Annotated in this window: 47 protein-coding genes, 1 tRNA gene, 1 pseudogene and 1 riboswitch (1 of these 50 only partly in view); of the genes and pseudogenes, 23 read left to right on the top strand and 26 right to left on the bottom strand. The window is 65.0% G+C overall.

Annotated features, from left to right (window positions below):
* On the bottom strand, positions 1–277 hold a 277-nt coding region (locus ACED67_RS20095), incomplete at its 3' end, for a transposase (RefSeq protein ID WP_395543518.1).
* Positions 278–442: 165 nt separating this feature from the next.
* Positions 443–1,549 (bottom strand): TRAP transporter substrate-binding protein, encoded by a 1,107-nt coding sequence (locus tag ACED67_RS20100; protein WP_395543519.1) that lies wholly within the window; start codon positions 1,547–1,549, stop codon positions 443–445.
* 695 nt (positions 1,550–2,244) lie between these two features.
* Between ACED67_RS20100 and ACED67_RS20105 the strand changes: the two genes are divergently transcribed.
* Genes ACED67_RS20105 through ilvN form a run of 3 tightly spaced genes read left to right on the top strand, consistent with a single transcriptional unit; the run spans position 2,245 to position 4,983 of the window.
* Entirely contained in the window at positions 2,245–4,002 is a 1,758-nt protein-coding gene (locus ACED67_RS20105; protein WP_395543520.1) for an acetolactate synthase 3 large subunit, read from the top strand.
* Positions 4,002–4,421 (top strand): hypothetical protein, encoded by a 420-nt coding sequence (locus ACED67_RS20110; RefSeq protein ID WP_395543521.1) that lies wholly within the window; start codon positions 4,002–4,004, stop codon positions 4,419–4,421. Before ACED67_RS20105 ends, ACED67_RS20110 begins: the two co-directional genes overlap by 1 nt.
* Before the next feature lies 1 nt (position 4,422).
* Positions 4,423–4,983, top strand: coding sequence for an acetolactate synthase small subunit (gene ilvN, locus ACED67_RS20115; protein WP_395543522.1), 561 nt, complete (start codon positions 4,423–4,425; stop codon positions 4,981–4,983).
* A gap of 3 nt (positions 4,984–4,986) precedes the next feature.
* On the opposite strand, the gene ACED67_RS20120 is transcribed toward ilvN, so the two are convergent.
* From ACED67_RS20120 to ACED67_RS20135, 4 genes are all read right to left on the bottom strand, one after another.
* Positions 4,987–5,673 carry a hypothetical protein gene (locus ACED67_RS20120; protein ID WP_395543523.1) on the bottom strand — a complete coding sequence of 229 codons (687 nt, stop codon included), beginning with the start codon at positions 5,671–5,673 and terminating at the stop codon, positions 4,987–4,989.
* A gap of 40 nt (positions 5,674–5,713) precedes the next feature.
* Positions 5,714–6,490, bottom strand: a complete 777-nt coding sequence (locus ACED67_RS20125) for an enoyl-CoA hydratase-related protein (protein WP_395543524.1) — start codon at positions 6,488–6,490, stop codon at positions 5,714–5,716.
* Between the two features lie 70 nt (positions 6,491–6,560).
* Positions 6,561–7,034, bottom strand: a complete 474-nt coding sequence (locus ACED67_RS20130) for a cytochrome c-type biogenesis protein (RefSeq protein WP_395543525.1) — start codon at positions 7,032–7,034, stop codon at positions 6,561–6,563.
* A complete protein-coding gene (locus ACED67_RS20135; protein ID WP_395543526.1) occupies positions 7,031–8,998 on the bottom strand; it encodes a heme lyase CcmF/NrfE family subunit in 1,968 nt (655 codons plus the stop codon). The genes ACED67_RS20130 and ACED67_RS20135 overlap by 4 nt, the downstream gene beginning before the upstream one ends.
* Positions 8,999–9,158: 160 nt before the next feature.
* On the opposite strand from ACED67_RS20135, the gene rocF reads away from it, so the two are divergent.
* A complete protein-coding gene (gene rocF / locus ACED67_RS20140) occupies positions 9,159–10,082 on the top strand; it encodes an arginase (protein WP_395543527.1) in 924 nt (307 codons plus the stop codon).
* 76 nt (positions 10,083–10,158) lie between these two features.
* Here the strand turns inward: rocF and ACED67_RS20145 are convergent, their stop codons facing one another.
* Both ACED67_RS20145 and ACED67_RS20150 read right to left on the bottom strand, forming a co-directional pair.
* Positions 10,159–11,199 carry a lysine-2,3-aminomutase-like protein gene (locus tag ACED67_RS20145; RefSeq protein WP_395543528.1) on the bottom strand — a complete coding sequence of 347 codons (1,041 nt, stop codon included), beginning with the start codon at positions 11,197–11,199 and terminating at the stop codon, positions 10,159–10,161.
* Between the two features lie 49 nt (positions 11,200–11,248).
* The gene (locus ACED67_RS20150) at positions 11,249–11,518 is read right to left on the bottom strand and encodes an usg protein (RefSeq protein ID WP_395543529.1); all 270 of its coding nucleotides are present in this window, start codon (positions 11,516–11,518) and stop codon (positions 11,249–11,251) included.
* Positions 11,519–11,711: 193 nt separating this feature from the next.
* On the opposite strand from ACED67_RS20150, the gene gyrA reads away from it, so the two are divergent.
* The 5 genes from gyrA (at position 11,712) to gluQRS (ending at position 17,434) form a co-directional block, all read left to right on the top strand.
* Positions 11,712–14,435, top strand: coding sequence for a DNA gyrase subunit A (gene gyrA, locus ACED67_RS20155; RefSeq protein ID WP_395543530.1), 2,724 nt, complete (start codon positions 11,712–11,714; stop codon positions 14,433–14,435).
* The gene (locus ACED67_RS20160) at positions 14,422–14,718 is read left to right on the top strand and encodes a hypothetical protein (protein ID WP_395543531.1); all 297 of its coding nucleotides are present in this window, start codon (positions 14,422–14,424) and stop codon (positions 14,716–14,718) included. The genes gyrA and ACED67_RS20160 overlap by 14 nt, the downstream gene beginning before the upstream one ends.
* A 50-nt stretch (positions 14,719–14,768) precedes the next feature.
* Positions 14,769–15,119, top strand: coding sequence for a DUF6614 family protein (locus ACED67_RS20165; RefSeq protein WP_395543532.1), 351 nt, complete (start codon positions 14,769–14,771; stop codon positions 15,117–15,119).
* A gap of 105 nt (positions 15,120–15,224) precedes the next feature.
* Positions 15,225–16,550: a methylenetetrahydrofolate--tRNA-(uracil(54)-C(5))-methyltransferase (FADH(2)-oxidizing) TrmFO gene (gene trmFO, locus ACED67_RS20170; RefSeq protein ID WP_395543533.1), complete on the top strand. Its 1,326-nt coding sequence runs from the start codon at positions 15,225–15,227 to the stop codon at positions 16,548–16,550.
* Positions 16,538–17,434, top strand: a complete 897-nt coding sequence (gene gluQRS, locus ACED67_RS20175) for a tRNA glutamyl-Q(34) synthetase GluQRS (protein ID WP_395543534.1) — start codon at positions 16,538–16,540, stop codon at positions 17,432–17,434. The genes trmFO and gluQRS overlap by 13 nt, the downstream gene beginning before the upstream one ends.
* Before the next feature lie 69 nt (positions 17,435–17,503).
* Here the strand turns inward: gluQRS and ACED67_RS20180 are convergent.
* The 9 genes and pseudogenes from ACED67_RS20180 to ACED67_RS20215 all read right to left on the bottom strand — a co-directional run bounded on the left by ACED67_RS20180 (position 17,504) and on the right by ACED67_RS20215 (position 27,504).
* A tRNA-Sec gene (locus tag ACED67_RS20180) sits at positions 17,504–17,599 on the bottom strand.
* A 17-nt stretch (positions 17,600–17,616) separates the two neighbouring features.
* Positions 17,617–19,521, bottom strand: a complete 1,905-nt coding sequence (selB, locus tag ACED67_RS20185) for a selenocysteine-specific translation elongation factor (RefSeq protein WP_395543535.1) — start codon at positions 19,519–19,521, stop codon at positions 17,617–17,619.
* A complete protein-coding gene (selA, locus tag ACED67_RS20190; protein WP_395543536.1) occupies positions 19,518–20,894 on the bottom strand; it encodes an L-seryl-tRNA(Sec) selenium transferase in 1,377 nt (458 codons plus the stop codon). Before selA ends, selB begins: the two co-directional genes overlap by 4 nt.
* Complete coding sequence (gene fdhE / locus ACED67_RS20195) at positions 20,894–21,766, bottom strand: formate dehydrogenase accessory protein FdhE (protein WP_395543537.1); 873 nt, start codon at positions 21,764–21,766, stop codon at positions 20,894–20,896. The genes selA and fdhE overlap by 1 nt, the downstream gene beginning before the upstream one ends.
* A 60-nt stretch (positions 21,767–21,826) precedes the next feature.
* A complete protein-coding gene (locus ACED67_RS20200) occupies positions 21,827–22,510 on the bottom strand; it encodes a formate dehydrogenase subunit gamma (protein WP_395543538.1) in 684 nt (227 codons plus the stop codon).
* The gene (fdxH, locus tag ACED67_RS20205; protein ID WP_395543539.1) at positions 22,507–23,520 is read right to left on the bottom strand and encodes a formate dehydrogenase subunit beta; all 1,014 of its coding nucleotides are present in this window, start codon (positions 23,518–23,520) and stop codon (positions 22,507–22,509) included. Before fdxH ends, ACED67_RS20200 begins: the two co-directional genes overlap by 4 nt.
* Positions 23,517–25,988: pseudogene (gene fdnG, locus ACED67_RS20210) on the bottom strand (formate dehydrogenase-N subunit alpha); the annotation flags it as partial. The pseudogene fdnG and the gene fdxH, both read right to left, overlap by 4 nt.
* Positions 25,989–26,000: 12 nt before the next feature.
* Positions 26,001–26,600, bottom strand: a complete 600-nt coding sequence (locus ACED67_RS21675; protein WP_508436225.1) for a twin-arginine translocation signal domain-containing protein — start codon at positions 26,598–26,600, stop codon at positions 26,001–26,003.
* A gap of 97 nt (positions 26,601–26,697) precedes the next feature.
* Entirely contained in the window at positions 26,698–27,504 is an 807-nt protein-coding gene (locus ACED67_RS20215; RefSeq protein ID WP_395543541.1) for an ABC transporter permease, read from the bottom strand.
* A gap of 92 nt (positions 27,505–27,596) precedes the next feature.
* Between ACED67_RS20215 and ACED67_RS20220 the strand changes: the two genes are divergently transcribed.
* Both ACED67_RS20220 and ACED67_RS20225 read left to right on the top strand, forming a co-directional pair.
* The gene (locus ACED67_RS20220; RefSeq protein ID WP_395543608.1) at positions 27,597–29,693 is read left to right on the top strand and encodes a 4Fe-4S binding protein; all 2,097 of its coding nucleotides are present in this window, start codon (positions 27,597–27,599) and stop codon (positions 29,691–29,693) included.
* Complete coding sequence (locus tag ACED67_RS20225; protein WP_395543542.1) at positions 29,690–30,559, top strand: FAD:protein FMN transferase; 870 nt, start codon at positions 29,690–29,692, stop codon at positions 30,557–30,559. The genes ACED67_RS20220 and ACED67_RS20225 overlap by 4 nt, the downstream gene beginning before the upstream one ends.
* A 66-nt stretch (positions 30,560–30,625) precedes the next feature.
* Here the strand turns inward: ACED67_RS20225 and ACED67_RS20230 are convergent, their stop codons facing one another.
* The gene (locus ACED67_RS20230; protein WP_395543543.1) at positions 30,626–31,555 is read right to left on the bottom strand and encodes a substrate-binding periplasmic protein; all 930 of its coding nucleotides are present in this window, start codon (positions 31,553–31,555) and stop codon (positions 30,626–30,628) included.
* Between the two features lie 2 nt (positions 31,556–31,557).
* Positions 31,558–32,253, bottom strand: coding sequence for a cytochrome c-550 PedF (pedF, locus tag ACED67_RS20235; RefSeq protein ID WP_395543544.1), 696 nt, complete (start codon positions 32,251–32,253; stop codon positions 31,558–31,560).
* A 162-nt stretch (positions 32,254–32,415) separates the two neighbouring features.
* On the opposite strand from pedF, the gene pedA1 reads away from it, so the two are divergent.
* The 3 genes from pedA1 (at position 32,416) to ACED67_RS20250 (ending at position 35,192) form a co-directional block, all read left to right on the top strand.
* Positions 32,416–33,621, top strand: a complete 1,206-nt coding sequence (gene pedA1, locus ACED67_RS20240) for a lanthanide ABC transporter ABC transporter substrate-binding protein PedA1 (protein ID WP_395543545.1) — start codon at positions 32,416–32,418, stop codon at positions 33,619–33,621.
* 4 nt (positions 33,622–33,625) lie between these two features.
* Complete coding sequence (locus tag ACED67_RS20245; RefSeq protein ID WP_395543546.1) at positions 33,626–34,579, top strand: YVTN family beta-propeller repeat protein; 954 nt, start codon at positions 33,626–33,628, stop codon at positions 34,577–34,579.
* Positions 34,580–34,649: 70 nt separating this feature from the next.
* Positions 34,650–35,192: an SEL1-like repeat protein gene (locus ACED67_RS20250; RefSeq protein ID WP_395543547.1), complete on the top strand. Its 543-nt coding sequence runs from the start codon at positions 34,650–34,652 to the stop codon at positions 35,190–35,192.
* Positions 35,193–35,272: 80 nt separating this feature from the next.
* Here the strand turns inward: ACED67_RS20250 and ACED67_RS20255 are convergent, their stop codons facing one another.
* Both ACED67_RS20255 and ACED67_RS20260 read right to left on the bottom strand, forming a co-directional pair.
* Positions 35,273–35,899: an ABC transporter ATP-binding protein gene (locus tag ACED67_RS20255; RefSeq protein ID WP_395543548.1), complete on the bottom strand. Its 627-nt coding sequence runs from the start codon at positions 35,897–35,899 to the stop codon at positions 35,273–35,275.
* Complete coding sequence (locus ACED67_RS20260; RefSeq protein ID WP_395543549.1) at positions 35,896–36,882, bottom strand: ABC transporter substrate-binding protein; 987 nt, start codon at positions 36,880–36,882, stop codon at positions 35,896–35,898. Before ACED67_RS20260 ends, ACED67_RS20255 begins: the two co-directional genes overlap by 4 nt.
* A gap of 244 nt (positions 36,883–37,126) precedes the next feature.
* On the opposite strand from ACED67_RS20260, the gene ACED67_RS20265 reads away from it, so the two are divergent.
* The 6 genes from ACED67_RS20265 to ACED67_RS20290 all read left to right on the top strand — a co-directional run bounded on the left by ACED67_RS20265 (position 37,127) and on the right by ACED67_RS20290 (position 44,732).
* Positions 37,127–37,537, top strand: coding sequence for a c-type cytochrome (locus ACED67_RS20265; RefSeq protein WP_395543550.1), 411 nt, complete (start codon positions 37,127–37,129; stop codon positions 37,535–37,537).
* A gap of 202 nt (positions 37,538–37,739) precedes the next feature.
* Positions 37,740–39,515 carry a PQQ-dependent methanol/ethanol family dehydrogenase gene (locus ACED67_RS20270; RefSeq protein ID WP_395543551.1) on the top strand — a complete coding sequence of 592 codons (1,776 nt, stop codon included), beginning with the start codon at positions 37,740–37,742 and terminating at the stop codon, positions 39,513–39,515.
* A 282-nt stretch (positions 39,516–39,797) separates the two neighbouring features.
* Positions 39,798–41,066, top strand: coding sequence for an imelysin family protein (locus tag ACED67_RS20275; RefSeq protein ID WP_395543552.1), 1,269 nt, complete (start codon positions 39,798–39,800; stop codon positions 41,064–41,066).
* A 102-nt stretch (positions 41,067–41,168) separates the two neighbouring features.
* On the top strand, positions 41,169–42,701 hold the full coding sequence (locus ACED67_RS20280; protein ID WP_395543553.1) for a di-heme oxidoreductase family protein: 1,533 nt from the start codon (positions 41,169–41,171) through the stop codon (positions 42,699–42,701).
* Positions 42,701–43,675 (top strand): imelysin family protein, encoded by a 975-nt coding sequence (locus ACED67_RS20285; RefSeq protein ID WP_395543554.1) that lies wholly within the window; start codon positions 42,701–42,703, stop codon positions 43,673–43,675. Before ACED67_RS20280 ends, ACED67_RS20285 begins: the two co-directional genes overlap by 1 nt.
* Before the next feature lies 1 nt (position 43,676).
* The gene (locus ACED67_RS20290) at positions 43,677–44,732 is read left to right on the top strand and encodes a DUF1513 domain-containing protein (RefSeq protein ID WP_395543555.1); all 1,056 of its coding nucleotides are present in this window, start codon (positions 43,677–43,679) and stop codon (positions 44,730–44,732) included.
* 77 nt (positions 44,733–44,809) lie between these two features.
* Here the strand turns inward: ACED67_RS20290 and ACED67_RS20295 are convergent, their stop codons facing one another.
* The 5 genes from ACED67_RS20295 to ACED67_RS20315 form a co-directional block, all read right to left on the bottom strand.
* Positions 44,810–45,886: an FAD-binding oxidoreductase gene (locus ACED67_RS20295; RefSeq protein ID WP_395543556.1), complete on the bottom strand. Its 1,077-nt coding sequence runs from the start codon at positions 45,884–45,886 to the stop codon at positions 44,810–44,812.
* Between the two features lie 4 nt (positions 45,887–45,890).
* Positions 45,891–47,129 carry an aromatic ring-hydroxylating oxygenase subunit alpha gene (locus tag ACED67_RS20300; protein WP_395543557.1) on the bottom strand — a complete coding sequence of 413 codons (1,239 nt, stop codon included), beginning with the start codon at positions 47,127–47,129 and terminating at the stop codon, positions 45,891–45,893.
* A gap of 117 nt (positions 47,130–47,246) precedes the next feature.
* A riboswitch (cobalamin riboswitch) is annotated at positions 47,247–47,447 on the bottom strand.
* Between the two features lie 85 nt (positions 47,448–47,532).
* A complete protein-coding gene (locus ACED67_RS20305) occupies positions 47,533–48,693 on the bottom strand; it encodes a fumarylacetoacetate hydrolase family protein (RefSeq protein WP_395543558.1) in 1,161 nt (386 codons plus the stop codon).
* 464 nt (positions 48,694–49,157) lie between these two features.
* The gene (locus ACED67_RS20310) at positions 49,158–49,730 is read right to left on the bottom strand and encodes an RBBP9/YdeN family alpha/beta hydrolase (protein WP_395543559.1); all 573 of its coding nucleotides are present in this window, start codon (positions 49,728–49,730) and stop codon (positions 49,158–49,160) included.
* 164 nt (positions 49,731–49,894) lie between these two features.
* Positions 49,895–50,368 carry an Lrp/AsnC family transcriptional regulator gene (locus tag ACED67_RS20315; protein WP_395543560.1) on the bottom strand — a complete coding sequence of 158 codons (474 nt, stop codon included), beginning with the start codon at positions 50,366–50,368 and terminating at the stop codon, positions 49,895–49,897.
* A gap of 217 nt (positions 50,369–50,585) precedes the next feature.
* On the opposite strand from ACED67_RS20315, the gene ACED67_RS20320 reads away from it, so the two are divergent.
* The 3 genes from ACED67_RS20320 to ACED67_RS20330 all read left to right on the top strand — a co-directional run.
* On the top strand, positions 50,586–51,047 hold the full coding sequence (locus ACED67_RS20320; protein WP_395543561.1) for an Rrf2 family transcriptional regulator: 462 nt from the start codon (positions 50,586–50,588) through the stop codon (positions 51,045–51,047).
* Positions 51,048–51,164: 117 nt separating this feature from the next.
* Positions 51,165–55,052, top strand: coding sequence for a CHASE domain-containing protein (locus ACED67_RS20325; protein ID WP_395543562.1), 3,888 nt, complete (start codon positions 51,165–51,167; stop codon positions 55,050–55,052).
* A gap of 129 nt (positions 55,053–55,181) precedes the next feature.
* A protein-coding gene (locus tag ACED67_RS20330) for an ATP-binding protein (RefSeq protein WP_395543563.1) crosses the window boundary here: on the top strand, positions 55,182–56,535 show its 5' portion. It continues 227 nt past the right edge of the window; 1,354 of the gene's 1,581 nt are visible here — the first part of the coding sequence; its start codon is at positions 55,182–55,184; its stop codon lies off the right edge, out of view.

A 56,535-nucleotide genomic window follows, 5' to 3' on the forward strand; every position in this document is an offset into this window, starting at 1 on the left:
TTCCCTCCCTCGCGAAGAAGGCCGCAGCTTTTTTTAGAATGTCGCGCTCCTGCTTCAGAACCGCATTCTCCCGCCGCAGCCGCTTCAGCTCGGCATGCAGATCGACAGGTGCCTCACTTGGCTCAGCTGCATCGCGCTCCTGACCAAGCCATCGCGTCAAGGTCGACAAGCCGATGCCCAAATCTTCCGCAATCTCCCGCCGCGTCCGACCGCTGGTCAGCGCCAGCCGCACAGCTTCACGCCGAAACTCCGGCGTCGGTCTGTTCCCGTTTCCCATAGAACACCTCCTGGTTCCTCAGTTGGTGCTCTCCACATTTTCCGGGCAAGTCCAGAGCGACCCGATTTTTCACCGTGATCGCCTGTCCAGCCTTCGCAACTGCCACCAAAGAGAAAGGCCCCGGGGTTTCCCCCGGGGCCTGTCCCGATCCTGATTTCGGTTAGCTTACAGCTTGCCGGCCTGCTGCTGCGCCATCATGAACACGTCGTAATTGTATTCGGCGATCTGGGCGTTCAGATAGGCATCCTTGCGGAAGGCATCCTGCGAAGCCTTGATCTTAGCGAAAGCCGGATTCGAGGCCGACACTTCGGCATAAACCTCGTTCGAGGCCTCGAAGGCGGCCGAGAGGATGTCTTGCGGCAGTGGGCGAAGCTGGGCGCCATTCGCCACCAGCGACTTCAGCGCCGTGGGGTTCTTCCAGTCGTAGTTGGACAGCATGTCCATATTCGCGACCACACAGGCTGCCTTCAGCGCCGCCTGATAGGCTGGCGGCAGCTCACCCCATTTCGCCAGGTTGATCATTGTGGCGATGGCCGGGCCACCTTCCCACCAACCGGGATAGTAGTAATAGGGCGCGACCTTGTAGAAGCCAAGCTTCTCGTCGTCATAGGGGCCGACCCATTCGGTCGCGTCGATCGTGCCTTTTTCCAGCGACGGATAGATGTCGCCCGCCGCGATCTGCTGCGGCACCACGCCCAATTTCTCGATCACCTTGCCGGCAAAGCCGCCGATGCGCATCTTCAGGCCCTGAAGATCGGCCAGCGAGTTGATCTCTTTCTTGTACCAGCCCGCCATCTGCACGCCGGTATTGCCGGCCGGGAAGGCGATCAGGTTCTGGGTGGCGTAGAACTCGTTCATCATGTCGATGCCGCCGCCATGGTAGAACCAGGCGTTCATCATCCGCGCGTTCAGGCCGAAAGGCACGGCTGCGCCCAGCGCATAGGTCGGATCCTTGCCCCAGAAGTAATAAGGAACCGTGTGGCAGGCCTCGACCGTGCCAGAGGACACGGCATCCGCCGCTTCCAGACCGGGAACCAGCTCACCCGCCGGGAAGACCTGAATCTGGAACTTGCCATCGGTCATCGCCGAAACCGTGTCGGCCATGACCTGGGCCGCGCCATAGATCGTGTCGAGCGACTTGGGAAAGGACGAGGTCACGCGCCAGGTGACGTTGGGCATATCCTGCGCGATGGCCGGGGCGGCCAGGACCGAGGCCCCGGCAGCGGCCACGCCGCCAACACTGGCCTTGGTCAGAAAGGAACGACGATCCATGTGGTCTCCTCCACGTTTATACGGCCCGTACTCCCGGTCGGGCCTTGTTGCCTGCTTGACCCTAGCGAGCCGACTCCGCCTTGCAAACTCATTTCTTCGCAGCCGAAACCGGCGGGCGGTCAGTTTTCCTTACCAGTCAGACCAAGGCCGCGCCAGCCCCGAGATTCGCCCCTTAACCTTTGGTCTTCCTGCACAATTTGGCAGCAAAGGCACAGCGATTCATCTCCGCTTCTTGCGGCGCAGGGCCGGACCTGTTGTAAGAGGCCCCGCCCAAGCCGCATCGCACCACGCCTTCCCTTACGTCATCCAGACCGGCCCGAACCGGCCATGCAGCCCGCCCCGCCGTTTCGCCAAACGGCAGGCCCCCCTAAAGCCCCCGCCCGCGAATCTCTCTGCCTCGCATTTTCAAAAGTTGCGCCGCTCACTGAGCGCGTGAAACAATCGTTCAAGATTCGACGCCCCGGCGACATCTTTCTTGTGCTTTTGCCATTGACGGGATCACCGCCCCGCTCTAGTGTCCGCCGCGGTCAGGCCAAGGGGGCCGGGCCGGAGGACCTGCAATGTTCGGCATTCTTGTACTTGGGGGCATTTGGCGCATGGGCCGGTAACGGTTGCCCCATAACAGGTTCCCATGCGCCCCCGGTCTGATGCCCGGGGGCTTTTTGTTGTGCGATGCGGAAGGAAAGAGGCGAGAGATGACACGTCAGACGACGGCGCAGATGACAGGCGCGAAGATGGTGGTTCAGGCGCTGAAGGATCAGGGCGTCGAGGTGGTCTTCGGCTATCCGGGCGGCGCGGTACTTCCGATCTATGACGAACTCTTCCTTCAGAATGACATCCGCCACATCCTCGTGCGTCATGAACAGGGTGCCGTTCATATGGCCGAGGGGTATGCCCGCTCGACCGGCAAGCCCGGCGTTGCGCTGGTGACCTCTGGCCCCGGCGCGACCAATGCCGTCACGGGCCTGACCGATGCGCTGATGGATTCGATCCCGATCATCGTCCTGACCGGCCAGGTCCCGACCTTCATGATCGGCACCGACGGTTTCCAGGAGGCCGATACGGTTGGCATCACCCGGCCCTGCACCAAGATGAACTGGCTGGTCAAGGACACGGCGAAACTGGCCGAGACCATCCATCAGGCCTTCCATGTCGCCACAGCGGGCCGCCCCGGCCCGGTCCTGGTCGACATTCCGAAGGATGTGCAATTTGCCACCGCCGATTACACGCCCAAGGAAAAGCTTAAGCCCAGCCATTACCAGCCGCGCGTCAAGGGCGATATCGAAGCGATCACCCGTCTGGTCGAGATGATGGAAACCGCCGAACGGCCGCTTTTCTACACCGGCGGCGGTGTCATCAACTCGGGCAAGGCCGCGAGCCAATTGCTGCGCGAACTGGTCGAGGCCACCGGCTTCCCGATCACCTCCACCCTGATGGGCCTGGGCGCCTATCCGGCCTCGGGCAAGGAATGGATCGGCATGCTCGGGATGCACGGCCTCTATGAGGCCAATCTCGCCATGCATGGCTGCGACCTGATGATCAACGTGGGTGCGCGCTTTGACGACCGCATCACCGGACGGGTCAAGGATTTCTCGCCCCGCTCGAAGAAAGTCCATATCGACATCGACCCTTCCTCGATCAACAAGGTCATCCGCGTCGATGTGCCGATCCTGGGCGATGTCGGCCATGTGCTGGAAGACGCGCTGAAGATCTGGAAGGCGCGCGGCCGCAAGGTCAACAAGGCCGGCCTCGCCAAATGGTGGGCGCAGATCGAGGAATGGCGGAACGTGAACTGCCTCGCCTATGCCGGTTCGGACAAGGTGATCAAGCCGCAATATGCGCTGCAACGGCTGGAAGCGCTGACCAAGGGCATGGACCGCTACATCACCACCGAAGTGGGCCAGCACCAGATGTGGGCGGCGCAATTCCTGGGCTTCGACGCGCCGAACCGCTGGATGACCTCGGGCGGGTTGGGGACGATGGGCTATGGCCTGCCCGCCTCGATCGGCGTTCAGGTGGCCCATCCCGAAGCATTGGTTATCAACGTCGCGGGCGAGGCGTCCTGGCTGATGAACATGCAGGAAATGGGCACGGCGATGCAGTTCCGCGCCCCGGTCAAGCAGTTCATCCTCAACAATGAACGCCTCGGCATGGTGCGCCAGTGGCAGGAATTGCTGCATGGTGAGCGCTATTCACAATCGTGGTCGGAAAGCCTGCCCGATTTCGTGAAACTGGCCGAGGCCTTCGGCTGCAAGGGCATCAAGGTCTCGGACCCCAAGGACCTGGATGACGCGATCCTGGAAATGATCCGCTATGACGGGCCGGTGATCTTCGATTGCCTGGTCGAGAAGCATGAGAACTGTTTCCCGATGATCCCGAGCGGAAAGCCGCATAACGAGATGCTCTTGTCGGCCGATGCCAGCGCCTTCAAGTCGGGTGCGGTGCTGGTGTGATGACAGCTATTGATTTTTTAGAGAAACCGTCTCGGCGCACGGGGAATGATCCTGTCGCCGAGAAGGACCGCGACAATAGTCGGCAGCGGAAAATCGTCGCTAATGCCTCCAACAAGGCAGCCCGGCGCCATGCGCCTCTGATCAAGGCGCGTGCAAACCGAAAAGCACGGCTGAAGGGTAAGATCACCCTGACGGACGCTGCGACCCATGATGACAGCGCTCAGTCCATCACGTCGGCGCTGCGTCAGAGAAGGCGAAATTGGGGGAGCGTAAACGCCGCTGAACACCGGGCCGAGCGATTGACAGAAAATCGGCTGCTGAATGCGACGGCTGGTTGCGCCGATCTGCCGAAGGGGCGGTCGCGCCTTATCCATCTCGACGATGCAACCAAAGCCCAGCTTGCGACAGGAATTGAATGACATGTCCGCACTGAACATCAAGAAAGGCTCGACGAGCCATTCCGCCTATGACCTACGCGACAGCCATATCGAGGTCGAGGAAAGCCACACGCTTGCGGTGATCGTCGAGAACGAGCCGGGCGTGCTGGCCCGCGTGATCGGCCTGTTTTCCGGCCGCGGCTACAATATCGACAGCCTGACCGTGGCCGAGGTCGACCATACCGGCCACCGCAGCCGCATCACCGTGGTCACCCGCGGGACGCCTGCCGTGATCGACCAGATCGAGGCGCAACTGTCGCGCATGGTGCCGGTGCATGAGGTCCATGACCTGACCGCCGAGGGCCCGAGCGTGCAGCGCGAACTGGCGTTGTTCAAGGTGCAGGGCAAGGGCGATGCGCGGATCGAGGCGCTGCGCCTGGCCGAGATCTTCCGCGCCAATGTGGTCGACTCGACGCTGGAAAGCTTTGTCTTCGAGATGACCGGCATGTCCGACAAGATCGATGCCTTCGCCGAATTGATGCGGCCGCTGGGCCTGAAGGAAATCGCCCGCACCGGCGTGGCAGCCCTGTCGCGCGGGGTGTGACCCTCAGGGGCGGCGCGCCCGCCGCTCCTCCACCCTGCCCTTCACCAGCCAGGCCACCGCGAAGGCCCAGATCGCGATCGCCTCGCCCCAAAGGACCAGCAGCGCGTGGTTGACCACCCTCTGCGGCCCGTCCGGCCCCATCACCTTGAACCAGCTGGCCACGATCACCGCGACCGTCATCACCGCGATCGTCCAGCCGCAGGCGCGGTAGATCCGGCGGCGCAGCGGCTTGGCGGTGCGCGAGAAGCGGCCAAGGCACAGCGCGGCCAGCGCCGAGAGGAAGACGATGGCCGAGGCGTAATGCGCCATGGCGGCCCATTTATAGCCCAAAGCCTGCTGTGTGATCGAACCAAGCAGGTTGGCGTTCGTCCGCATCTCGTTCGGGAAATAGGCCACGCCAAAGGCCGCGATCCCGGCGACCGTGGTGATCATGTCATCCGACAGCCATTCGCCCGGACGGCGCGCATGGCCGGGATAGGTGATCAGGAACAAGCCGATGGCCGTCAGCACACCGACGAAAACATCGCGCATCAGCGTATGGTAATAGTCCGAGATCGACGGCTCCACCGCGCCCTGGCTGAACCAGCCGCCCAGGATCAGCAGGAAGGGCAAGGTGAAGCCCAGCCAGCCCAGCATCCGGCGGATGCGGTAATAAGCGCGCAGCACGTCGTCGCGATTCGGCTCGGTCATGAGGCCCCCTTCTGATCCGGCGACCGAGTATGACGCGGCTTCAGGCGCCCTTGAAGCGGGGCGCGCGCTTTTCAAGAAAAGCCGTGACTCCTTCGACAAAATCGGCGCTGGCACCGCACTGGCCCTGCAGTCTGGCCTCGAGGGCCAATGCGCCGGCAAGGTCCAGATCGAAACTGCCCCGCAGCGCCTGTTTCAGCGCGCGATAGGCCCCGGTCGGCCCCGCCGCCAGATGCCCGGCGCGGGCGGCGACCACCGCCTCGAATTCTGCATCCGGCACCGCTTCCCAGATCATCCCCCAATCGGCGGCCTGCCGGGCACCGATCTTGTCGGCGAAGAGCGCCGCCCCCATGGCGCGGGCCAGGCCGATCTGGCGCGGCAGCCAATGGGTGCCGCCCGCATCTGGGATCAGCCCGATCCGGGTGAAGGCCTGGATGAAACTGGCGCTTTCAGCCGCGATCACCACGTCGCAGGCCAGCGCCAGATTGGCCCCCGCCCCCGCCGCCGCGCCATTCACCGCCGCGATCACCGGCACGGGTGCATCGGTGATGAGGCGCAACAGGGGCACATATTCCTCGTTCAGGATGCGTTCGAAATCCACCGCGGCGATATTGGTGGCATCCTGAAGGTCCTGCCCCGAGCAGAAGGCCCGCCCCGTGCCGGTCAACACGATGCAACGGGCAGTTCCTGCTGCGGCTTCCAGCGCCTCGGCCAGATCCAGCCGCATCTGCGAGGACAACGCGTTCATCACCGCTGGCCGGTTCATCGCAATGGTGGCGACGCCGCCTGTCTCGCTGACCTCAATCGTCTCGTAGCTCATGACCGCGCCTCCCTGTTGCGGGCCAACCTAGCAGGCGCGACCCGGCAGGAAAGCCGAACGCTGCGTCAGCTCAGTCCTTGAGAAGTTCCTTCAGCCGGGCTTCCTCGGCCGCAGTCAGGGCAGCTTCAGAAGGCGCCTCACGCCGGCGCATGGCCATGATTGCGATGCCCCCGCCCAGCAGCAGCATGGCCGGGCCGGCCAGCCACAGGATCAGGTTCAATCCCGAGGCGCGCGGGTTGAACAGGACGAATTCGCCGTAGCGCTCGACGATGAAATCGACCACCTCATCGTCCGTGTCCCCCGCCACCAGACGCTCGCGGATGATCACCCGCAGGTCATGGCTGATCGCGGCATTGCTGTCGTCAATCGATTCGCCCTGGCAGACCGGGCAGCGGATGTTCTTGGAGATCTCGCGCGCCCGCGCCTCAAGCGCCGGGTCCGCCAGCATCTCGTCAGGTTGCACCGCAAGGGCCGGTGCGGCCAGCAGCGCCAGTGCCAGGACGCAGGATGCGGTTCTGCCCCGCCAAGCCGCCAAACCCTTCATTCCGCCGGAACCCCTTGCACCACCGGGCGTCGCGCGCCTGCCGCCACGCGATAGCGCCGATCGGTCAGGCTCAGAAGCCCGCCCAGCGCCATCAGCCCAGAACCGATCCACAGCCAGACCGCAAAGGGCTCCAGATAGCCGCGCACCGCCCAGCCGCCGCCCTGCTGCGGATCGCCGATCACCAGATACAGGTCGCGCAGCGCGGTCTGGTGGATGGCGGCTTCGGTCGTCGGCATGGACTGGACCGGATAGAAGCGCTTCTCGGGAAACATCACCGCCACAGGCGCGCCCGCCTTCGTCACGACCATCTCGGCCATAGTGGTGCGGTAATTCGGCCCCTGCTCGTCATGCACCTCCTTCACGGTGACGTCATACTGGCCCAGCGCGAAGGTTTCGCCCAGTTGCGCCACGCGGATGACCTCGACCTTCCAGGCATGCATGGCCGCGACGGCGAAGATCAGGACGCCCAGGCCCGCATGGGCGCTGGCCTTGCCCCAATCGGCGCGCGGCAGGCGGGTCAGACGCGATAGCCGGTTCGGGCCGCGCCCGGTGCGGCTCCACAGATCCCACAGCGCGCCCAGCACCACCCAGGCGCCCAAGAGAACGCCGATCGGCCCCAGCGCCGACCGCCCGCTCTGCATCGCCCAGACCAAGAGCGCCAGCGCGACCGACAGCGCCGCCACCGGTATCAGCCCTTTCAGCGCGCGCACAAGATCGCCCCGCTTCCAGGCCAGCATCGCGCCTGCGGGCAGCACCACCGCCAGCGCCACGAAGAAGGGCGTGAAGGCGGCATTGAAGAAGGGCTCGCCCACCGAGACCACGCGGTCCATCATGATTTCGGAAATCAGGGGCCAGATCGTGCCGATGAAGACGACAAAGGCCGAGACCGCCAGGAGGATGTTGTTCAGCACCAGCGCCGATTCCCGGCTGACCATGCCGAACAAGCCCTTGGCCTCCATCGCGCTGGCGCGGAGCGCATAAAGCACCAGCCCGCCGCCGGTGAAGAAGGCGAGGATGCCCAGGATGAAGACGCCGCGCTCCGGGTCCGAGGCGAAGCTGTGCACGCTGGTGATCACGCCCGAACGCACGATGAACGTGCCGATCAGCGAGAAGCCGAAGGCGAGGATCGCCAGCAGGATGGTCCAGCTCTTCAGGCTCTCGCGCTTTTCCACGACGATGGCGCTGTGCAGCAGGGCGGCGGCCAGAAGCCAGGGCATGAAACTGGCATTTTCCACCGGGTCCCAGAACCAGAAGCCGCCCCAGCCCAGTTCGTAATAGGCCCACCACGACCCCAGCGCGATACCGATGGTCAGGAAGATCCAGGCCGCCAGCGTCCAGGGCCGCACCCAGCGCGCCCAGGCGGCGTCAACCCGGCCCTCGATCAGCGCCGCGATGGCGAAGGAAAAGGCCATGCTCAGCCCAACATAGCCAAGGTAGAGGAACGGGGGGTGGAAGGCGAGGCCAGGGTCCTGAAGCAAGGGGTTCAGGTCATTGCCATCCAAAGGCGGGGTTTGCAGGCGCCAGAACGGGTTCGAGGTGAACAGAAGAAAGGCGATGAAGGCCACGCCGATCAGCCCCTGCACCGCGATCACCCGCGCCCGCAGCCGGTCGGGCAGGTTGCCGCCGAACCAGGCCGCGCTGGCGCCGAACAGCGCCAGGATCAGCGACCACAGAAGAAGCGACCCTTCATGGTTCCCCCAGGTGCCGGTGATCTTGTAGAGCATCGGCTTCAACGTGTGGCTGTTGGCCGTCACCACGGCCAGCGAGAAATCCGAGACCACGAAAGCCCAGGTCAAGACCCCGAAAGACAGCGCCAGAAGGGCGAATTGCACCACCGCCGCCGGGGCCGCCACCGCCATCAGCGCGGCATTGCCGCGATGCGCCCCCCATAGGGGCAACAACGCCTGCACCAGTGCCACCATAAGCGCCAGAACCAGCGCGAAATGTCCAAGCTCGACGATCATCCGCTTCCCCCCGGGGTTCCGCGCCACCCTAATCCGCAACCGCCCCCCTTCCAATGGGCTGCGCGCAAGCGTCGCGGTCTTGTCATCCGGCGGCCATTGGCCTCTGGCCCGCAGCCGCAGGGGCGTGTAACCCTAGCGCCGGATCAGGACGGAGGCTCCCATGACCCGCACCATCCTCATCGGCGCGCCCATCGACAGCGGCCAGAAACGCCCCGGCTGCCTGATGGGCCCCGCCGCCTATCGCGTGGCGGGAATCGCGCGCGAGATCGCGTCCGAAGGCCATGCGGTCGAAGATTGGGGCGATGTCGCCCTGCCTGCGCTGCAAGCCGTTACCTGCCCCAACCCCGCGGTCCATTCCCTGGCCGAGACGCTGGGCTGGACCGAAGTGCTGCGCGACCGCGTTGACGACGCGCTGTCCGAGGGCGGCTTCCCGATCATCATGGGGGGCGACCATTCCCTTGCCCTCGGCTCGGTCGCCGGGGCCGCCACTTTCGCCGCGCGTCAGGGCCGGCCACTCTACCTGCTCTGGCTCGACGCCCATTCCGATTTCCACACGCCGATGACGACGACCTCCGGCAATCTGCACGGCACGCCGCTGGCCTATATCAACGGGCGCGACGGCTTCGACGCCTTCCCGCCCTTTCCCGCCGCAGTTCCCGCGCCGCGCATCTGCATGTTCGGCATCCGCTCGGTCGATCCCGAGGAACAGGCAGCCATGCAGGAACGCGACATCGCCATCAACGACATGCGGGTGATCGATGAACATGGAATCGTCAAACCGCTGCGCGACTTTCTCAACCGCTGCCGCAAGGATGGCGGCATGTTGCATGTCTCGCTGGATGTCGATTTCCTCGACCCCTCGATAGCGCCGGCCGTGGGCACCACCGTTCCCGGCGGCACCACGTTCCGCGAGGCGCATCTGGTGATGGAGCTGCTGCATGAATCCGGCCTTGTCACCAGCCTCGACCTGGTCGAGCTGAACCCCTTCCTCGACGACCGCGGCATGACCGCACGGCTGATGGTCGATCTGGTCGGCAGCCTGATGGGCAAGAAGGTCTTCGACCGGCCGACACGATCGAAATGACCCGGCTACGCCTCTTCTTCTGTTCTCAAATATCCCACGGGGGTCCGGGGGTGTGAAACCCCCGGGCGGGCCGACGTCAGAGATCGCGGTAGGGGTGCTCGCCCCCCTGCGGGTCGGTGACGATCCAGCCGCCCTGCCCGTCGCCCCGCAGATAACCTGGCCCGACCGGCACCTTGCCATGGCCGCCCGGAATATCCAGCACATAGAGCGGTTGGCCAATTCCGGTCATCCTGCCGCGCAGCGCAGCCAGGATCGCCTGTCCTTCCGCCAGTGTCAGCCGGAAATGCCCGGTGCCTTTGGCCAGATCGGGATGATGCAGGTAATAGGGCTTGACCCGGTGCCGCAGCAGGGCGCGGAACAGGGTTTCCAGCGTGTCGGCATCGGCATTCACGCCCTTCAGCAGCACCGATTGCGACAGAAGCGGCACCCCCGCCCGGTTCAGCCGCCGCAGCGCGGCCCCCGCCGCCTCGGTCAGTTCCGCGGCATGGTTGACATGCAGCACCAGCCAGACCGGCAAGTCCCGGTCCAGAATTTGCGCCAGGCCTTCGCTGATCTTCTCCGGCGCCACCACCGGAACGCGGGTGTGGAAGCGCACCAGTTCGACGCTGCCCAGTTCTTCCAGCCGGTCCAGCATCGCGCCCAGTCGGCGGGGCGACAGGGTCAGCGGATCGCCCCCGGTGAAGATCACCTCGCGAACAGCGGGCGTGGCGCGCAGATAGTCGATCACCCGGTCGAATTCGGCTTCGGCCAGAAGGCCCGTCTCGCCCACCGTCTCGCGACGGAAACAGAAGCGGCAATAGACCTCGCAGCTTTGGGTCGCGTGCAGGATGGCGCGATCGGGGTAGCGATGGGTCAGGCCCGGCACGGGGCGATGCGCATCGTCGCCGATCGGGTCGGCCAGTTCCTCGGGCCGCATCCGCAACTCGCGAGCATCCGGCAGGAATTGCGCTCGCACGCCCGCATCTTCCACCGCCAGCATCTCGGGGCTGATCCGTATCCGGAAAGCCGCAGCGACCGCCTCCAGCGTGGCGCGGTCATCTGTTACAAGACCCAGCTCGTCCAGCGCCTTGACGCTGGTCACGGCGGTTCTTTTCGATTTCGGAGCGTCAAGCGTCATGGCGCGCCGCCTTACGCGCCGCCATCGCCAGCTTCAAGCCCCGCGCCTGTCAGTGCAGACGGAACTCCCCCACCACATTGCGCCATTCGCCCGGGCCAATCAGCTTGCGATGGGTGAAACGCACGGAATGCAGCGGGCCTTCGATATTGCCCTGCCAGAATTCGATGAATCGGAACAGCTCAGGGTAATCGGGCGCCAGATCCATGTGCTGCCAGACGAAGCTGTTGATAACGCTTCGATAATCCGGCATGCGGTAATAGATTTCCGCCGTGGTCATCCCGTACCCCCTGAGCATCAGCTCGGTCTCGCTTGCCTGCATGGGTGATGCCTCCTTTCGCCCCCATGAGCCAAGCATGACAGAATTTAAGAATCACGCAACGATTTCAATACCTTGTCACTCCGCTTCCAACAGTGCTGCCAACGCACCGCCCCCATCCTTGCACCCAAGGATTGGGATGGTGTAAGGTCTGCGCAACAAAATCTGGGCCCCTTCCGGGCAGGCAAGGAAGACCGTGGCGGACACCCCCGAAGACACTGATATTGCAGGCGCGCCCCCCGAGGGTCCGGCCCCGCATGGCCCGCAGGTCGATATCGCGCAGGAAATGCGCACGGCCTATCTCGACTATGCCATGTCGGTCATCGTCAGCCGGGCCATCCCCGACCTGCGTGACGGCCTAAAACCTGTGCATCGGCGCATTCTTTACGCCATGCACGATGTCGGCAACACGCATGACAAGCCCTATCGGAAATCCTCGCGCCCGGTGGCCGAGGCGATGGGGAAATACCACCCGCATGGCGACGCCTCGATCTATGACGCGCTGGTGCGGATGACGCAGGACTTCTCGATGTCCCTGCCGCTTCTCGACGGGCAGGGTAATTTCGGTTCGATGGACGGCGACCCGCCGGCCGCCTTCCGCTATACCGAAGTGCGTCTGGAACGCGCGGCCCTGGCGCTTCTGGACGATATCGACAAGGACACCGTCGATTTCCAGGACAATTACGACGGCAAGGATCGCGAACCCACCGTCCTGCCTGCGCGTTTCCCGAACATGCTGGTCAATGGCTCGGAAGGCATCGCCGTCGGCATGGCGACCCGCATCCCGCCACACAACCTTGGGGAAGTGGTCGACGCCACGCTGGCCCTGATCCAGAACCCCGACATCTCGACCGAACAGCTGATGGAGCACGTGCCCGCCCCCGATTTCCCGACGGGCGGCATGATCCTGGGCCGGTCCGGCGCGCGGAAAGCCTATCTCGAAGGCCGCGGTTCGGTGATCATCCGGGCCAAGACCCATGTGGAAGAACTGCGCAAGGACCGCTGGGCGATCATCATCGATGAGATCCCCTTCCAGGTGAACAAGGCGTCGATGATCGAGAAGATCGCCGAACAGGTGCGTGAAAAGCGCATCGACGGCATCGCCACCGTCGCCGACGAATCCGACCGCGTCGGTGTGCGCGTGGTGATCGAGCTGAAGCGCGACGCCACGCCCGATGTGGTGCTGAACCAGCTCTGGCGCTTCACGCCGATGCAGGTTTCCTTCGGCTGCAACATGCTGGCGCTGAACAACGGCCGGCCCGAAACGCTGACGCTGCGCGATTTCCTGTCGCATTTCGTGACCTTCCGCGAAGAGGTCGTCGCCCGCCGCACGGCCTATGAGCTGCGCAAGGCGCGCGAGCGCAGCCATATCCTCTGCGGCCTTGCGGTCGCGGTGTCGAATGTGGACGAGGTGGTCGCCACCATCCGCTCCTCGGCCGATCCGGCCGAAGCGCGCGAGCGGCTGATGACCCGGCGCTGGCCCGCCCATGACATCGCCGCCTATATCCGGCTGATCGACGACCCAAGCCACAAGATCAACGAGGACGGCACCTACAACCTGTCGGAAATCCAGGCCCGCGCCATCCTGGACCTTCGCCTGCAACGCCTGACGGCCCTGGGTGTCAAGGAAGTGACCGACGAGCTGGAAGAGCTGGCCGCCAAGATCAAGGATTACCTCGACATCCTGTCCTCGCGCGAGCGGATCATGGCGATCATCTCGAACGAGTTGTCCGAGATCAAAGCCAATTTCGCCGTCCCCCGCCGCACCGAGATCGCCGATTGGGAAGGCGACATGGACGACGAGGATCTGATCGAGCGCGAGGATATGGTCGTGACCATCACCTCGGGCGGCTATATCAAGCGCACGCCGCTGGCCGAATTCCGCAGCCAGAACCGCGGCGGCAAGGGCCTGGCCTCGATGGCCACCAAGGAAGACGATGTGGTGACGACGCTTTTCGTCGCCAATACCCATACCTGGCTTCTGTTCTTCACCACCGATGGCATGGTCTACAAGCTCAAGACCTGGCGCCTGCCGGTGGCGGGCCGCACCGCCAAGGGTAAGGCCCTGGTCAATATCCTGCCGATCCAGAACGGCGTCTCCATCGCCGCGCTGATGCCGGTGGATGTGCCCGAGGAAGACTGGGCCTCGCTGCAGATCGTCTTCGCCACTTCGGATGGCGATGTCCGGCAGAACGACCTTTCTGACTTCACCAATGTCAAGCGCAACGGCAAGATCGCGATGAACCTGCCCGAGGGCACGACGCTGGTGAATGCCGCCATCGCCAATGACAGCGACGATGTGATGCTGGTCACCATGGGCGGCCGCGCCATCCGCTTCCCGACCACCGAGATTCGCGTCTTCAAGTCGCGCGGCTCGACCGGCGTGCGCGGCATCCGGCTGGGGGCGGGCGACAAGGTCGTGTCCATGGCGATCATCCGCCATTTCGAGGCCACCCCCGAGGAACGCGAGGCCTATCTGAAACAGCGCCGCCTGATGGCCGGTGTGACAGAGGATGAGGCGTCGGAGGATGACGAGGAACCCGCCGTGGCGGCGGGCCAGCTGTCGCCCGAACGCTATGCCGAAATGTCGGCGGCGGAAGACCTGATCCTCACCATCACCGCGGGCGGGTCGGGCAAGCTGTCGTCGTCGCACGATTACCCGGTGCGCGGGCGCGGCGGCATGGGGGTCAAGGCGATCTCGCCGGGGCCAAGGGGTGGCCGCATCGTGGCCTCCTTCCCGGTCGACCTGTCCGACCAGATCATGCTCGCCACCTCGACCGGCCAGTCGATCCGCACGCCGGTCGAACAGGTCAGTTTCCGCTCGCGCTCGGCCGGCGGCGTGCGCGTCTTCAACGTCGCGGCGGATGAGGATGTGGTCTCGGTCGCGCGCGTGGCGGAACAGGGTGATGACCCCGCTTGAGATCCGGCTCGCCGCTTTGTCGGCGGCGGGCCAGACCATCCCCTACGGCGCGCTGGCGCGTGAGCTTGGGCTGCGCATGGCTGATCTGACCGCCGCGCTCGAGGCCCTGATGGAAGCCGACACCGCCGCCGGACACCCTTTGCGGGCGGCGCTTTGCGAGGCACGGCTCACCCCCGGCCTCCCCGCACCCGGCTTTTTCGATAAGGCGGCGGCCTTGGGGCATGATATCTCCGACCCCGCCGCCTTCGCCGCAGAACAGAGGCAGCTCTTAAGCGCCCGGTAATCCTTTGCGGCAATCCTTTGCGGCGATCCTTGCCCGCGAAGGCGCCGCCGATGAACCTTTACCACTGTCTGATCGAACTTCGCCCCGAGGCGCGCGCCCTGTCCTTCGCCCAGGCAACGCAGCACTGGATGGACCATCTTCAGGCCAGGGGCCTGATCACCGGCTGGCGGCTGTTGCGCCGCAAGTTCGGCCTCGCTTCCGGCGGTCATACCGACTTCCTCGTCGAAATCGAAATCCCCGGCCTCGCCACGCTCGACGCCGCCTTCTCGGCGCTGGCCATGGCCGATGACGAGGCGACGCGGCGCTATGACCAGATGCATGGCATGATCGCCCGCGCCGAGATGGGCCTGTATCGCCCCTATCCGGATCCATCGCAGCGCGAACGCATCGCGCTGATCTAGCCCTTTCTTCTGTTCCCAAATATCCCGGGGTGAGTGGCAGAGCCGCGAGGGGCAGAGCCCCTGGCCCCGCTTGCCACGGGTCCCCGCGCCGGGTAAATCGCGGCCATGGAACCCCTTCACATCATCGGCGGCGGCATGGCTGGGTCCGAGGCTGCCTGGCAGGCCGCGCAGGCCGGCGTGCCCGTGGTCCTGCATGAAATGCGCCCGCAGGTCGCCACCTTCGCCCATCGCACCGGCGATTTCGCCGAGATGGTCTGCTCGAACTCTTTCCGCTCGGACGACGACGAACGGAATGCCGTCGGGCTTCTGCATTGGGAAATGCGGGCGGCGGGCGGGTTGATCATGGAAATGGCGACGCAGCACCGCCTGCCTGCGGGCGGCGCGCTGGCGGTGGACCGCGATCCCTTTGCCGCCGCCGTGACGGAACGCCTGAAATCCCATCCGCTGATTTCCACGTCTTATGAAGAAGTTACCGAACTTCCCTCATCCGGCCACTGGATCATCGCCACCGGCCCGCTGACCAGCGCCAGGCTGGCCGAGAGCATCCGCGCCGCCACCGGGGCCGAGGCGCTGGCCTTTTTCGACGCCATCGCGCCCATCGTCTACGCCGAAAGCGTCGACATGTCGGTCGCCTGGATGCAGTCGCGCTATGACAAGGGCGAGACAGCGGAAGAACAGACCGCCTATATGAACTGCCCGATGGACAAGGCTCAGTATGAGGCCTTCATCGACGCGATCCTTGCAGCGGAAAAGACCGAATTTCACGAAGGCGAGACGGCGGGCTATTTCGACGGATGCCTGCCGATCGAGGTCATGGCCGAACGTGGCCGCGAGACGCTGCGCTTCGGCCCGATGAAGCCGGTCGGTCTGACCAATCCGCACAACCCGGTGAAACCCTATGCCGTGGTGCAGCTGCGCCGCGACAACAAATTGGGCACGCTCTACAATATCGTCGGCTTCCAGACCAAGATGAAATACGGCGCGCAAACCGCTGTTTTCAAGATGATTCCGGGGTTGGAGAATGCCAGTTTCGCCCGGCTGGGCGGCATTCACCGCAACACGTTCATCAACTCGCCCACATTGCTCGATGAACAGATGCGCCTGCGCAGCCGCCCGAACATCCGCTTCGCCGGCCAGATCACCGGGGTTGAGGGCTATGTCGAATCCGCCGCGATGGGCCTTCTTGCGGGCCGCATGGCCGCTGCGGAAATGCGGGGCGGGGTCGTGCCGCCGCCGCCGCCCGACACCGCGATGGGCGCCCTGATCACCCACATCACCGGCGGGGCCGACGCCAAGACCTTCCAGCCGATGAACGTCAATTTCGGCCTCTTTCCCCCGATCGACGCCAAAGGCGGTCGCAAGGGTCGCAAGGACCGCTACAAGGCCTATACCGACCGCGCGAAAATGGCTTTCGCGGCATGGCTTTCGTAACCCGCTTCGCGCCTTCGCCCACCGGCCCCCTGCATCTGGGCCATGCCTATTCGGCGATCCTCGCCCATGACATGGCGCGGGCAGAAGGCGGGCAGTTCCTGTTGAGGATCGAGGATATCGACCGTCAGAGATCGAAGTCCTCGTGGGAAGCCCAACTGATCGAGGACCTGACGTGGCTGGGCCTGACCTGGGATGCCAAGCCGATGCGGCAATCCGAACGCCTGCCGAACTATGCGAGGGCCCTCGATCAGCTCTGGGCCAGGGATTTGCTCTATCCGTGCACCTGCAGCCGCCGGGATATCGAGCTGGCGCTGGGGGCACCGCAAGAGGGTGTCTTGCCGGGCCCGGACGGTCCGATCTACCCCGGCACTTGTCGCGGGCAACATTGCAAGGGCCTTCCCTGCTCGATGCTTCCCCGTCCCGCCGAGATGCACCTGCGGCTGGATATGGGCCGGGCCACAGCCTGCTGCGAACCTGCCATCCTTCGTGCGGATGCCACCGATTGGGGCCCCTGGTTCAGCGAAACCGGATCCGGGCACGCCGGGACCATCTTCACCAACCGCGACGCCTTCGAAGAGAAGATCGGGGACATCGTTCTGTCCCGCCGCGACTTCGGCACCTCCTATCACCTTGCCGTCGTCATTGACGACGCGGCCCAGGGCATCACCCATGTCATCCGTGGCGAAGACCTGCTCGAGGCGACGCCGATCCATGTTCTGCTTCAGCGCCTGCTCGGCCTGCCAACGCCAATCTACCACCACCACCGGCTGATCCGCGACGATCTAGGAAAGCGGCTGGCCAAGCGTGACGATGCGCAGGCCTTGGCGAAATACCGGGCCGAAGGGGCGACGCCCGCAGATATTAGGCGCATGGTCGGGCTTTAGTCAGCCCCCTTCGGCGCCCGGCCCTTGCCGGAGCATGGGCGCCATTGCGCAGGCCATGCTACTGCCTATTGGCGGAGGGGAATGGGAGTCGAACCCACCCGGGACAGCCTGACTGCCCCAACCGGATTTGAAGTCCGGCCGCCCCACCGGGGACGCTTCCCTTCCCTGTCCCGAACCCGCGGTCAGGCATCAAACTGGTCGCGACGATGCGGATTTATGCGCCGCAGGTCGCCACGGCGCAAGGTCACGCCCAGCCGGTCGAAATATTCGAGGATCTCGATCGCCACCTTGCGGCCGTTCTGCACCCGGTCGCGGAAAGCGGCGGCGGTGATCCAGCCATCCCGGCTTGCCGCTTCGATCTCGGCAAGAATGGCCAGCATTTCGGCCAGGGCCGGGCGGTGGAAATAATGATCAGGGCCAATCTGGTCGATACGGCCAAGCCGCTGGCACAGGCGCATGACCCGGCGGATCTCGGCTTCGGGCAATAGCAGCATATGGGCAAAGTCGCGCACGCGAGGCGGGCGAAAGCGGGCCTCGCCCTGAAGGCCGGGCAGGAGAGCGGCGTAGAGCGCCTCGTCCCCCTCGTTCAGCTTCACCTCATGGCTTGGCAGGCGCAGGAAAGACCCTTCGAGCACCAGCCGCCCGGCCAGCGCCTCGCTGTGTAGGAAGGGCAGGAAGGCATCGCGCGGCAGGCGCGGGTTCAGCGACACGCGCAGGGGTTCGCGGCCAAGGCCGACAAGGTCGGGCTTCTCGTCATGGAAGGCCGCCAGCCGGGCCTGCGCCTGAGCGCGCAGGTCGTCAAACCGCGCATGGGACAGCGCAAGGGGACCGATCTGGCCTGCGCCCGCCGCGTGCAAGAGGTCCGGCCCCTGCCCCGCATCGATCCCTCGGTCGCGCAGGAAGGCCGCCAGATCGACCGGCCCGGCCTCGGCAAGGCCGCGCAACGCCTCGGCCGGCGTGGCGGAAAGGGCGGCGGTCAGCGCGGCCAGGCGTTCCGGTTTGCGGCGGTGACGGGCGGGGGCGCGCAGGTCAAGAAAAAGCCCGCCGCCGATAGTTCGGCTGGCCGAGGGATCGCGCAGGATGAAGCGGTCGCCGACCTGCGCTGCCAGCGGCCGGTCGAGGACAAGCTGGACAAAGCCGGTCTCGCCCGGGGCTATGGCGTCTTGCAAGGGCACGACATGCACCCCGGCCTCGGCGGCATGGCTATGCAGACGGGCCGAGAACCAGGCGGTGAGGGGTTTGCCTTCGGTGGCAAGCAGGGTGAGACGGGCGTCGATGCGATCGGCGGGGGCGTGGAAACCAGGGGCGACAAGACAGTCGCCGCGCTGGATCGCCTCCTTGTTCACGCCATCGCCCGCCAGGTTCAGCGCGCAGCGCTGCCCGGCATGGCCAGCTTCCGCCTTGCGGTTCTGGGCGTGCAGCCCGCGCAGCCGGACGGGCAGGCCCTGGGGGCTGACGATCAGGCTGTCGCCGGGGTGCAGGGTACCGGCCAGCGCCATGCCGGTGACAATCGTGCCCGCGCCGGTCAGGGTGAAGCTGCGGTCGACCGAAAGCCGCGCGGGGCCAAGCGCGGCACGGGCGGCAGTGGCGGCCTCTGCTTCGATCAGGCGCGCGCGCAGCATGTCGATGCCCTGCCCGGTCAGCGCAGAGACGGGCAGGATCTCGGCCCCGGCCAGGGTGGTACCGCCCAGAGCGCCGCGAATCTCGGCCTTCACCTGGCCAAGACGCGCCGCATCGGCGAGATCCGCCTTGGTCAGAGCGACGAGGCCACGCGTGAGGCCCAGAAGATGCAGGATCGCCAGATGTTCGCGGGTTTGCGGCATCACGCCGTCATCGGCGGCGACGACCAGCAGGGCGAAATCGATGCCCCCCGCCCCCGCCAGCATCGTGTGCACCAACCGCTCATGCCCCGGCACATCGACGAAGCCCGTCACCGCCCCGCCGCCCAGATCGGCATAGGCAAAGCCAAGGTCGATGGTGATGCCTCGGGCCTTTTCTTCTGCCAGCCGGTCGGCATCGACGCCGGTCAACGCCTTTACCAATGCGGTCTTGCCATGGTCGATATGGCCTGCCGTGCCGACGATCATGCCAGGGCCAAGGCAGAGAGAAGGTCGTCGTCACGCGAAAGGCAGCGCAGGTCAAGGATCAGCGCGCCGTCGCGGATATGGCCGACGATCGGACGGGGCGCGGTGCGCAGCCGGACCGAAAGCCTGTCAGCCGCGTCGCCGCCCCGTCCCGTCAGCCGCAGCCCCGCCGAAGGGATCGTGTCAACCGGCAGCGCGCCCGAACCGATCTGGCTCGCACAGGCGCAGGGCGCACAGGCATAGTCCCAGGCGGCAACAATGGCCTGGACCTGCGGGGCCAGCCGGGCGGCCATGGCGGCGATCTCAGGTTCAGGGCGCGACAGGTAGCGCAGCGTGGGCAAACGCTCGGCCAGCCGGTCGGGATCGCGATACAGCCGCAGGGTCGCCTCCAGCGCCGCGATACGGATCTTGTCCAGCCGCAAGGCGCGCTTCAGCGGGTTCCTGTTGATCTGGGCAATCAGATCCTTGCGCCCGACGATGAAACCCGCCTGCGGCCCGCCCAGCAACTTGTCGCCCGAGAACGTCACCAGATCGGCGCCTTCGGCCACCGCCTCGGCGACGGTAGGTTCGCGGCGCAGCCCGTAGACGGACAGATCGACCAGCGAGCCTGCGCCAAGATCGTTCATCAACGGCAATCCGGCGGCGCGGGCCATGGCCGCCAGATCCGGCGCGGGTACTTCGGCGGTAAAGCCCTCAATCCGATAATTCGAGGTATGGACCTTGAGGATCAGCCCGGTTTCCGACCGCAACGCATCCTGATAGTCGCGTGGATGGGTGCGGTTGGTGGTGCCGATCTCGCGCAGAACCGCCCCGGCGCGGGCCATGATATCGGGCAACCGGAAGGCGCCGCCGATCTCGATCAATTCTCCCCGCGAGACCACGGTTTCGCGCCCGAGCGAGAATGTATTGAGCGCGATCAGCACGGCGGCCGCGTTGTTGTTGAGGAGGGTGGCATCCTCGGCCCCGGTCAACTCGCACAAGAGCCCGCGCAGATGATCGTCGCGCTGGCCCCGTGATCCGCCGCCCAGGTCGAACTCCAGAGCCAGCGGATTGGCCATCGCCTGCGCGGCGGCTTCGATCGCTTCGGGGGGCAGGATGGCACGGCCAAGGTTGGTGTGCAGGACCGTGCCCGACAGGTTCAGCACCGGGCGCAGCGCGGACCGGGCCTGACGGGCAAGGTCGGCCTCGATCTGGTCGGGCAGAAGGGCGGCCAGCGCCGCACCGTCGCCCCCCCGCCGGATCGCAGTGCGGGCGGCGTCAAGCCGCGCGCGAATGGCGGCGGTGACAACCGCGCGGCCATGCTGGGCCACCTGCGCCTGCCCCTCGGCCCCGGTCAAAAGCTGGTCGACTGAAGGCAGGGCACGAAAGCCGTCCATCAATAGCCCACGAGGAAGGGATTGGCGCCGCCGCGGATCAGACCTGACTCTCTCATCATCAGATCCAGACCCAGGCTGCCGACATCATCGGCGATGGGATCAAGCGTCGGGTTCTTGCTGGCATAGAGGATCTTGACCCAGGAGTTGCAGTCGCCGCAGCATTCGGCCTTGACCGTGGCTTCGGTGGTCTCGGCCGAACGATAGGAGATCTTGCCGCCCTGCCCGCAGCACAGGCAGGTGATGCGAACCGCATTCCATTGCGTCGCGCAGAGGGCGCAGCAGGCGTAGCGGATATTCTCGATCCCCGGCGCGCCTGTAACAGTCGAGGTGGCGGGGCGGCCGCCACAGGCCGGGCACTGCCCAATGCCGCGGGGGGACAGCGCCTTGGCGTCCAGCGTCGCGGCAAGGCGGGTCAGGTGCACTTGCGCCGCCAGCGCCGCGAAAAGATGCGGGGCCGGGCCGTCGGCGGGGATGGCATCGTCCAGCACATTGGAAAGAAGCCAAGCGCGGTCCTGCGCATCTGCCAGTGCCACCGCTTGAAGCGCTTGCCTGGCGCTGTCCGGCATGTCGAGCCTTTCAGCTTCTGCGCAGAGCGTGATCAGGGTTGCGTGCAAGGCTGGGTCAGCCGCCAGCAGCGCGCGGTCGAGGTGACCGGATGCCCTGACAGGCGGCAGCTCGAAGCAAAGCCGCGCTTGCAGCCCGGTCAAGGCAGCCAGAAAGGCGAGATAAGGGGCAAGGTTGCCAGATCTCGCCAGAAAGGCGAAGCGCGCCTCGCGGAGCGCGAAGACGCGGGCAGGATCGGGCAGGATCACGAAGGGCGGCACCGGCACGCCGCCGATCAGGCTGGGGTCAGGCTGGACGCCCTGGCTCATCTCTTCCTTTCCGGGCCGACCGGCCACGGCGTTCTGCGACCGGCGATGCCGTCACGCATCTCAGTTTGACGTCTCGCGCCGCGACCGTCCAGCCACTTCGCGCAGCCATTTGCGATGGTGCCGGAAGGCCCAGCCGCCAGTGACCGAGCCGCGCGTCATGGCGCGGATGGTGCCGCGCGTCCAGATCGCCGCATAGACATGCAGGATGAAGACCAGAAGCATCAGGATCGCGGCGGCGGAATGGGCCAGCATGGCCAGGCGGCGGTCGGGGATAGACACCAGATCCGGGAAATATTCCTGCCAGATCATGATGCCCGTGCCGAGCAGCGTCAGGATCAGCAGACCCATGGCCCAGAAGACGAATTTCTGCCCGGCATTGTATTTGCCAAGGGTGGGCAGCTTTTCCTCGTTCTGGTCCATCACGTCCCGGATATGCTTGACCCAGACCACGTCGTCGCGGCGCGGCAGGTTACGAGGAACAAGCTGGATGAAGATCAGCAGATAGCCCACCGCCAGCACCAGCCCCAGGAAAGGATGCAGCCAGCGCGCATTCTGCCCGCCGCCGAACAGCGCCGTCAGTCCGTAAAGCGCGGGCGAATAGAAGGCGAGGCCAGAGAGCATCAGCAGGATCGTGGTGATCGCAATGGTCCAATGGTTCAGCCGCGTGAACCACCGGTAGCGCGACAGGATGACCGGCTGGCGGCTGACGAGGTGATCGCCCGCTTCGGAATATTCGCGGCTCATGCGGCGGGCCCCCCTTGCCCTGGCACCGGCGCCGGGCTGGCGGGTTGGCCGGTCTCGGCCTGCACAAGATGCGCCGCCTCGGCTTCATCGGTCACGGTCACCTTGTTCGCGCGGGCGAAGAGGCCATGCAGGATCGCGCCTGCCGCCGCCAGACCCACAGCGGCAAGGCCCACGGTCTTGGCCGGGCCCTTCCACCCCTCGACCACCGGAGAGATCGCGGGATTGTCGGGCAGGTCGGCGTAAAGCGAGGGCTTGTCGGCATGATGCAGCACATAGATCACATGGGTGCCGCCCACGCCCTGCGGATCGTAGATCCCGGCATTGTCATAGCCGCGCGACTTGAGGTCGGTCACGCGGGTCTCGGCATGGGCGAGCATGTCGTCCTTGGTGCCGAAGACGATGGCCTGGGTCGGGCAGGCCTTGGCGCAGGCCGGCCCCTGCCCCACCGCGACGCGGTCGGAACAGAGCGTGCATTTGTAGCTTTTGTGATCGACCTTCGACACGCGGGGCACGTCGAAGGGGCAGCCGGTCACGCAATAGCCGCAGCCGATGCAGTTCTCATGGACGAAATCCACGATGCCGTTGGAATATTGCACGATGGCGCCGGGCGCCGGGCAGGCCTTGAGACAGCCCGGATCCTCGCAATGCATGCAGCCATCCTTGCGGATCAGCCATTCGAAATCCCCGGTATCGGGATTCTCGTATTCGGTAAAGCGCATCAGCGTGAACATGTCGGGGGTAAGGTCATGGGGGTTTTCATAGACCCCCACATTCTCGCCCACTGCCGGATGGGTGTCGTTCCATTCGACGCAGGCCGATTGGCAGGCCTTGCAGCCGATGCATTTCGACACGTCGATCAGCTTGGCGACCTTGGTCAGCTGCCGCTCGGGCGGGGCGAGGTTCGGCATGGCCGAGGCGCGCACCACATCCGAGGGCAAGAGGTTCACATCCATGGGCTGCACGGGCGGGTTGGCCGCCGCGGTCACGGGTTCCGGTGCGCGCGTTGTCATACCATCGGCTCCTTGTCGGCAGGTTCGATGTTGACGAGGAAGGCCTTGAACTCGGGCGTCTCGATATTGGCGTCGCCGACATAGGGCGTCAGCATATTGGGACCGAAGCCCTTTTTTGCCGCGCCCATGAAACCCCAATGGATCGGCATCCCCACGACATGGACGGTCTTGTCGCCACAGATCAGGGGCTTGATCCGCTTTGTGACCACCGCCTTGCCCCAAATCTCGCCGCGCTTGGACCAGATCCGGACCATGCCGCCGCGGGTGATGCCCTTTTCAGCCGCCAGCTCCTCCGAGATTTCCACAAAAAACTCGGGCTGCAACGCGGCGTTGACCGGGTTGTGCTTGGTCCAGAAGTGGAAATGTTCGGTCAGCCGGTAGGAGGTGCCGACCAGCGGAAACTCGTCGCTGGTCGCCATCTGGGCCAGATCGTCGGGGAAGACCCGGGCGACGGGGTTGCCGCGCAGGTCCGGGTTCAGCGCATTGGCGATCGGGCTTTCGAAGGGCTCCATATGGCTGGGGAAAGGCCCGTCCTTAAGGCCCTTGCGCGCGAAAAGCCGCCCGACGCCCTCATTCGTCATGATGAAGGGCATGACGTCGCCGGGTTTCGAGGTGACGCCGATATCGGGCACGTCATAGCCGGCCCATTTCTCGCCATCCCATTCGATCAGCTTGCGCTCGGGATCCCAGGCCTTGCCGTTCAGGTCGGCCGAGGCGCGGTTGTAAAGGATGCGGCGGTTCAGCGGCCAGGCGAAGGCCCAGTTCAGATACATGCCGGCCTCGTCGGGATCGGTATTGTCCCGCCGCGCCATCATGTTGCCGTCCTCGTTCCAGCAGCCCGAGAAGATCCAGCAGCCGCACATCGTGCTGCCATCGTCCTGCAACTGGCTGAAGTTCTTCACCTGCTTGCCCGCCTCGACCACGACCTTGGTCGGGTCTTTCGGGTCCATCACCGTGGTCAGGGCGCGGCCGTTCATCTCGCGCGCCAGTTCCGCAGCGGTGGGTTCCAGGGGATCAGCATAATCCCAAGTCAGATTCAGGATCGGATCGGGGAACTTGCCACCCTCGTCCTGATACAGCTTCTTCACCCTCTGGAAGATGTTGGACATGATCCAGGTGTCCTTGCGGGCATCGCCCGGCGGCGTTGCGCCCGCCCAGTGCCATTGCAGCCAGCGCCCCGAATTCACCAGGGCCCCCTCATCCTCGGCAAAGCAGGTCGTGGGCAGCTCTAGCACTTCGGTCTGGATCGCGGCGGGGTCGACCTTGTTGTAGATGCCGTGATCTTCCCAGAAATGCGCCGTCTCGGTCTGAAGCGGGTCCATGACCACCAGAAGCTTCAGCTTCGACAGGGCGGCGGTCAGCTTGGCGCGGTTGGGAAAGCTGAGCAGCGGGTTGAAGCCCTGGCAGAAGTAGAGATTGACCTCGCCTTTCGACATCATGTCGAACATGCGCAGGATGTCGTAGGACGGCACGTCCAGCTTGGGCAGGTAGTCATAGGCCCAGCCGTTTTCAGCCTTCGCCGCGTCGCCCCACATGGCCTTGAGGAAAGAGACCATGAACTTGCGATAGTTCTGCCAATAGCTGGTCTGGTTCGGGCGCAGGGGCTTGTTCCCGCGCGTCGACATGTAGGTCTCGAAGTCGGTTTCCTTGTCCACCGGGATGTTCAGATAGCCGGGGATCAGGTTCGACATCAGGCCAAGGTCGGTCAGGCCCTGGATGTTGGAATGCCCGCGCAAGGCATTCACCCCGCCGCCGCGCATCCCGATATTGCCCAGGATCAGCTGAAGCATCGCCATGCCGCGAATATTCTGCGCGCCCTTGGAATGCTGCGTCCAGCCAAGGGCATACATCGAGGTCATGACCTTGTTCGGCGCCGAGCATTCCGCGATCATCTCGCAGATCTTCAGATAGCGGTCCTTGGGCGTGCCGCAATTCGCCGCGACGAAGTCGGGCGTATAGACATCGACATGGGCCTTGAGCAGGTTCCAGACGCAGCGCGGATCGGTCAGCGTGGGATCGGTCAGCGCAAAGCCGTCCTCGCCCATCTGATAGTCCCAGTCGGTCGTGTCGAAAACGCGCTTCTCGGCGTCATAACCGTTGAACAGACCCTCCGACCAGCCAAAGCCCGCGCGCACCAGGAAGGAGGCGTTGGTATAGTTTTTGACATAGTCCCACTGCACCTTATCGTTCTCGATGCAGTAGCGGATCACCCCCATCAAAAAGGCGATGTCGCTGCCCGGGCGGATCGGGGCGTAATAGTCCGCGACCGAAGCGGTGCGGGTGAAACGAGGGTCCACCACGATCAGCCTGGCACCGCGTTTGGCCTTGGCCTCGGTCACCCATTTGAAACCGCAGGGATGCGCTTCGGCAGCATTGCCGCCCATGACAAGGGCAAGATCGGTGTTCTTGATATCGGTCCAGGCGTTGGTCATTGCGCCACGGCCAAACGTCGGAGCCAGACTGGCTACCGTCGGGCCGTGTCAGACACGTGCCTGGTTGTCAAAGCCGACCGTACCCAGCGCGCGCACGGCCTTGTAGGTCAGCCAGGCGGTCTCGTTGGTGGTGCCGGAGGCCGCGAGGAAACCCATGGTCTTCCAGCGGTTGACCTTCTGGCCCTGATCGTTGGTCTCGATCAGGTTCGCGTCGCGGTCATCCTTGATGGCGCGGGCGATCTTGTCGAAAGCCTGGTCCCAGGTGATGTCCTGCCATTCCGTCCCGCCCGGCGCCCGGTAGCGCGGCTTGGTGGCGCGGGTGGGCGACAAAGCGAAATCCTTGATCGCGGCGCCCTTCGGGCACAGCGTGCCACGGTTGGTGGGGTGGTCGGCATCGCCTTCCACATGCACCAGTTCCGCCTTCTCGCCCGCTTTCAGATCGCCCTTGGAATAGAGGATGATCCCGCAGGCGACCGAGCAATAGGTGCAGATGTTCCGGGTCTCGGTCATGGTGGCGAGTTTGAAGCCGCGCACATGCGCCGCCTCTGCCGCTTCGGCCTGGGCAAAGCCCAGCGCCCCCAGCGACGTTGCCGCCCCCCCCGCACCCGCAAGCTTCAAGAAGCTGCGCCGCGAAAGGTCGATGTTCATCGGAACCTCCCTGCATTTACGTGGCTTATTGACAAGGATGCTCGACCCAAGCCGCCCTCCTGTCAAGAATTTCGCCACGCCGGTCGGCCAGATGTGATCAGGCCGGACCGCCATCCTGCCGCTCACGCCAGGCGGCCGCCGCACGGGTCATCGGACGCAGGAGACACAGCTCGATCGCCAGCATGACGGCGACGAAAGCCAGCGCATAGGCCAGGACGCCCGCGATCTCGAACAGTTGGAAGCGCATGTGGATCTGGAAGCCGACGCCCGACGAGCGGCCAAGGAATTCGACCACCAGCACCAGCTTCCAGATGATCGCGAGGCCGGTGCGGGCGCTGGCGGCTAGGAAGGGCGCCAGTTGCGGCAGAATGACATGGCGCAAGCGGGCGGTGGGCGGCATGGCGAAGACCTGTGCCATATCGGTGAGACCCGGGTTCAGGGCGCGGGCCCCCTCGCGCATGGTCACCAGGACAAGAGCGGTCTTGTTGATGGCGACGGCAGTGATGGCGGCGGTCTCGTTCAGACCGATCCAGAGATAGCACAGCACGATCACCACCAGCGCAGGCAGGTTCAGGAAGATGGTCACCCAGGGGTCAAGCCAGCGGTCGGCGCGCGGGCTGCGGCCAAGCCACAGGCCCAGCACCGTGCCCGCAACCATGGCGAGGGCAAAGGCCGCGACCACGCGCAGCAGGGTCGCCGAAATATGGTGACAGAGACGGCCGGATCGGGCCTCGTCTGCCAGCACCGCAAGAACCTCGGGCGGGGCGGGCAGGACGCGCGGGTCGGCCCGCAGGGCCGAAAGCGCCCACCAGAAGGCGACAAAGCCCAGAAGCGACAGCGTATAGGTCAGCGCGGCGCGGGCGGAGGCGCCGGGGAAGGATGCGGTTTTCGGCGCGGGTGTCATGCTGCGGAATGATAGCGGCTGGCCCGCGGCCAAGGGTCAAGACTTTGGTCTCATGTCACGAAGGCAGGCGCAGGCCTAGGCTCGCGGGCATGATGCGCTGCCTTTTTCCGATCCTTGCTGCGCTATGCAGCCTTGTCGCCCTTGCCCTGTCGGCGGTTGCCGAACCGCTGTCGCCGGATGCGCTTTCAGCCCGCATCCTACCGCCCTATGCCCTGGGCGAGCCGGTGAATGACAAGGGCGTCTACAGCCTGCTGAATTCCGGCCGCGATGTCGTTGGCTACGTCTTCGAGACCGAGCCTCTGGCCCCGCTGCCCGGCTTTTCGGGCGCGCCGATCGACATGCTGGTGCTGCTCGATCTCGAGGGGCGATTCATCGATGTCCAGCTGGTCACGAATAACGAGCCGATCTTCGTTTCTGGCCTCGGCGAAGCGCCCTTGCGCAAGTTCCTTGAGCAGTATCGCGGATTGTCGATCCATGCGCCCCTGGTCGTGGGTGTGCCCTATGGGTCGGGAGCCGAAGGCAACGGGATCACCTATCTCGACGGCGTGACCAAGGCGACGGCGTCGGTCCGTATCGCGCATGAATCGATTCTGGCCGCCGCGCTGGCGGTGGCACGCGAGAAGATGGCGGGCGTCAGCGCCGGGCCGCCCGCGCGGCCCGATCCGGCGGTGGACGAGGCGCTGGACTGGCAGGCGCTGGTCGATCAGGGCATTGTCGGGCATCTGGTGGTGACGAATGCGCAGCTTGATGCGGCGTTCAAGGGCACAGTCTGGGCGCAGGACGACCCGGCGGCGGCAGATGATCCTGACGGGATATTCCTGGACCTGTGGCTGATCGACATCGGCCCGCCCGCGATTGCCCGCGCCGTGCTGGATGCGGAATCGCTGAAGGATCTGAACCGCTTCCTTGCCGTCTCACCCGATGACGAGCCGTTTCTGGTGATCGATGCCGGCCGGCATGGTCTTGTCACGCCCGATTTCGTCCGCAACACCGCGCCCGATCTGCTTGGCGCGACGCAGGACGGGTTGCCCGTCGCTTTGCGGGACGCGGACCTTCTGTTCCAGACCCTGCCCGACGTGCCCGAGGGCACGGCGATGATCCTCCGCACCGATCGGCGGCTAGGCTTCGATCCGACCCGACCCTGGGTGCTGGACGTGACGGCCCTGCGCAGCCATGGCATGTTCCAGCCCGAAATCGGCTCGGCCGTCTTCACGCTGGATCATCAAAGCCCCCGGCGCTTCTTCACCCGCCCCGAGGTCTTGCAGCCGCTGCCGCCCTGGCTTGAGGCGCTGCGGGCGCGGGCGCCGGATCTGGCGGTGCTGGCGGTCGCACTGCTGGCTCTAGGCTTTCTGCTTGGGCCGGGGATGACACGATTTGCCGGGCTGAAAGGGTTCAAATCGTTCCGGCTGGGCATCCTGGTCGCGATGACGGCGTTTGTCGGTTTCTGGGGTCAGGGCCAATTGTCCATCGTGACGCCCCTCGCCACGCTGCGGGCGGTGATGCAGGGCGGTGGGCTGGTCTTTCTGCTGTTCGACGCCTTCTCGCTGCTTGTCTGGACCGCCGCCGGGATCGGTTTCCTGATCTGGGGCCGCGGCTTCTTTTGCGGCTGGCTGTGCCCCTACGGCGCCTTGCAGGAACTGGCCTTCCGGCTGGGCCGCCTGCTGCGCCTGCCGGAATGGGAACTGCCCGAGCGCTGGAACCGGCGGCTGGTGCTGGTGAAATACGGGGTGCTGGCGGCATTGGTGGCGACGGTTTTCGCAGCGCCGGGACAGGTGGAAACCGCGGTGGAGGTGGAGCCGTTCAAGACGGCCATCACCACGGGTTTCCAGCGCGAATGGGGGTTCACTCTTTATGCCGTGCTGTGGCTGGCGCTCGGGATGGTGACCTTCAAGAGCTATTGCCGCTACCTCTGCCCGCTGGGCGCGTTCATGGCGATTGGCGGGCGGCTGCGCCTCCGTGACTGGATCGCGCGCCGCAAGGAATGCGGCACGCCCTGCCAGCTTTGCCGGGTGAAATGCGCCTACGCGGCGATCCGGCCCAATGGCAAGATCCAGTATGACGAGTGTTTCCAGTGCCTTGACTGCGTGACGATCCATGATGATCCGAAGCAATGCGTGCCGCTTGTGCTGGCCGCGAAGGGGCGGCCGCTGCGCATTCCGGCCGTGGCTGGAAAAGAGGTGCTCGCATGACGCTGCCCCGACGCCGCTTCCTGACCATCTGCGCTGCCGCGGCCCTGCTGCCCCGCAGCGCTCGGGCCGCAAATTGGCAGGGCATCGCGCTGGGCGCCGATGTTTCGGTCACGCTCGAGGGCCCCGGCGCAGAGGTGGCGTTGATCGACCTACCCGCGCTGCTCGATCGGATCGAGGCGGTGTTCAGCCTCTATCGCCCGTCCGAGCTGGTGCAGCTGAATGCCAAAGGCGCGGGACGCGTTTCGGATTGGATGGCGCAGGCGCTGGCCCTGTGCGACCGGCTGCACGGGCTGACCGGCGGGGCCTTCGATCCGACGGTGCAGCCCCTGTGGCGGGCGCTGGCGGGGGGCGGCGACCTAGCGTCGGCCCGCAGGGCAATCGGCTGGGGCCGCGTGCGGCTGGGCGAAACGGTCACGCTGGACAAGGGTCAGGCGCTGACGCTGAACGGCATGGCCCAGGGCTTCGCCGCCGATCTGGTGCGCGGCTGGCTGGCGCGGCGCGGCTTCACGCGGGCGCTGGTGGATATGGGAGAGCAGGCCGCCCTGGGCGGGCCGTTCCACATCGGCATCGCGGACCCGGAGGCCGGGCTTCTGGCAAGCCGAAGCCTGCGCGGCGGGCGGGCGCTGGCGACCAGCTCGCCGCGCGCCACGCTGGTGGCGGGCATGCCGCATATCCTGCATCCGCGTGGCCTGCCGCCGCTCTGGTCGACCGTCGCGGTCGAGGCCGATAGCGCGGCCCTGGCCGATGGTCTGTCGACAGCACTGGTCTTTGCGCCGCCCGCCGAGATTGCGGCGCTGCGCAAGGCGGTGCCTCAGATGGGGCCCGTCGTGCTCGTGGATCAGTCGGGCGATCTGCAGACCGTGTGACCGATGGCGCGTCGAGGCCCGTGGCGCCTTGCCAGTCCGGCGCGCGCGCAGGCCGCCAGGATAGGCTCAGCGTTCCGGCGGCAGGAAGGTCAGCCCGTAATCGGCATAGGCCTTGGCGATGCGCCCATCGACCAACGCCGCCGTGATGGCATCGTCCAGCGCATAGGCGAGGTCGCGGTGGCTGGTATGCACGGCGAGGCCCAGCGTCCACTTGCCCTTGGCAAAGCCCGGCAGCGGCGGACGGTGCACGCGCACCCCCGAGCCCGCACCATATTCCAACTGCGCCAGCGGCCCCATCGCGGCCATGGTCTCGCCATTCGCCAGGGCGGCCATCCCCGCAGCCATGGTCGGAAAGCGATGGACATTGCCGCCGATATCGCCACCCGGGAAAGAGGTCAGGTAGAAATCCGAGATGGAATCATTCTCGACCGCCACGGTGTCGTAGCGGAAAAAGGCTGGGACCGGCGCGCCCTCGTCGCGGCCCTCGCCTTTCGGCACGGCGTCGGGATAGGCGTCCAGCCGATAGGCGATCGCCATTTCTTCCATCGCATATTGACCCGTGAAAACCACCTGATCGATCTTGCAGGCATAGTCCGGGTCATAGGGCACGCGCAGCATCACATTCGAGACCGGCTCTTTCAACACGCCGCCGCGCCAGATGTTGACCATGAGATCAGTGTCCATCGTCTCGCCCGCATCGGTGAAGCGAAACTCGGGCTGCACGCCCAGACTTTCGGCGAGGATACGCCCGATCTCGATGTCGACGCCCTTGGGCGTATCGCCCTCCAGCCAGCTATAGGGCGGAAAATCGGCATAGACGGCCACGGTCAGCGTTCCGCGCGCGACGATATCGTCCAGCGTCTCGCCAACGAATTCGCGCGGCGTGTTCTGCGGGCGCTGTTCAGGCGCCACACCTTCGCAGCGCGCAAGGGCCGATGCGGCGGGGAAGACCCCCGCCGCCAGCGCCAGTGCCGCGATCAGCGCCCTGCGGCGCATGATCAATGCGCCGCCGAGAGGCCGACCGTCAGCGCATCGGCCGCATGTTTGGCGCCTTCGGCCGACCCGTCCAGCAGAAGGGCCGCCCGCCGCGCCGCGCTGTCGGCCACTGGCGCGCCGGAGGCGGTCTTGACCTGCGCGGCAATGTCGAGAAGTTCGGTCTTCAGTGCCGCCTGATCACCCGAGCCGCCATGCAGGGTGTCGCGGATCTCGCCCAGACGGGAGGCGAAGGCATCCAGCGCGCCGTCCTCGGGCCGCGTCTCGATATAGGTGCGGATCGCCCAGCCTGCCTTCTGGCCCAGCACTTCGCCGAAGGCCGGCATCTTGGTCGTGCCATCCTGAGTATAGCCGTGCTGAAAACGCTCGACGAACCATTCGTCGCCATAATCCGACGCCTCAAGGAAGCGCAGATCCGGCGCGAGGCCGCCCGACACGACCCCCAGCCCGTGGCAGCGGGCGCAATTCTGGTTGTAGCCCGAGTCGCCGATCTCGACCGCCTTGGCCCAGACCTCGTCCCCCGCCGTATCGGCGCGATAGGGGTTCAGCCCCAGCCATTCCTCGCCCACTTCGGGCAGGGCATCGGTGTTGACGGGCTGCGGCGCAACATCGCCATGGGCCAGTGCCATCGTGGCAAGGGCCGAAAGGGCCAGGCCGGCAAACAGCGGGCGGGCCGCAAGGCGGCGGGTCTTGTCGGTCATGGTCTGTCCTCCATCAGAGCCTTGCTCTAGGGGCTATTCCAGAACCCCGGATGCAGGAATTAGACTTTCGTGCCGATCCCGCGCCCTTCGGCCCGCTTTACGACCTTGGTCTGATAGGCCGGGCCGCGCCTTTTGCGCAAGCATGGGCAGAGAGGGAGAAAAATGGCCGCATCGCACCGCATATCGCCGGGCTTCGCCCACTGGGCAAAGCCCGTCTTCATGGCGCTCGTGCTGGGTTTGGCCATGCCTGCCGGGGCCGAGACGCTGGCGGTGAAGGTTCTTTACCTGCGGCAAGAGGTCGACCGCCCGCCAGTCCTTTCGAACCTCGATGCCGTGCCCGATGATCTGGGCCTTGCGGGGGCGGAACTGGCGATCGCCGACAACCGCACGACCGGGTCCTTCCTGGGACATGACTATTCCTTGACTGTCGTCAGCCTTGCCCCCGGGGCCGATACGGCAACCGAAGCGAAAGCGGCGCTTTTGGAGGCCGACCTTGTCGTGCTCGACGCCCCTGCCCCGGCGCTGCTGGCCGTAGCCGATCTGCCCGAGGCCAAGGGCAAGCTTCTGTTCAATAGCAGCGCCGGGGACGACGCGCTGCGCTCGGCCGACTGCCGGGCGAACCTGTTGCACACGATCCCCGAGGATGGGGCGCGGACCGATGCCTTGATGCAGGTTCTGACGGCAAAGCGCTGGACGCATCTGGCGCTGGTCGTCGGTCCCAAGCCCGCCGATCAGGCCTTCGCCGATCACCTGCGCCGCTCGGCGGCGAAATTTGGACTCGAAATTGTGGGCGAAAAGCCCTGGACTTTCGACACTGATCTGCGCCGCGCGGCGGTTGTGGAACTGCCGCCCTTCCTGATGGACCTGCCGGACCATGACGTGCTTCTGGTGGCCGACGAGACCCAGGATTTCGGCCGATATGTGCCCGACAACACCTTCCTGCCCCGCCCGGTGGCCGGATCGGAAGGCATGGTGCCCGCGGCCTGGGCGCCGGTCCTGGAACAATGGGGGGCCGTGCAGTTGCAGGAACGCTTCGAGGCCCAGGCCGGGCGCGAGATGCAAGGGCGCGATTTCGCCGCCTGGGCCGCTGTGCGCGCCATTGCCGAGGCGGTGACGCGCACCGGAAAGGCCGACCCGGCATCCCTGCGCGCCTATCTGCTGTCGGACGCTTTCCAGCTTGACGGGTTCAAGGGCCGTGGCCTGTCGTTCCGGCCCTGGAACGGCCAGCTCCGGCAGCCGATCCCGGTGGCGAACGCCCGCGCCCTGGTCGCCATGGCCCCGGTCGATGGCTTCCTGCACCCGGTGAACGAGACCGACACGCTGGGCCTTGATGCGCCCGAAAGCCAATGCACCGCCTTCAAGGACTGATCCGATGCGCCATGTTCTGACCGCCCTTCTTGTCCTCGCTCAACCCGCGCTGGCCGCCGAAATCTGGGTGACGAATGAAAAGGATGACACGGTCAGCGTGATCGACGTGGCGACCTTGCAGGTCATCAAGACCTATCCCACCGGCGAACGCCCCCGCGGCATCACCTTCTCCAAGGATTTCTCGCGGCTCTACATCTGCGCCTCTGACAGCAACACCGTGCAGGTGATGGACCCGGCCACGGGCGAGATCCTGCATGAGCTACCCTCGGGCGAAGACCCCGAGCAGTTCGTCCTCGCCCCCGATGACCGCCATCTCTACATCGCCAATGAAAACGATGCGGTGACGACCGTGGTCGATACCGAAAGCCGCAAGGTGGTGGCGCAGATCAATGTCGGCATCGAACCCGAGGGCATGGCGGTCAGCCCGGATGGCAAGGTGGCGATCACGACCTCGGAAACCACGAATATGGCGCATTGGATCAACACCGAGACGCATGAGCTTTTCGCGAATACCCTGGTCGACAGCCGCCCCCGCCACGCTGAATTCACCGCCGATGGCGCGCAGCTTTGGGTGACGGCCGAGATCGGTGGCACGGTGTCAGTCTTCGAAACCAAGGGCCAGACACAGATTGCCAAGATCGATTTCGCCATTCCCGGCGTCAGCGACGACTTGGTCCAGCCGGTCGGTCTGCGCTTCTCGCCCGATGGCAAGCGCGCCTTCGTGGCGCTGGGGCCTTCGAACCACGTCGCCGTGGTGGATACGGCGACATTCCAGGTGACGAATTACATCCTGGTCGGGCGCCGGGTCTGGCATCTGGAATTCTCGCCTGATCAGACCCTTCTCTTCACCACCAATGGCGTCTCGGGCGATGTGACGGTGATCAATGTCGCCTCCGAGACCGCGGTGAACACGGTCAAGGTCGGCCGCTTTCCGTGGGGGGCCGCGGCCCGGCCCTGAGGATCAACCAAGACCGGATTGCCGAGCGGTGCCTTCGGGCGCAGCATGACGGTACAGGATGGAGGAAACGATGCGAACAATCCTGCTGGCGCTCTTGGCCCTGCCCCTACCCGCCCTTGCCCAGGACGAGGATGGCGGCGGCGGCACGCTGAACCCCGAAGAGCTGTCCTTGAGCCGCGTCCTATCGGATACAGATCAAGGCATTGTCTCGATGCCCAATTGCGCCATGGGCTACATGATCACCAAATCCGGCCGCCATGCCGAAGCGCGCGAGGTGTTCGAACTGTGCGCCGCCGCAGGCTATACCGGCGCGATGACCTGGATGTCGCAGCTTGACGACAACGGGCTGGGCGCGCCCGAAGACCCGGCGGCGGCCGCGGAATGGGACCGCATGGCCGCCGAGGCGGGCGATCCGGTCGGCCTGTTCAATTACGGTCTCGACAAGATGCGCGGGCGCGGCACGGCGCTGGACGAGGCGGGCGGCCGGGCGCTGATCGACCGCGCGGCCGAAGCGGGCCTGCCCACGGCCAAGCGGCTGCAAGAGGCGGAATATGACCTCGATGAAGTCACGCCCGATGCCGATAACTGGAAATACGGCGAACGGCTGTTCTAGCGCCTGCCGCTTCATCTTGGCCCAAATACTGCGCGGGGGTGCGGGGCTGTGAAACCCTCGAAGATCCGTCCCGCCGCGCGCTAAGCAGCCTGAGCGCGCGCAGCGAGCCGGGCCGGCCGGCCGTCGAGCCAGAGTACCCGGTCACACAGGGCCGTGGCCTCGGCTTCGGAATGGGTCACCAGCACAGTTGCCACGTCAGCTTCGGCGCGCAGACGCAGGAAGAGGGCCAACATCTCGGCATGGGTCGCGGCGTCGAGTGAAACGAAGGGCTCGTCCAGCAGAAGCACCGTCGGCCTGCCCGCGAAGGCGCGCGCCAGCGCAAGGCGGCGCTGCTGGCCCAGCGACAGCGCGCCGGGATAGCGCGCCTCCAGCCCGGCAAGGCCGACATCGGCCATGGCGGCATGGGCCTCAGGCTCGGAGCAACCGGTGACCAGCGTCAGGTTCTGGTCGCTGCGCCGCCAGGGCAGCAGCATCGGATCCTGGAACACCATGGCCAGCCGGCCCGCGACATTGCGGCTTCCCGAAAAGCGTCTGTGCAGCCCGGCCAGAATGCGCATCAGCGTGGTCTTGCCCACGCCGGACGGGCCCATAATGCCCAGCGTCTCGCCCGGCGCGACGACAAGGTCCAATGGGCCAAGCACGGGCGCCCCCGCGCCATAGCCCGCTTGCGTCAGGCGCAGCGACAGGGCGGGGGCGGCCATGGTCATTTGGCGGAAGGCTGCAGGAAGACGCCTGCGGGCAGCGTGGTCATCTTGCCGACAAGGTCTTCGCCGCCAAGGCTGGCCATGATTTCCAGCATCTTGGCCGCTGCCGCCTCATCGACCGGGCCAGGCTCCGGGATGCCAGCGCGGAAGCCCGCCTTCAGCGCCTCGAACTGTGCGTCATCCTTGGCCTTCATCAGCGGGCGAAGATCCTCCCAGGCCTTATCATCGGTCGCCAGCAGATCCTTGGCCTGACGGCTGGCCGCGGCCAAACCCTGCACGACGTCGGGATGCTCGGCCAGAAGTTTGCCCTGCACCACATAACCCAGAAGCGGCGTGTCCGGGTCTAGGCCCAGCGCCGCGCCGGCCTGCGCCACCGTGATCAGCGGCCGCATCCCCGCCGCCTCCATCTTGGCGCCGAAATGCCAGAAGTTCACGGCGGCATCCAGTTCGCCCGACAGCGCCGTCTCGAAGACCAGAGGCGGGGCGGCGAAGACCTGTTCGGTCTGCCCCGCCAGATCGAAACCCTCCACCTTCTGCGCGTAGGCGCGCAGGATCAGCCAGGACTTGTCGACCGGCCCGCCCGCAACACCGATCTTCTTGCCCGCAAGATCCGACAGTTTCCGGGCCGGACTGTCGCCCGGCACATGCAGTGCGCCCACGGCGCGGCTGTAGGGGATGAAGACCAGATCCTGCCCTTCGGCGCGTTCGCGCGCCACCCAGAGCCAGTCGGAGACGATCACATCGGCCTCTCCGGCCAAAAGCGCCAATTGTGCCGCAGGACCGGCGGCGACATCCTGAACCTCAAGCTTCAGTCCCTGCGCCTTGTCGAAGCCGTGGCTGGTGATCGTGCTGATCTCCCAATTGACGGTGCCCGCGACCTGGGTCGCGATGCGCAATGTGGTTTCCTCGGCTCCGGCAAGCGTTGGAAACTGGATCCCGGCCAGGGCCAGGGCACAGGCCGCCGCCCAGTTGCGTGCTACGAACATTCCAACCTCCCTGTGGCCGGATCGGACATGCCCGGCCTCTCCCTGGCCGGAAACGATAGCAGCGGCCCGTCTGCTGCCTATTAGACCAAAGGCCAAGCCGGGCCTGCGACCGGCAGCTTCAGGCAGGGTTCCGCCCCGACATACGACCAAAGCACAAGAACACGCTTGACCTGTGTCAAGGACCGTCGCGAGGGAAGCGCGCCCAGTCGATCCAGTCCGATCAGGCGACCGCAGGAGATGAGCCATGACCCAGACCCGCCTTTCCCTTGCCGCAACCTTTCTGGTCCCGCTGCTCGTCACCGCAGCGCCCGTCCTGGCCGAAACCGGGATCGACCAGCAGATCAAGATAGATGCCGGGGCGGCCTTCTTTGCCAGCGAATGCCGCCGCTGCCACGCAACCGATGCCGAGAAGTCCAGCTATGGTCCGCTTCTGGAAGGTGTGGTCGGGCGCCCGGCAGGGAAATTCCCCGACTATCCCTATTCAGAGGCGCTGGCCAAGGCCGGCTTCACTTGGACCGAAGGCGCGCTGCGCGCCTGGATGGAGGATAATACCGGCCTCGTTCCGGGCACGAAGATGCGCCACGTCGGCATCAGCGATCCGGTGATACAGGATTTTATCCTGTCCTATCTAAAGACGCTGGGCCCGGCGCAATAGCGCCACCCGGCCCCGGCATCCGCGGAGCTGATTTTGGGCGGGCGGGCAGAAAACTACGACCTTTTGCCCCCCCGGCTTACGACCTTGGTGCAATTCCCACATTCCCGTGATCACGCGGATGATGCCGGGCAGAGGGCGTGCGGCCAGGCGTCACGAGGACACGGGTCGCGCAAATCCTCGCTGCATCCACGGGAGGATACCGATGAACCGTTTTGCCGTGGCCGTAACGGCCACCCTGCTTGCCGCGCAGACGATGTGGAGTCCGGCGATGGCCGGAATCACCGAAGAGGACCTTGCGGGGGACGAGGCCTCGACCGGCGATGTGCTGACCAACGGAATGGGGCGCGACCTTCAGCGCTTCAGTCCGCTGGAAATCCTCAACAAGGACAATGTGTCCAAGCTGGTGCCGGTCTGGGCCTTTTCCTTCGGCGGCGAGAAGCAGCGCGGGCAAGAGACCCAGCCGCTGATCTATGACGGAATGATGTATGTCACCGCCTCTTATTCGCGGCTCTATGCGGTGGATTTGAAGACCGGCAAGGAAGTCTGGCAATATGACGCCCGTCTTCCCGAAGGCATCCTGCCCTGCTGCGACGTGATCAACCGTGGCGCGGCGATCTATGGCGACAACATCTATTTCGGCACGCTGGACGCGCGCATCGTCGCCCTGAACCTCAAGACCGGCGACGTGGTCTGGAACAAGAAGATCGCCGAGTACAAGGAAGGCTACAGCTATACTGCCGCGCCCCTGATCGTGGACGGGCTGGTGATCACCGGCAATTCGGGCGGTGAATTCGGCATCGTTGGCGAAGTGCAGGCCCGCAACGCCGAGACAGGCGAGCTGGTCTGGACCCGCCCGACCATCGAAGGCAATATGGGCACCTACATGGGCAAGGAAAGCACCATGACCGGTGAGCTGAACGCCACCTGGCCGGGCGATCTGTGGAAGACCGGCGGCGGTGCCACCTGGCTGGGCGGCAGCTATGACATCGAAACCAAGACGATCATCTTCGGCGCGGGCAACCCCTCGCCCTGGAACAGCCACCTGCGCAACGCCGGCACCCCGGTCGAGGGCAACAAGGGCGACAACCTCTATGCCGCCAGCCGCATCGGCATCGACCCGACCAATGGCGAGATCAAGTGGCACTTCCAGACCACCCCGCGCGAGGGCTGGGACTATGATGGCGTGAACGAGGTGATCGCCTTCACAGACAAGGACGGCGCCAAGAAATTCGCCACGGCCGACCGCAACGGGTTCTTCTACATCCTCAACCGCGAGGACGGGAAATTCCTGAACGCCTGGCCCTTTGTGAAGGATATCACCTGGGCCAAGGGCATCGACGAGAATGGCCGCCCGATCTTCAACGAGGACAACCGCCCGGGAGATCCGTCGAAATCGGCCGATGGCGCCAAGGGTGACATGGTCTTTGCCTCGCCTTCGTTCCTGGGCGGCAAGAACTGGATGCCGATGGCCTTTAGCCAGAAGACCGGCCTGTTCTATGTGCCCTCGAACGAGTGGGGCATGGACATCTGGAACGAGCCGATCACCTACAAGAAGGGCGCGGCCTATCTGGGCGCGGGCTTCACCATCAAGCCGAATTACGAGGACCATATCGGCTCGCTCAAGGCGATCGACCCGATGACCGGCGAATGGAAGTGGGAGTACAAGAACGAGGCCCCGCTTTGGGGCGGCGTGATGACCACCGCAGGCGGTCTGGTGTTCTTCGGCACGCCGGAAGGTGAGTTCAAGGCACTGGATGACGAGACCGGCAAGGAGCTGTGGCACTTCCAGACCGGCTCGGGCATCGTCGGGCAGCCTGTGACCTGGGAAGAGGATGGCGAGCAATATGTCGCCGTGGTCTCGGGCTGGGGCGGTGCCGTGCCGCTGTGGGGCGGTGAAGTGGCCAAGAAGGTCAACTACCTGAACCAGGGCGGCACTGTCTGGGTGTTCAAGCTGCCGAAGGAACTGGCCTCGAATTGACCCCTGCGCGGGCTTCGTGGCCTTGCCTGACGGTCTGACCGAAGCAAGGCCGCTTTTGCCAGGACGCGCCGCCCCGGAACGGGCGGCGCGTTTCTCGTTTATTCGCAGCAAGATGCGCGCGGGATCGCTGTCGGCCGGAAATTCCGACTTTACGACTGATTGTTTTTGTCGGAAATAAACGGAACCAAGCCAGCCCTGATCGGGGCAAGCCGGACATGCGCGAAATCGCGGCCCCGGGGGCAAGCGCCCCGGCCCCCGCCGCCACAGACCGAAGGACGCCCGATGCCCCGCCTTTCCGCCCTTGCCCTGACCACTGCCCTGGTGGCCCCCGCCCTTGCCATACCGGCCCTCGCCGCCGAACCTGACGCTGTCGCGAGCAATTACGTCGAGCTGGCCGCCGCTACCTTTGGCGACGCGCTGATCACCGGCCAGGCGTTGAAAACCGCGGTTGACGCTTTCGTGGCCGCCCCTTCGGGCGAGACGCTTGAGGCCGCGCGCACTGCCTGGAAAGCGGCGCGGGTGCCCTATCAGCAGTCGGAAGTCTTCCGCTTTGGCAACCCGATCGTCGACGATTGGGAGGGCAAGGTGAATGCCTGGCCGCTGGACGAGGGCCTGATCGACTATGTCGAGGAAGGCAGCGCGGTGAACGAGGAAAACGCGCTGGCCGGGCTGAACGTGGTCGCGACACCGAAATTCACGCTGTCCGGCAGCGAAATCGACGCGACGGCCATCACGCCCGAACTGATCGGCAGCACGCTGCACGAGGCGGATGGGATCGAGGCCAATGTCGCCTCGGGCTATCACGCCATCGAGTTCATGCTCTGGGGCCAGGACCTGAACGGCACCGGCCCTGGCGCGGGGGACCGGCCCTATACCGACTATGTTCAGGGTGATGGCTGCACCCATGGCAATTGCGACCGACGCGCCGCCTATCTGGTGGCGGCGACCGATCTGCTTGTCTCGGACCTGGACTATATGGCCAAGGCATGGGCTGAAGGCGGCGCCGCGCGGGCCAATGTTCTGAAAGATCCGCAGACGGCCGTCCTTGCCATGCTGACCGGGATGGGCAGCCTGTCCTACGGCGAATTGGCGGGCGAGCGGATGAAGCTTGGCCTGATGTTGAACGACCCCGAGGAAGAACAGGACTGCTTCTCGGACAACACCTATAACAGCCACTTCTACGATGGTGTCGGCATCCGCAATGTCTATCTGGGCAGCTATACGCGGACGGACGGGACCGTGGTTTCCGGCCCTTCATTATCCGAGCTTGTCGCGGCGAAAGACCCCACCATCGACGCCCAGTTGAAAGGCGAGCTGGATGCCACCGTCGCAGCCCTTGGCGCGATCAAGACGGCGGCGGAAGGCGGATTCGCCTATGACATGATGCTGGAAGCCGGCAACAAGGAAGGCGAGGCGCTGATCATGGGCGGCGTGGATGCGCTGGTGGCCCAGACCGCCTCGATCGAGCGGGCGGTGGGTGCGCTTGGCCTGTCGAAGATCGAGTTCGAAGGTTCGGACAGTCTCGACAACCCGAATGCGGTCTTCCAGTAAGGCAGACCGGCCCGGCTCTGCGGCATCATGGCCGCAGGCTGCATTTTCCGATTGAAATGGTCAGGAAATGAAGTAAGGAAGGGCGGCGAAAGGAGCCACACAATGCTTCGCCGCCTTTCCTTTACCCTGCTTCTGGCGCTGCCCGCCCTGCCGCTGGCCGCCGAAAGCCCCGCCCTGCAGCCGCTTGGCGACCCCCAGCTTGACGCCCTTCCCCGCACCAAGGCCGAAGAGGCCCGCATCGCCAAGGTTTTGGCCCCCGCGGGCGATTTCTCGAAACCCGAAGCCTTCGAGGCCAAACCCGGTGGTGCGGCTTCGGTGCGGCGCACCGATACGGCGGATGCTTTTTCGCAGTTCTCGGCCAATACGCCCCCCGAAGGCGAGATGAACTTCAAGCTCGGCAATGCGCTGTTCCGCAAGGCTTGGATTGCCGCGCCCTCTTCGACCAAGGCTTCGGACGGGCTTGGGCCGTATTTCAACGCCCGCGCCTGTCAGGATTGCCATCTGAAGGATGGACGAGGCCATCCGCCCGAAGGGCCGGAAGACGGGCGAGTGTCGATGTTCCTGCGCCTTTCCGTGCCGGGCGGTCCTTCGCCCGAGGGCATCGCCGACTGGCTCGCGACCCAACCCGACCCGATCTATGGCGGCCAGTTGCAGGATCTGGCCAGTCCCGGCCTGGCTCCCGAGGGCAGGATGGAGATCAGCTATTCCGACCTGCCGGTCACCTTCCCGGATGGCACCTTGGTCACCCTGCGGCAACCCACCTATGCCTTTTCGAACCCCGCGACTGGCGCCCCTGCCCCGGATTTGATGCTCTCGCCCCGGGTGGCGCCGCAGATGATTGGTCTGGGGCTGCTCGAGGCGATCCCCGCCGCCGATATCCTGGCCCATGCCGACCCTGAAGATGCCGATGGTGATGGCATCTCGGGCCGGGCGCAGGTGGTGCTCTCGGTCGAATTCGGCGTCCCGATGCTGGGACGGTTCGGACTGAAGGCAGGCGCCCCAACGATCAAGGAGCAGTCCGCCGGAGCGTTTTCCGGCGATATGGGCCTGTCGACCGCCCTGCATCCCGACCCCCATGGCGATTGCACCGCAGCGCAGACGGACTGCCGCGCCGGCGCCGTGGGGCAGGAAGACGGGGTGCGCGACGGGCTGGAAGTGGACCATCAAAGCCTTGATCTGGTGACCTTCTATTCACGCAATCTGGGCGTGCCGGAGCGGGTGAAGCTGGACGATCCGGCGGTGCTGCGCGGCAAGGCGGCCTTCTACGGGCTGAATTGCCAATCCTGCCATGTGCCGAAATTCGTGACCGCAAGGCTGAAGGGTCGGCCGGAACAGAGCTTCCAGTTGATCTGGCCCTATTCGGATCTTCTGCTGCATGACATGGGGCCCGGCTTGGCAGATGGCCGGCCCGAGGGCCGCGCCACCGGCAACGAATGGCGCACCGCACCGCTGTGGGGAATCGGGCTGACGAAACAGGTGTCGGCGCACAGCCAGTTCCTGCATGATGGCCGCGCCCGCGACCTGACCGAAGCGATCCTGTGGCATGGCGGCGAGGCCCAGGCCGCACGTGACGGCTTCATGGCCCTGCCCGCCCCCGACCGCGCCGATCTGGTCGCTTTCCTGGAGAGCCTGTGATGCGTCTTCTTACCCCTCTCGCCGCGCTTGCCTTGCTGGCCGGTCCTGTCCTTGCCGACTATCCGCAGGCGGTGAAGGACCGGCTTCTGCCCGGCTATGCGGTCTTTGATGCCGCCGCGGCCGCGCTGGCGGCCAAAGCCGCGCAGACCTGCGACCCCGCCGCGCTGGCCGAACCCTTCAATGCCGCCTGGGATGCCTGGCTTGAGGTCGGTTGGCTGCGCATCGGCCCGGCCGAGGATGAGGGGCGCGCTTTGGCGATCAGCTTCTGGCCCGATCCCAAGGGGCTGGGGGCGAAGGCGCAAAAGGCCCTCCTGGCGGGCGACCGCGCCCTGCTGGCGCCGGAAGCCTTTGCCGAACAATCGGTTGCGGCGCGCGGCTTCTTTGGTCTCGAACGCCTGCTCTATCCCGCCGAGCCCCCGGCGCAGGAGACCTGCCCGCTGATCCGGGCCACGGCCGCTGACCTGGCGCGGATGGCGGCCGAGATCGATGCCGCCTGGATGGGCGGCTATGCCGACGTGCTCTTGACCGCCGGAGAGCCCGGAAACACCACTTTCCTTTCGCGGCCAGAAGTGCGGCAGGCGCTGTTCACCCAGATCGCCACGGCTCTGGAAACGCTCAAGGACCTGCGCGTCGGTCGGCCGATGGGCACGTTCGACAAGCCGCGTCCGGACCTGGCGGAGGCGAAGGCCTCGGGGCGGTCGGCGCGCAATGTGCTGCTGACGTTGGTGGCGCTGCGCCACATGACCGAAGTGCTGACCCCGGACGCGCCGCAGACCCTGGCCGCCTTTGACCGATCGATCCTGCTGGCGCGCAGCCTGAAAGATCCGACCTTTGACGGCGCAGCCAGCCCGGGCGGCTGGCTCAAACTGCAAATCCTGCAACAATCTATTGATTTCATTCGGCAAAAAGCGCTGGACGAATTGGCGCGCGAGCTGGATGTGGATCTTGGCTTCAACGCAGCGGATGGGGACTGACATGGCAACGCGACGCGGGTTTCTGGCCGGGCTGGCGGCGCTGACTTTGCCGGTGCCAACCTGGGCGGATGCAGGCAGCCCCAAGTATCTCTCCGCCGGAAAGATAGGTGAGAGCTTCGTCCTTTATGGAATTGATAGCGAAGGAAAATCTCTCTTCTCCCTGCCGCTTCCCGCCCGCGGCCACGCCGCATCGGCCCATCCCTCGCGTCCTCTGGCCGTCGCCTTCGCCCGCCGTCCCGGCACTTTCGCGCTGGTGCTGGATTGCCGGACAGGTGAGATCGCGCACCGGCTGACCCCGCCCGAGGGCCGCCAGTTCAACGGCCATGGTGCCTTTTCCGACGATGGCAGCCTGCTGATGACCAGCGAAGTTGTCGCCGAAGGCTCGGCCGGCCGCGTGGGGCTGTGGGAGACCAAGGGCTTCACCCGGATCGGCGAATGGGACAGCCATGGCGTCGGTCCACATGACATCAAGCGCCTGCCTGACGGACGTATCGTCATCGCCAATGGCGGCATCCAGACCGATCCGAGCGACCGCACCAAACTGAACCTGCCGGACATGCGCCCCAATCTGGCGCTGCTGTCGGCGGATGGCGCGCTGCTCGATCTGGCGGAACTGCCAGATGAGCTGCACCAGAACTCGATCCGCCACCTTGCTCTGGCCGGAAGCAGCGTGGCCTTTGCCATGCAATGGGAGGGCGACGCGGCCGATCCCGTCCCGCTTCTGGGCCTCTGGACGCCCGGCGCGGCGCCTATTCTCTGTCAGGCGGCGGATGCCGAGATGTTCACGATGCAGGGCTATGCCGGCTCGATCGCCTGCGCGGGCGGGATGGTGGCGCTGACCTCGCCCAAGGGCGGGGCGGTGATGCTTTTCGCCGAGGATGGCCAGTATCTTGCCACCCATCGCCGCGCCGATCTGGCGGGCGTTGCGCCCTTGGGAGATGCGTTCATGGCCACCGACGGCGCGGGCGGGCTGTGGCGGGCGGATGCCGAGACGCTGACCCCGCTGTCGCAGGAAAGCGTTGCCTGGGACAATCATCTTGTCCCTGTCGGGGTCTGAGCCCTTCGTCCTGGCACAAATAGCCCATGCGGGTCCGAGGGCGCCCTCCCCCGGATGTGGCGCTCGGGCGCTACGCCTCAGACTTCGACCGCGATCTTGCCCATCGGGTTCGAGCAACAGGCCAGGATATAGCCGGCGGCGATATCCTCGTCGCTGATGCCGCCATTATGGACCATATGCACGTCGCCCGCGGTCTTCTTGACCTTGCAGGTGCCGCAAAGGCCGAAATTGCAGCCCGAAGGGATGTTCAGACCAGACCGTTTCGCCACCGCCAGCACCGTGTCGGTTTCCTCGCAGCGCGTGGTGACGCCCGAGGTCGCGAAGGTGATCTCGGCCCGCGCGCCTTCGACCGGGGCGACATCGTCGATCACCGGGGCCTCGGCTTCGGTCTTCACTGGCGCGCCGAAGCTTTCCTGATGATAGCGGTCCATGTCATAGCCCAGCGAGACCAGCATCTCTCGGACCGATTGCATGAAGGGTTCGGGGCCGCAGCAGAACACTTCGCGCTCAAGGTAGTCAGGCGCCATAAGGCCCAGCATGATCTGGCTCAGGCGGCCCAGATACCCCGGCCAGGACCGGAAGGGATCGGGCTCTTCGACGGTGAAGCGCAGCTTCAGGCCGGGGACGCGATTGGCGAATTGCTCAAGCCTTTCGCGGAAGATGATTTCCGAGGGCCGCCGCGCGGCATGGACGAAGGTGATGTCGGGCATCTCGCCCGAATCCCAGGCCCAGGTTGTCATCGACATCATCGGCGTAATGCCCGAGCCAGCGGAAATGAACAGATATTTCGCGGCCTTGTGGCGATGGAAGGAGAAGATTCCCGATGGCCCATAGGCCTTGATCTTCATGCCTGGCTTCAGATGGTCTAGCATCCAGCGCGTGCCCTCGCTGGTCGACTGCGCCTTGACCGTAATCGAGATCGACAGCGGGCGCGAAGGCGAGGAGGAGATCGTGTAGGTGCGCTGGATCGGCCCGCCCTTCACCGGCAGTTCCAGCGTGACGAACTGGCCGGGTTGGTAGTCGAACCAGGCGCCCGAGGGCGCGCGGAACGTGAAGGAGGCGGTGTCGCCGTTTTCCGGCACTATCATCGCGCATTCCAGAAGCTCGCTGTCGTTCCAGGGTTCGGCCGACCAGTTCATCCTTTGCTTGGGCATGGGATCACTCCGCCGCCATCGCGGGGCGGGGCGACAGGCGCCCTTCCATCAGCCGGCAGTACCAGTCGACGAACTGCACCACGCCCTCTTCCTGGATCATCGAATAGGGGCCGGGTTCATAGGCGGGCGACAGGATGCCCTTCTGGTTTTCCTCGACCACCAGACGATCCTCGTCATTGGTGTTCAGCCAGACGCGGGTCAGGGTTTCGAGGTCGTAATCCTTGCCTTCAACCGCGTCCTTGTGGACCAGCCATTTCGTAGTCACCTGAGTTTCGGTCGCGCTGATCGGGAGAACGCGGAAGACGATGGCATGATCACCGAGGAAGTGGTTCCAGGTGTTCGGGTAATGGAAGAACAGCAGGCTGCCCGCATCGTTAAAGGGCATGGCGCCCATGCGCTTGGCCACCGCCGCTTTGGTGCTCATCGTGTAGCTTTCGGCATTGTTCAGCAGGGGAATCCGCGCCAGGCGCCATTGCGAGGTCGGGTGCATCACGAAGCGCGAAGGCAGGCCAGCCCCTTCGCAGCGGGTCCAGTGGGCCAGGATCTCGTCGCTGGCCGAATGCGGGCCGTCCATCGCGCCAATCTTCGGGTTGTCCGAGAAGGTGCGGCACAGCGAAGGGTGCGAGCCGCCGCAATGATAGCATTCGCGATTGTTCTCGATCACCAGCTTCCAGTTGCCGTTTTCCACGATGCTTGAGGAGAAGGCGACCTTGGCATCCTTCAGCCCCGAGGGCGCAAGGTAAGACATCAGCGGCTTGGCCAGTTCGGCGATGGGCGGCGGCACATCGGCCAGACAGACAAAGACCATCCCGCCCAGATCGACGCAATGGACCTTCTTCAAGCCGAACTTTCCGGCATCGAAGCCTTCGCCCATGTCGCGGGCATATTGCAGCTTGCCGTCAAGGTCATAGGTCCACTGGTGGTAGGGACAGACGAGTTTGGGTGTATGGCCATGGTCCTTGGAACAGAGGCGCTGGCCGCGATGGCGGCAGACATTGTGGAAGGCGCGGATCACACTGTCATTGCCGCGCGTGATCACCACCGGATAGGCGCCGACCTGAAGCGTGGCATAGGCGCCGGGGCGGTCCAGCTCGCAGGCCGGGATGGCGAAAAGCCATTCGCGGTAGAAGACATGCTCCAGATCGGCGGCATAGGTGCCCTCGTCGCAATACAGCGCGCGGGAGAGAGAGAAATTCGGCTGGCGGGCAGCAAGCTCGGCGGCAATTTCGGGCTGGCTCAACATGGATTAGACCTCTGGACTGGCAGGGCTTTTTCGGAGTGCTGACGGGCAATGGGACGAAGGCGGCGAGCGCGCTTCTGAGGGAAACGCCCGGCCCATCGCCCGCACCGCCGCCCGCGGCTTGACGTCTGCTGCAAGGCTGGTTTCCGGGCTGCGGGCCATGGGCCTTGCGGCCCGGGCGCGGCGCCTTCCCGGGGCTCCCTTTCCCCAGTGGCGATTGCCGCGCCCCTGTCCCGTCACCGTTGCGGGGGCAGCGCCGGTCTTGCACCGGCTTCCCAATTCTCCGCTGTCGCCAGCGGCACCTTGCAGGGTTCAATCTATGTCAGGAGCGACGAGCCCGCAGCGCGACGGCGACATTCGCCCGTCGCTTTCCGACAGGACCCCTCGCGGCGCGCGGAATCCCCGCCTACAACAGCCCCCGATGCGAGAGGTTTTCCATCAGCGCGCGCAGGCCGAAGCTCCAGGGCGCGATGCGGTCGCTGGGCTGGACCTCGTTCACCAGGCGGCCAAGTTCGGGGCATGAAATCTCGACCCGGTCGCCCCAATGATGGGTGAAGCCCTGGCCCTTGCCGTCGCGGTCCTGCACCGGAGCGAACATGGTGCCCAGGAACAGCATGACGCCGTCGGGATATTGATGGTTCAGGTTCAGGGTCTGTTCGGCGATGTCGGCCGGCGGGCGCGAGATCTGACTCATATCGGAACTGGCCTGCAGGATGAAGCCATCCTCACCCTCGACCTTGAGCGTCAGTTTCAGGCTTTCTAGCCGCTCGCGTGGGAAATCGGGGGTGAAGAGGCGCAGGAAGGGGCCAATGGCGCAGGCTCCGTTATTGTCCTTGGCCTTGCCAAGAAGCAGGGCCGAGCGCCCCTCGACATCACGCAGGTTCACGTCATTGCCAAGCGCCGCGCCGCAGATGATCCCACGCGAGTTGATCGCCAGCACGACCTCGGGTTCGGGGTTGTTCCAGACCGAGGCCGGATGGACGCCGATCTGCGCGCCGCTTCCCAGGGAAGACATCGGCGGAGCCTTGGTGAATATCTCTGCATCGGCGCCGATGCCGACCTCAAGGTATTGCGACCAGAGCCCGGCCTTTTGCAGATGCGCCTTGACCTCGGCCGCCTTGGCGCTGCCCGGCACCACGCCACGCAGGTTTCCACCCAGGATTTCGGCCAGTTCGCCGCGCAGGGCCTCGGCCCGGGCGGGTTCTCCTTTGGCACGTTCTTCGATCACGCGCTCGATCATCGAGCCCGCGAAGGTGACGCCCGCAGCTTTGACCGGCTGGAGATCGCAGGGGGCAAGCAGCCGACCGACAGGGCCTTCATTTCCGCCTTGGGCCAGGAACTCGTCCAACTCGCCAAGGAGGGGGAAATCGTCTTCAAGATCTTCGGTAAGAAACTCGCGCTCAAGCAGGCCCGCGACCGTCGGCGAGACACGGGACAGGTCAAAAACCTGACCGCGCCGCACAAGGATCGGGCAAGGCCCGCCCGAGGCCTGCGCCCAGACGCGGCCGAGCAGAAGCGCAGTAGGGTCTGCGGGAAGGATATCCGCCGCGCCAAGCCTGATCTGCATCGCCCTGCCCCTTTGTTGCCCGGCACGGCCAGACCGCCGCGCGCCATGGCCTCAGTGATGGGGCGTTGGGGCAGCTTGAGCAACAGTGGAAACGTCAAGCCCGCGTGAGAAGGCCGATAGAAAAGCCCTGTCCGCGGCCGACCGCCGCAGCAAAAGACCTAGATCAACAAAAGCGCAAAGGTGCCAGACAGGATCACAACGAAGACGGCAAGACCGACATAATCGGCGCGGCTGGGTTCACTGTTGCGAAACAGACGGTTCATCTCGGACCTCGGACTGCGGCCACCGCAGCGGTGGCCTTTCTGGACGCGAGCCTGGCAGCGGCGGCGCATCCCGGTTTCGGTTCGTGGGCGACTCGTTATGCTGATTTATCTACCAACTATATCGTTATTATGCACCCAAAATCTTTTCCCACGCGCCCTTGCCCCGGTGGAACAGCGTCACCTTGCGGCGCGGAGACGTGGTCAAACCGCCCGCCAGGCGGTTTGCGCGGCCCAGGCAAAGGGTGCGCGCGCACTGCGCAGAATCAAGGCGTCGCGAAAGGCGCGCCCCTGCGGCCAGGGACCGAAGCCGGAGGCGACGTTGATATGCCCCACTTCGCCCAGATCGACGAGCTGGGCCCCCCAGGACGAGGCAAGTTGCCGGGCGCGCGGCAATGTCATCCACGGATCGTTGCGGCTGGCGACAACCGTGGCGGGCACAGGCAGCAGACGCTCGGGGATCGGGCCAAAATGGCCAATGCGGTCGCTGCCGCGCGTCTCGGCAGGCGCCACCAGCAGGGCGGCGCGCACGGGCAGATGCGGGTAGCGCGCCAGGAGACGGGCGATCAGAACGGCGCCCAGAGAATGGCCGACCAGGATGCTGTCGGGGTTGCGCAGGACGGCCTCGCCCAACTCATATTCCCAAACCGCCGGCACCGGATGCGATGGGTCCGAAAGGGCCACCATCTGAGCCGTGGCTTCAACGGTCAGCCACCAATCCTGCCAATGCGGTGCAGGTGAGCCGTCAAGCCCCGGAACGATCAGCGTCTTCGACATGATCCATCTCCTTTTCACCATACCGCCCCACCTGGGGACTAAGAATACACTACCATGTTTGTCGTGTATTGTGCTTCCAAACTGCCCCGGCCCCGCAGCAGAGTTTTCTCTCTGGGCCCCCGTCGCGCCGCAGAATTTCCCCCGGGGATCGACAGGCTGCCGGATCAGCGGTTTCGCGTGTCGACGGGATAGGCGGTGGTGTATTTGATCCGCTCCATCGCGAAATGCGATGTGATGTTGCGGATGGGAACGGCATCGGTGAGCCGTTTGTAGAGCCGGTCATAGGCCTCCATGTCCGGCACGGCCACGTGGAGGAGATAATCCATCTCGCCCGCCATCCGGTACACTGCCATGATCTCGGGAATGGTGGCGGTGGCGGCGGCAAAGCTGTCACGCCAGTCAGGCCCGTGATCGGGGGCCTCGATGCCGACGAAGACGGTCAACCCGAAACCCAGGGCCAGGGGATCGGCTAAGGCGACACGGCCGGTAAGGACGCCCGCCGCCTCAAGCTTCTGGATGCGTTTCCAGCACGGCGTCTGCGACAGACCGACCCTGTCGGCGATCTGCGCAATGGGACGCGTGGCATCCTGCATGAGTTCGGCCACGATCTTACGGTCGATCAGATCGAGGTCTTCCATGGCTCTTCTCCAATGTTCGGTGCGGCACCAAGAGACGGCGACCAGGTCGGTTCCGCCCACAATGACATAAATACTCTTTTTGTCTATCGTTTTTATCGTGTATAGAGTTGATCTATGCCGGCTCGGCAAGACTTGGCATGGCATGTGCTGGCTTTGCCGCTGCACAATGGATAAAGCCGCCGTTGATAAATGCGAGTGTCCCTCCTAGGCTTGCCCCATGATCACGCAGAAGATGAAATACGCGCTCAAGGCGCTTCTGGCGCTTGCCGACGAGGCGGCAAAGGAACGGTCCGAACCCCTGACGATCGAGGAAATCGCGAAACGGTCGGGCACGCCGAAACGCTTTCTGGAACATATCCTGCTCGAAGTGCGCAATGCGGGCGTGATCGCTTCGATCCGTGGACGGTCGGGCGGCTATAGTCTGATCAAGAAACCGGCACAGATTTCGATATCCGAGTTGCTGCGCACGATCGACGGGCCCATCGCCCCCCTGCCCTGCCTGTCGCGGCGCGCCTATCAGCGCTGCGAGGATTGCGTGGATGAGGCGAGCTGCCGCATCCGCAAGGCCTTTGCCGAGGTCTTCTGGTCCTATCTGCTGATCATCGAGTCTCTGACCTTGGAAGACATGCTGCGCCAGGGCCAGGTCGCGGCCCAGGTGCTGGGCGAAACGCCACCCTGAGCGGCCTCGGCGCCACAGGCGCAGCCATTCTGTGCTGGCGGCGCGTCGCGTCACTTGATACGGTCAACCAACAGGCGAAATTAACCGGGCCCGCGCCAAGCGCGGCAGGCGCAGAAAATGCGCGGCACCGGAAGGGGCAAGATGGCGGGCATCGGCCAGACCAAGACAGATGACGACCTTCCGCTGCGCGCGGCGGGGTTGGTTCGGGCTGGACTGGTGATCGCCTGCATCGCAGCGAGCTATGCGCTCGCAGGCTGGCTGGGCTGGATGACCGCCCTGCCGCCAGGCTATGCCTCGCTGATCTGGCCCGGGGCCGGCATCGCACTGGCGGCCGTGCTTCTGTACCACCGTGACACATGGCCGGGGATCTTTCTCGGATCCTTCACCATCAATATCTGGATCTCCGCGAGCTTTCATACCGGGCCGAGCCTGCACACGTTCCTTGTCCCCGCACTTCTTGCCACGGGCGCGACCACCCAGGCAGTGGTGGTGGCAGCACTCGTGCGGCGGCGCTTCGGGCGTCCAATCAAACTTGTCCAACGCTCGGATATCCTTTTGCTGTTCCTGCTCATCGGGCCGGCGGGGAGCTGCATTGCGGCCACGGTCGGCACCTTGTCCCTGATGGCTGCGGGCACGGTGCCGCTGGCCAGCGCGGCCCGCAATTGGGCCGTATGGTGGGCGGGCGACGCGATGGGCGTCCTGCTGATCTTTCCGCTGGCCATCATGGCGCCTTGGTGGCGCGAAGACCCGATCCAGTGGCGGGGCCGCGTCCTTACACGATTGAACATGGCCTCGCTGGCGGTGGTGACGGTCAGCCTCGTGCTGACCTTCTATATCTGGACCAGTGTCATCAACGGCACCCGTGCGCGCGGTCAGCAGCATTTCGACCAAATGGCGACCGAGCTTGTCGTCGCCTTCGAAGCGCGGATGCGACGCTACGAGCAAAGCCTTGCGGCAGGCGAGGGCCTGGTGCTGGCCTCGGCCCATCTAACACGCGAGGATTGGCGCACCTTCGTCGACCGGATCGACATCGGAACAAACTTGCCCGGCGTCAGTGGTTTGGGCCTGATCGTCCCGGTGGAAAGGGACAAGCTGCCGGGCTTCCTCGCCCATATGACGACCGAGGGCGTCCCGGATATGGTGCCGCACCCACCAACGACCGGGAATGAACTTTTCCTCATCAAGTTCATCGAACCTCTCGAAGAGATGGCAAACGCCGTCGGCCTGGACATCAGCTTCGAGGCGAACCGGCGCAATGCGGCGCTGGCGGCCAGAGACAGCGGCAAAACCATTCTCAGCAAGCCGATCAACCTTGTGCAGAACGACCTACGGCAGCGCGGTTTCCTTTTGTTGCGTCCGGTCTACCGGGCAGAAACCCGGCCCATGTATGTCACCGAACGCCGGGACGCCTTTGTCGGCTGGGTTTACGCCCCCCTGAGCGTCGAGAATATCTTTGCCGGTCTGACGCCAAACATGCGGCGCGAAATCGAACTGACCGTGCGCTTGGCTTCGGATTCGACGGACGACGGTGTCATCTTCACCAGCATGGATAGCGAAAGACAGGGCGAACCACCGCTCTTCAAGCGCCAAGAGGCCGTCAGCATCTATGGCCGCACCCTGATCTTCCAGCTGGCCAGCAACCCGTCATTCGAGCGCAATTCGGCCACCCATGAAGGCGCGCTTGTCCTGGGGGCGGGCCTGATCATCACCGGGCTGATCGCCACATTGCTGGCGACGCTTCTGAACCGCGAAGCGGCGGCAATGCGTCTGTTCCGCGAAAAGGAACGAGCGCTGTCGGCACAGGAACGACTGAACTCGTCCATCGTCGACACGGCAGTGGTCGGCACCGCCTCGACAGATGCGCGCGGCAAGATCCTGCGGATGAGCCGCACAGGCGCAGCCATGTTCGGCATGACCCCGGACGAGGCGGAACGCCAGACCATCGACACGCTGTTCGGCATCAGCTTGGACGAATTGAGCGAAGCCGAGCCCGGGCCTTCTGGCAATCACCGCATTGAAGTGATGACCCGAAGCCTGGGCCGTCGTGTTCTGGACGTGCAGGTCAGCAGTTGGGCGAACGAGGTCAACGAACAGCGGCAAACCTGGGTCATCGCCGATGTCACCGCGCAGGCCGATATTGAACAGCGCCTGCAGGACACAGAGCAACGGCTGGACATGGCCCTGGTCGGCGCGCGGATCGGTGTGTTCGAGATCGAACTTGCCACAGGCAGGTCGATCGTGTCGCGGACCTGGAAAGACCTCATGGGTCTTGATCCCGAGGAGGATGTGGATGCCCAGGCCTTCTGGCAATCCCGCGTCGACCCCGAGGATCTGGCCCGGGTCAGGGCGTCCGAATTGGCCTGTATCCGGGGCGAGACGCTGCGCTCGGTCAACCAGTATCGTGTCGAAATGCCTGATGGTTCGCAGCGCTGGATGAAGTCGGACGAGATCGTCGGCGAACGCGATGCCGATGGGCGCGCGCTGCGCCTGATCGGAACCCAATCCGATGTGACAGAACTGGTCGAGGCTCAGGAGGCACTGCAATCCAGCGAGGCCCTGCTGCGCGGGATGTTGGCCAACGCGCCTGTCGGCATGGCGCTTGTCGATCGTACCGGGGCCATGCGGAACGTGAACGAGGCACTTTGCGGCTTTCTGGGCCAGCGGCGCGACACCCTGCTGGGCGCCAGCTTGGGCGATTTCACCCATCCCGACGACCTTTATCTCGACGGCGACCAGCTTCGCCGCCTGCTTGCAGGCGAGATTTCCAGCTACCAATGCGAAAAGCGCTATATGCGTCAGGGTGATACGGTGGTCTGGGGCCTATTGAGCGTCTCCTCCGCCGCGGCGCAGGGTGACCATGACAAGGCCCTGATCGCGCAGATCCAGGACATTTCCGAGCTGAAGGCGGTCGAGCGGATGAAGGGCGATTTCATCGCGTCGGTCAGTCATGAACTGCGCACCCCGCTGACCTCGATCAAGGGCGCGCTGGGCATCGTGACCGGCACGATGCGCGAGGCCCTGCCCGGCAAGGCCGAACATCTTCTGACCATCGCGCAGAAGAACTGCGACCGGCTGATCCAGTTGGTGAACGATATTTTGGACATGGAGAAGCTGGCCTCGGAACAGACCAGCTTTTCGTTCTCGACCGCCTCTCTGGTCGAATGCCTGTCGGACGTGGTGAGCGCCTGCCAGCCCTTCGCGCAGCAGTTCGACGTGACGCTGACCATCCACCCCGATACCGAGGCCCTGAAGGCGCGCGTCGATGTGAACCGACTGAATCAGGTCATCACCAATCTTGTCTCGAACGCGGTGAAGTATTCGCCACGCGGCGGTGAGGTGAGGGCGGCGGTCCGGCGCGATGGCAATGCCGCTGTGATTTCTGTCACCGACAATGGCGACGGCATCCCCGAAGCCTACCGCAGCCGGCTGTTCCGTCCCTTCTCGCAGATCGACATGTCATCGACGCGGAAAGTTGGCGGTACGGGCCTTGGCCTGTCGATCAGCCGCCAGATCGTCGACCGGATGGGCGGCCAGATCGACTTTGTGTCTGAACCGGGCGTCGAGACGACATTCAGCGTGACCCTTCCGCTTGCCGAAGATTTTAATCCGCAGGACATAGGCGCCGAAGCCGCACCGCGCCGCGCAAAGGCGCGCGCCACACTGCCCCGGATCCTGCATGTCGAATCGGATACCGATTTCGCCGAAGTACTGCGGGCCGCTTTTGGGCGCCGTGCTTCCATGCGCGTCGTGTCGCGCCTGTCCGATGCGCGCCTTGCCCTCGCGCGCGACAAGTTCGATCTTGTTATCGTCGATTGGGAACTGCCCGACGGGCCGGGTGAAGCCCTTTTGCCAGAAGTTAGCGCGCGGCCCGGACTGCGTATTGTCGGTCTCTCCTCGCGCGAGGGAAGCCTGGCGGACGGCGCAGGCGCCCAGTCCTTTGTCAAGTCCCGTATTCCAGTCGAAGAAATCGTGGCGAACTGTCTGAAATTGATTGCGGCGGCGTGATTGGCCGAGTTGCGCCACAATCTTTCCCTTTCTGCGCCGCAGCTTCAGGATTTGGTTGCATGAGGTTAACCGAACCCGAACGTCACACTGTCAGGGCAGAAGGCGTGGACGTTCGACTCGGAGGGGCAGATGGACACGGGCGACACAAACACGGTGCTGGGAATGCTGGCCAACCTAGACACCGGCGCGCTTGTTTATGGCATATACGCCACGCTTTCGGTGCTTTTGATCGGTGGCTTCCTGCGCAATTGCCTTGCGGCCCACCGCAATAGCCGCCGGTTGCGCGACACGCAGGCCATGATGGCAATGCAGGAAGCGGTCACTGATGCCCATTGCATGATCAACGCCACCGATCCCCAGGGACGGATCACCTTCGCCAATGAGCGGTTCCTTTCGGCGATGGGCTATGATGCGCCTGAGGTGATCGGACGCCTGGTGAGTGACTTCTACGCGGAATCGAGTGCGGAACAGCGGGCCGAAACGATCCGCGCGCATCTGCACGCTCACGGCATGTGGAGCGGTGAAGTCGAGATGCGCTGCAAGTCGGGGGAACGGGTCTGGACCCACTGCACGGTCAAGGCGCGCCGCGACAAGGACGGGAACATTCAGTCGATGGTTTCGCTTCGCACGGACATCTCCGAGGCAAAGCGCGCGCAATCCGACCGTCAGCTCCGGGTCATCTTCGATCACCTGCCCGACAAAGTCTTTATCTTCAGCGCCCAGACGCAGGCGTTCACCTATGCGAATCTGGCGGCTCTACGCCATCTGGGCGCCGATACCAGCCAGATGGCAATGCGCCGTGCGAGTCTGGTGCCGGGCTTCCTCTCTTCGCCCGAATTCCAGGCTCATCTGAAATCGATGCGGACCTCCGACCGGTCTCTTGCGACAATCCGGCAGGGCGACGGCGCCAAGGTTCTGGATGTCACCGTTCAGTTGATCCGCTCCGAAGACAATGCCGACCAGTTCTTCGTGCTGGCAAAAGACATAACCGACCATATGCAGACCGAGCGCGCCAAGGCCGAATTCGTCGCGACCGTCAGCCACGAGCTGCGCACACCGCTGACCTCGATCAAAGGGGCGCTCGGCGTTCTATCCTCGGGCGCGATGGGCAAATTGTCGGAAAATGCCCAGGCCATTCTGACCATGGCGCAGCGGAATACAGAACGGCTGATCCTGCTGATCAACGACCTTCTGGATCTGGAGAAGATTGGTGCGGGTCAGGCCGATATGTCACGCAGCCCTTGCGAATTGGGCAGTCTGGTTGCCGATGTGGTCGAAATGAATGCTGGCTATGCGCTGCAATTCGGCGTCGCGGTCGAAGCCAGGGTACCGGCAGGCCTTGCGATAGTCTCGGGCAACCGCGACCGTCTGATCCAGGTTCTGGTCAACCTCGTATCGAATGCTGTAAAGTTCACGCCGACCGGAGAGAAGGTTGTGGTCGAGTTGACGTCCCGCCAAGGTGGATACCGCGTCAGCGTCGCCG

Source organism: Neotabrizicola paludis (genome assembly GCF_044142105.1).
Taxonomy (GTDB): domain Bacteria; phylum Pseudomonadota; class Alphaproteobacteria; order Rhodobacterales; family Rhodobacteraceae; genus Pseudogemmobacter.

What these genes read in the sequence shown, in the direction of transcription:
- ACED67_RS20100 (WP_395543519.1), bottom strand. Translation starts at nt 1,549, where the DNA reads ATGGATCGTCGTTCCTTTCTGACCAAGGCCAGTGTTGGCGGCGTGGCC.
- ACED67_RS20105 (WP_395543520.1), top strand. Translation starts at nt 2,245, where the DNA reads ATGACACGTCAGACGACGGCGCAGATGACAGGCGCGAAGATGGTGGTT.
- ACED67_RS20110 (WP_395543521.1), top strand. Translation starts at nt 4,002, where the DNA reads ATGACAGCTATTGATTTTTTAGAGAAACCGTCTCGGCGCACGGGGAAT.
- ilvN (WP_395543522.1), top strand. Translation starts at nt 4,423, where the DNA reads ATGTCCGCACTGAACATCAAGAAAGGCTCGACGAGCCATTCCGCCTAT.
- ACED67_RS20120 (WP_395543523.1), bottom strand. Translation starts at nt 5,673, where the DNA reads ATGACCGAGCCGAATCGCGACGACGTGCTGCGCGCTTATTACCGCATC.
- ACED67_RS20125 (WP_395543524.1), bottom strand. Translation starts at nt 6,490, where the DNA reads ATGAGCTACGAGACGATTGAGGTCAGCGAGACAGGCGGCGTCGCCACC.
- ACED67_RS20130 (WP_395543525.1), bottom strand. Translation starts at nt 7,034, where the DNA reads ATGAAGGGTTTGGCGGCTTGGCGGGGCAGAACCGCATCCTGCGTCCTG.
- ACED67_RS20135 (WP_395543526.1), bottom strand. Translation starts at nt 8,998, where the DNA reads ATGATCGTCGAGCTTGGACATTTCGCGCTGGTTCTGGCGCTTATGGTG.
- rocF (WP_395543527.1), top strand. Translation starts at nt 9,159, where the DNA reads ATGACCCGCACCATCCTCATCGGCGCGCCCATCGACAGCGGCCAGAAA.
- ACED67_RS20145 (WP_395543528.1), bottom strand. Translation starts at nt 11,199, where the DNA reads ATGACGCTTGACGCTCCGAAATCGAAAAGAACCGCCGTGACCAGCGTC.
- ACED67_RS20150 (WP_395543529.1), bottom strand. Translation starts at nt 11,518, where the DNA reads ATGCAGGCAAGCGAGACCGAGCTGATGCTCAGGGGGTACGGGATGACC.
- ACED67_RS20160 (WP_395543531.1), top strand. Translation starts at nt 14,422, where the DNA reads ATGACCCCGCTTGAGATCCGGCTCGCCGCTTTGTCGGCGGCGGGCCAG.
- ACED67_RS20165 (WP_395543532.1), top strand. Translation starts at nt 14,769, where the DNA reads ATGAACCTTTACCACTGTCTGATCGAACTTCGCCCCGAGGCGCGCGCC.
- trmFO (WP_395543533.1), top strand. Translation starts at nt 15,225, where the DNA reads ATGGAACCCCTTCACATCATCGGCGGCGGCATGGCTGGGTCCGAGGCT.
- gluQRS (WP_395543534.1), top strand. Translation starts at nt 16,538, where the DNA reads ATGGCTTTCGTAACCCGCTTCGCGCCTTCGCCCACCGGCCCCCTGCAT.
- selB (WP_395543535.1), bottom strand. Translation starts at nt 19,521, where the DNA reads ATGATCGTCGGCACGGCAGGCCATATCGACCATGGCAAGACCGCATTG.
- selA (WP_395543536.1), bottom strand. Translation starts at nt 20,894, where the DNA reads ATGGACGGCTTTCGTGCCCTGCCTTCAGTCGACCAGCTTTTGACCGGG.
- fdhE (WP_395543537.1), bottom strand. Translation starts at nt 21,766, where the DNA reads ATGAGCCAGGGCGTCCAGCCTGACCCCAGCCTGATCGGCGGCGTGCCG.
- ACED67_RS20200 (WP_395543538.1), bottom strand. Translation starts at nt 22,510, where the DNA reads ATGAGCCGCGAATATTCCGAAGCGGGCGATCACCTCGTCAGCCGCCAG.
- fdxH (WP_395543539.1), bottom strand. Translation starts at nt 23,520, where the DNA reads ATGACAACGCGCGCACCGGAACCCGTGACCGCGGCGGCCAACCCGCCC.
- ACED67_RS21675 (WP_508436225.1), bottom strand. Translation starts at nt 26,600, where the DNA reads ATGAACATCGACCTTTCGCGGCGCAGCTTCTTGAAGCTTGCGGGTGCG.
- ACED67_RS20215 (WP_395543541.1), bottom strand. Translation starts at nt 27,504, where the DNA reads ATGACACCCGCGCCGAAAACCGCATCCTTCCCCGGCGCCTCCGCCCGC.
- ACED67_RS20220 (WP_395543608.1), top strand. Translation starts at nt 27,597, where the DNA reads ATGCGCTGCCTTTTTCCGATCCTTGCTGCGCTATGCAGCCTTGTCGCC.
- ACED67_RS20225 (WP_395543542.1), top strand. Translation starts at nt 29,690, where the DNA reads ATGACGCTGCCCCGACGCCGCTTCCTGACCATCTGCGCTGCCGCGGCC.
- ACED67_RS20230 (WP_395543543.1), bottom strand. Translation starts at nt 31,555, where the DNA reads ATGCGCCGCAGGGCGCTGATCGCGGCACTGGCGCTGGCGGCGGGGGTC.
- pedF (WP_395543544.1), bottom strand. Translation starts at nt 32,253, where the DNA reads ATGACCGACAAGACCCGCCGCCTTGCGGCCCGCCCGCTGTTTGCCGGC.
- pedA1 (WP_395543545.1), top strand. Translation starts at nt 32,416, where the DNA reads ATGGCCGCATCGCACCGCATATCGCCGGGCTTCGCCCACTGGGCAAAG.
- ACED67_RS20245 (WP_395543546.1), top strand. Translation starts at nt 33,626, where the DNA reads ATGCGCCATGTTCTGACCGCCCTTCTTGTCCTCGCTCAACCCGCGCTG.
- ACED67_RS20250 (WP_395543547.1), top strand. Translation starts at nt 34,650, where the DNA reads ATGCGAACAATCCTGCTGGCGCTCTTGGCCCTGCCCCTACCCGCCCTT.
- ACED67_RS20255 (WP_395543548.1), bottom strand. Translation starts at nt 35,899, where the DNA reads ATGACCATGGCCGCCCCCGCCCTGTCGCTGCGCCTGACGCAAGCGGGC.
- ACED67_RS20260 (WP_395543549.1), bottom strand. Translation starts at nt 36,882, where the DNA reads ATGTTCGTAGCACGCAACTGGGCGGCGGCCTGTGCCCTGGCCCTGGCC.
- ACED67_RS20265 (WP_395543550.1), top strand. Translation starts at nt 37,127, where the DNA reads ATGACCCAGACCCGCCTTTCCCTTGCCGCAACCTTTCTGGTCCCGCTG.
- ACED67_RS20270 (WP_395543551.1), top strand. Translation starts at nt 37,740, where the DNA reads ATGAACCGTTTTGCCGTGGCCGTAACGGCCACCCTGCTTGCCGCGCAG.
- ACED67_RS20275 (WP_395543552.1), top strand. Translation starts at nt 39,798, where the DNA reads ATGCCCCGCCTTTCCGCCCTTGCCCTGACCACTGCCCTGGTGGCCCCC.
- ACED67_RS20280 (WP_395543553.1), top strand. Translation starts at nt 41,169, where the DNA reads ATGCTTCGCCGCCTTTCCTTTACCCTGCTTCTGGCGCTGCCCGCCCTG.
- ACED67_RS20285 (WP_395543554.1), top strand. Translation starts at nt 42,701, where the DNA reads ATGCGTCTTCTTACCCCTCTCGCCGCGCTTGCCTTGCTGGCCGGTCCT.
- ACED67_RS20290 (WP_395543555.1), top strand. Translation starts at nt 43,677, where the DNA reads ATGGCAACGCGACGCGGGTTTCTGGCCGGGCTGGCGGCGCTGACTTTG.
- ACED67_RS20295 (WP_395543556.1), bottom strand. Translation starts at nt 45,886, where the DNA reads ATGCCCAAGCAAAGGATGAACTGGTCGGCCGAACCCTGGAACGACAGC.
- ACED67_RS20300 (WP_395543557.1), bottom strand. Translation starts at nt 47,129, where the DNA reads ATGTTGAGCCAGCCCGAAATTGCCGCCGAGCTTGCTGCCCGCCAGCCG.
- ACED67_RS20305 (WP_395543558.1), bottom strand. Translation starts at nt 48,693, where the DNA reads ATGCAGATCAGGCTTGGCGCGGCGGATATCCTTCCCGCAGACCCTACT.
- ACED67_RS20310 (WP_395543559.1), bottom strand. Translation starts at nt 49,730, where the DNA reads ATGTCGAAGACGCTGATCGTTCCGGGGCTTGACGGCTCACCTGCACCG.
- ACED67_RS20315 (WP_395543560.1), bottom strand. Translation starts at nt 50,368, where the DNA reads ATGGAAGACCTCGATCTGATCGACCGTAAGATCGTGGCCGAACTCATG.
- ACED67_RS20320 (WP_395543561.1), top strand. Translation starts at nt 50,586, where the DNA reads ATGATCACGCAGAAGATGAAATACGCGCTCAAGGCGCTTCTGGCGCTT.
- ACED67_RS20325 (WP_395543562.1), top strand. Translation starts at nt 51,165, where the DNA reads ATGCGCGGCACCGGAAGGGGCAAGATGGCGGGCATCGGCCAGACCAAG.